Source organism: Pseudomonas asiatica (assembly GCF_009932335.1).
Classification (GTDB): domain Bacteria; phylum Pseudomonadota; class Gammaproteobacteria; order Pseudomonadales; family Pseudomonadaceae; genus Aquipseudomonas; species Aquipseudomonas asiatica.
Genome location: NZ_BLJF01000001.1, coordinates 858,050 through 915,113, shown reverse-complemented (window position 1 = coordinate 915,113; position 57,064 = coordinate 858,050). Strand labels below are relative to the sequence as shown.

The window sequence follows — 57,064 nt, the reverse complement described above, 5'->3', positions numbered from 1 at the left end:
TGGGGGCCGGCAATGGCGCGGTGTTCCAGCTTGTGCCGCAACGCTTCCGCCAGGAGATCGGCGTGATGACCGGGCTGATCGGCATGGCCGGCGGCATCGGAGGCTTCCTGCTGGCCGCCGGGCTTGGCACCATCAAGCAGCACACCGGTGACTACCAACTGGGGCTGTGGCTGTTCGCCAGCCTGGGCTTGCTGGCCTGGTTCGGCCTGCACGGCGTGAAACAGCGCTGGCGCACCACCTGGGGCTCGGCTGCGGTTACCGCGGCGCGAGTCTGAGGCACAGCCATGAGCCTGCAACTGAACTTTGCCCAGGCCAGCGCCACCGGGCCGCGCGAGGAAAATCAGGACGCCCTGCGCCTGGTTACCCCGGCGCCGGAGCTGGCCGCCAGCAAAGGCTACCTGTTCGCCCTCGCCGACGGCGTCAGCCAATGTGCCGATGGCGGCCTGGCAGCCCGTGCCAGCCTGCAGGCGCTGGCCCTGGACTATTACGCCACCCCCGCGACCTGGAGCGTGGCCCAGGCACTGGACCGCCTGCTGCTGGCGCAAAACCGCTGGCTGCGCGCCCAAGGCAGTGGCCAGCCACTGCTGACCACCCTCAGCGCGCTGGTGCTGCGCGGCCGACGCTTTACCCTGGCCCACGTGGGCGACTGCCGCGTGTACCGCTGGCACGCCGGGCGCCTGCAATGCCTGAGCGAAGATCACGTATGGGACCAGCCTGGCATGCAGCATGTACTGAAGCGCGCGCTGGGCCTGGACCAGCACCTGCTGGTGGATTACCTGGAAGGCGAGCTGCAGCCAGGCGAGAGCTTCCTGTTGTTGAGCGATGGCGTATGGGCCAGCCTGGGCGACCAGCACATCCAGGCGGTGCTGCGCGAGCAACCCGACCTGCAACTGGCCGTCGATACCCTGGTCGCCAGCGCGCACCTGAACGGCAGCCAGGACAACGCCAGTGCCTTGCTGGTGCAGGTCGAGCAATTGGGCACTGCCAACCTGGGTGACACCCTGGCGCAACTGCAGCAATGGCCGGTGCCCGGCCCATTGCGTGAAGGCCAGGTAATCGATGGCTGGCAAGCCGAAAAGCTGCTTTCGCAAAGTCGCCAGTCGCTGCTGTACCGGGTGCGCGATGGTCAGGGCCGAGCCTGGCTGCTGAAGACACTGCCACCCGCGCGCGGGCAGGAGCCCGGTGCGGCGCAAGGGCTGTTGCTGGAAGAATGGTTCCTGCGCCGGGTCGCTGGCCGGCACTTCCCCGAGCTGCACACCGCCAGCCAGCGCCAGCACCTGTACTACGTGATGCGCGAATACCCCGGCCAGAGCCTGGCGGCGCTGCTGGCCGAGCATGGCCCGCTGCCCATGCCGCAGTGGCTGGAGCTGGCCCGGCAACTGTTGCAGGCGGTCGGCGTATTGCACCGGCGCAACCTGCTGCACCGCGACATCAAGCCAGAGAACCTGCACCTGGGCAGCGATGGCCAGCTGCGCCTGCTGGACTTCGGCCTGGCCTACTGCCCGGGCCTGTCCGAAGACCCGCTGCACGAGTTGCCGGGTACGCCGTCATACATTGCCCCGGAAGCGTTCGACGGCCAGCCGCCCAACCCACGCCAGGACCTGTATGCCGTGGGTGTGACGTTGTATCACCTGCTGACCGGGCATTACCCCTACGGCGAGGTGGAGGCCTTCCAGCGCCCACGCTTCGGCCAGCCGGTCAACGCCGCGCGCTACCGCCCTGACCTGCCGGAATGGCTGCAGCACAACCTGCAGCAGGCACTGGCAGCCGACCCGGCGCAGCGCTTCGAAACCGCCGAACACTGGCTACTGCTGCTCGAACGTGGCGACCGCCAGGAGCTGCCCACCCGGCCACGGCCGTTGCTGGAGCGCGAACCGTTGAAGGTCTGGCGCACCCTGGCCCTGCTGTCCTTGCTGTTCAACCTGATTTTGCTGCTCACCCTGCTCAAGGGCTGAACGCACCTTGCCGATGAGGAAACCCTGATGAATGCGAAAGTCTGGCTGGTTGGTGCTGGTCCTGGCGACCCCGAACTGCTCACCCTCAAGGCTGTACGCGCATTGCAGCAAGCCGCTGTGGTGATGATCGACGACCTGGTCAACCCGGCGGTGCTGGAGCATTGCCCACAGGCCCGGGTGATTGCCGTGGGCAAGCGCGGCGGCTGTCGCTCCACGCCGCAGGCATTCATCCAGCGCCTGATGCTGCGCCATGCGCGGCAAGGGCGCTGCGTGGTGCGGCTCAAGGGCGGCGACCCGTGCATCTTCGGCCGCGGCGGTGAAGAGGCGCTGTGGTTGCAGGGGCATGGTATCGAGGTGGAAGTGGTCAATGGCATTACCGCCGGCCTGGCCGGCGCCACGCAATGCGGTATTTCCCTGACCTCACGTGGCGTAAGCCGTGGCGTGACGCTGGTCACGGCCCATACCCAGGACGACAGCGAACTGAACTGGGCGGCCTTGGCCCAGGGCGGGACGACCCTGGTGGTGTACATGGGCGTGGCCAGGCTGGAGCAGGTGCGCCAAGGGTTACTGGACGGGGGCATGGCACCGGCGACGCCGGTGGCGATGATCGAGAATGCCTCGTTGCCGCAGCAGCGGGAATGCAGGAGCGATGTGCGGGGGATGGTCGAGGATGCGCGGGGGTTTGGCTTGCGTAGCCCGGCGATTTTGGTGATTGGGGAGGTGGTTGGAGAACAGCAGGCCCTGGGGCTGATCGCAGTCACGGGCTGAACGCCATCCCTGTAGGAGCAGCCTTGCGCTGCGAAGAGGCCGGTAAGGGCAATGGTATTCTGTTGCTGTAATGGCCTCTTCGCAGCGCAAGGCTGCTCCTACAGGCATTGTGCAGGCTTTGAGACCGGATAAATCCCAGGCAAAGAAAAACCCGGCCGAAGCCGGGTTTTTCATGAAGCTTCAAACCAATTACTTGGCCTGGGCTTCTACCTGAGCTTCAACGCGACGGTTGACAGCGCGGCCTTCTTCGGTGGCGTTGTCGGCAACCGGACGGGTTTCGCCGTAGCCAACCGAATCAACACGGCTGGATTCTACGCCGTACTGCTGGGTCAGGACCTGCTTGACAGCGTTGGCACGACGCTCGGACAGCTTCTGGTTGTAAGCGTCTGGGCCGACGGAGTCAGTGTGACCTTCCACGGTGGTGGTGGTCTGTGGGTACTGCTTCATGAAGTCAGCCAGGTTCTTGATGTCGCCGTAGCTGTTTGGCTTGACGACCGACTTGTCGAAGTCGAACTTGACGTCCAGCTCAACGCGAACGACTTCGGCAACAGCCGGGCAGCCATCAGCGTCAACGGTAACGTTGGCCGGGGTGTCAGGGCACTTGTCGACGTTGTCGCAAACGCCGTCGTTGTCGGAGTCGGAGCACACTTCGGCAACTGGGGCCGGAGCGACTTCAGCTTGCTTCGGGCTACCGCCGAAGTTCAGACCAACACCAACGGTCGGGCCCCACTCGGTGTTGCCGTTGTCGATGTTGTACATGGCTTCTACGCCAGCACGGGCGAAGAACATGTCGGTGATGTACCACTTGGCGCCAGCGCCAACGTTGGCGAAGGTGGAGTGGTCGCGGCCGCTACGAGTGGCCTGGCCCAGGCTCTCGTGAGCGAAACCGGCGGAAACGTACGGACGCAGAGCGTCGCCAACGGTACCGAAGTGGTAGGTAGCGTCGAGCTTGGCCTTGGAACCTTTGATGTCTTTGTTGAAGACTTCACCACGAGCGTTGTGGGTCTCGTTGTAGCCGAGGTCCAGGGAAACGTCGTCGGTCAGGAAGTAGCCCAGGCGAACACCAGGATTGGTGCCGTCGTTCTTGAAGTTACGTTCGCTGTCGTAGTACTGCTTGGTAACGTTGCCTTCGATTTCCACAGCGCCTTGGCCTTGAGCCAGAACGCCGAACGAAGTAGCAGCGACGAGCGAGCCAATGGCCAAGCCCAAGGTGTTTTTCAATTTCATCCGTTAAATCCCCATCTGGTGATAGTTAAGCAGTCCCACCACAAACAAGGGGGACAACTCGACGGCAAGTCTAGCAGAACTCGCCGGTTCGTTAGAGATATTTGCACGCCACTAAGTTTCATCGAGGCCGGCAAATTTCTCCCGAAGCTTGTCTAGCGCGCGCTTGTAGCGCATTTTTGTCGCGCTCAGGCCCATGTGCATGATGTCGGCAATTTCCTGAAATTCCAGCTCTGCGACAAAACGCAGCACCAGGATTTCCCGGTCAATCGGGTTCACATGCACCAGCCATTTGTCCAGCCCGCCTTTTTCTTCCGGCTTCGGAGCCTTGTCTTCGGACGCCTCTTCGACAGGGTCCAGACTCAAGGCATCCATCAGCCGACGTTTACGGCGCTCCTTGCGGTACTGGGTAATGCATTCGTTGTAGGTGATGCTGTAGAGCCAGGTCTTGAACTTGGACTTACCCTCGAAGTTCTTCAGCCCGTACAGCACTTTCAACATGACTTCCTGACAGACATCGTCCGCGTCACGGTCGTTCCCCAGATAACGCGCACAGACGTTGAACAGGGTCCGTTGGTAGCGCCGCATGAGCTCCTCATAGGCGCGGGTAACGTGATACAGCTCTTCATGCGAACGCGCCACCAACTCTTCGTCGGTGAGCTCGCGAGGGTCATAACGCATGGGCGGCGAATGAACTTTATTCAAAACGGATCTGGCCGACAGTCAGGTCAATGTCGCCGCGCGACCCCGTGGGTCGATTTTCGCGGCGGCATACATTAACAGCTTTGTGCGGTTAGCGGCTATTGACTCGCTGCTCAAGCAACTCGCGATTGGACAGCGAAACCAGTTCGCCATCATCGGTCAGCAGCGTCGTCTTGACCGTGCCGATTTCCTCGATGTGCCCTTCGACCTCTCCAATTCGCACTTGCTGGCCCACCTGATACAGTTCGCGCACGTAGATGCCGGCCAGGATCTGCCCGGCGATTTCGCGGCTACCCAGGCCCATTGCCAGCGCAACGGCCAGACCAACGGTAATCAGCCCGATCACGATCACATGGTTCAGCAGGTCGGTTTTCACCTCCAGCTGGCTGATGGCCACCGAGATGCTGATGATGATCACCAGGCCCTGGGTGATACGCCCCAGGCCTGCCGAGTACTCCAGGCCGATGCCTTCGGCAGCGCCGCGTACCAGGCCGTTGGCCACCTGGGCCAGCAGCACGCCGGCCAGCAGCACCAGGGCTGCGCCGAACACCTTCGGCAGGTAAAGGGCAAGCATGTCGAGGGTTGCCGAAACCCGCTCCAGGCCCAGCGACTCTGCGGCCGAGACCAGGAAGATGAGCAGCACGAACCAGTAGACGATCTTGCCGATCAGGGTGGAGATGGGTACCTGGATGCCGACCCGGCCGAGCATCTTGGTCAGGCCGGTGCCGGCCATCAGGCGGTCCAGGCCGAACTTGGCCAGCAGTTTGGACAGCAGCGTGTCGAGCAGCTTGGCCACCACGAAACCGAGCAGCACCACGACCAGCGCGCCAAACAGGTTGGGGATGAAGTTCGCTACCTTGGTCCAAAGGGCAGTCATGGCGGTGACCAGGCTCTGGGTCCAGAGATCGAGTTCCATATTCAATCGGCCTTATCTGCTTTGCTGCCGTTGGCAGCGTTGCGGGAAGAGTGTCGACGCACCGGCGCAACATGCGCCGCGCCATTGTTCACGGCGATCAGCAGCGCCTGGCTCCAGCGGCCAAGCAGGCTGAACAGATCGCCCGCGCCAACCTGGCGGTTGGCGGTTTTCAGCACGCGACCCAGGCAAGCGGCGTCGTCCCGGTCGTCCCGGTCATTGCCGGAGGGGGACGCCTTGAGCAGGTCGCGCAGGGATTCTTCAAACGGATCGTGCATGGGCACCTCGCGCAGTGTCAGTCAGAGACGAGATGGCCGGTCGATGGGTCACACATCGCATTGGGACGAGTGTTTCAAAATGAATGACGCTTGCCTGCACTGGCCCTATCGCCGGCAAGCCAGCTCCCACAGGGGTACCACAAGCCTTGAAACCTGTGGTGTACCTGTGGGAGCTGGCTTGCCGGCGATAGGGCCGGTGCAGGTCAATGAGCATCTATACCCACCGCAACCGCCGAAACAGCCACCACTGCCCCACCGCAAGCCCCAGCACGACGATGCAGGCGAACAGGAAACCATAGGGGTTTTCCGCCCCGGGGATGCCGCCGACATTGATGCCCAGCAGCCCGGTGATGAAGCTCATGGGCAGGAAGATGCAGGTGATGATGCCGAAGCGGTACATGGTGCGGTTCATGCGCTCGCTACGCCGGCGATCCTGGCTTTCCAGCACCAGCGCGGCACGTTCGCGGGTCAGTTCCAGCTCTTCGAGGTAGCGGATGAGGCTGTTGTTCAGCTCGTTCCAGTAATCGGCATCGGCATCGGCGAACCAGCTCCATTTGCTGCGCGACAACTGGGCGTAGATTTCCCGCTGCGGGGCAAGAAAACGCCGCAGACCGGCGGCACGCCGGCGGATCTGCTGCAGGCTGCCGTTCTCCGGGGTATACCGTTCGTCGGATTCAACCTTTTCTTCCTCAATGTCGGCCAGTTCGGACAGGTCGCTGACCAGGCCCTGAACCTTTTCGGTGAGCAGTTCGCCCATCAGCAGCAACAGCTCGGAAGCCGATTTCGGGCCCCTGCCCTCTTCCAGCTGCTGGAGAATCTCGTCACTGGCGCGCAACGGCCGCAGGCGCAGCGAGATGACCCGCTGCGCCTCGGCAAAGATACGCACCGAGACCATGTCTTCCGGCTCTGCACCCGGGTTGAGGTTGACCCCACGCAGGAACAGCAACAACTGTTCATCGGCCATGGGCAGCAGGCGCGGCCGGGTGTTTTCTTCCAGCAGCAGCTCGCAGGCGAACGCGCTCAGGCCGCTGTCGTGCAGCAGCCAGGTGCGGGTTTGCGGATGGCTGCGATCCCAGTGCAGCCACAGGCTTTGCTCGGGTTGCAGCTGCAGGTCGTCCAGTTCGGTACGGGCAATCGAGCGCGCGCCACCTTTGCCATCGAGCACCAGGGCGTGCACCAGCCCCCACTGCGCGTTGTCTTCCTCGAACATCAAAGCTCCATCAGCGCGGGCGGCGCCTTACTCAGGCATTTTCAACGGGCTTGGCGAGACCAGCACGCCATTGTTGTCGGCATACACATACTCGCCCGGGCGGAAGGTCACCCCGGCGAAGGTCACTGGCACGTTGAGGTCGCCGATGCCGCGCTTGTCGGTCTTCATCGGGTGGCTGGCCAGGGCCTGCACGCCGACGTCGGTCTGGATCAGCACGTCGACGTCACGCACACAGCCGTAGATCACCAGGCCTTCCCAACCGTTCTTGGCAGCCTTTTCGGCAAGCATGTCGCCGAGCAGTGCGCGACGCAGCGAGCCGCCACCATCGACGACCAGGACCTTGCCCTTGCCATCGAGCTCGACCTGCTCCTTGACCAGCGAGTTGTCTTCGAAGCACTTGATGGTGACGATCTGGCCACCGAACGAATCGCGGCCGCCGAAATTGCTGAACATCGGTTCCAGCACCTGCACCAGGTCCGGGTAGGCATCACACAGGTCGGGCGTAACGTAATGCTGCATGGGAAGCTCCTGTCAGTCACAACGAAAGCGGGTATCGGCCAAGGCTACACCGTAGAGCCCGTTGCAGTCATCCAGGACCGAACGGTCATGTTTTGCCTGTACCGGCCCTATCGCCGGCAAGCCAGCTCCCACAGGACCCCGCTGGCTTCAGGCTAGTGGTACTCCTGTGGGAGCTGGCTTGCCGGCGATAGGGCCAGTACAGATACAGCAGAATCAACTGGCGGGCACAGGCTCCGCCACCACCGTGGATTCATGCACCGGCACCAGCGGATCCCGCAGCCAACGCTCCACCAGCGGCCACACCTGCACCTGCGCGGCCTTGCTCACCAGCATGTCGACATGCCCGAAAGCGTCGAAGCCTTCCTCGAGCCCCAGCCGCAGAAACTGCTTGCGCTCACCGCCAAATTGCTCGAACAGCTTGCGGCAGGCCCACACCGGGTCCTGGAAGTCCCCCGCACCAGCCACGGCCAGCAGCGGCACATCCACCTTGGCCAGCCCCGCCCACCAGTCGCTCTGTTTGTCGCCAAAGCGCCCGAACAGGCCATGCCAGCGCATGCTTTCCAGGGCCAGGCCGATCGGCTCATCCTCCGGCCCACGCTTGAAACGCGGCCCGGAAATCTGCCCCCAGCGCTTGAGCAGCAGCTTCGCCCCCCAGGCCAGGGGCGGCACCTTCAACGGCCAGTACACGCGGCTGATCTGGGTACCGAACAGCGCCACGCTGGCCACCTGCTCGGCAGGCAGAAAGCCACCGCCCAGCGCTGCCGCCAGGGTCGTACCACCCAGGGAATGGCCGACCCAGTGCGGCGTCTGGCCCGACTGCTCGCGCACGAACGCGGCAATCAGCGGCAGGTCATCGCGGGCATAGGCGGCAACGCTGTTGTGCTTCCAGTCATGGTTGCGCGGCGACAGGCCATGGCCGCGCATTTCCGGGATCCACACATCGAAGCCGGCGCGGGCGAGATAGGCGCCCAGGCCAACCCCTTTGGGGGAATACCAGAAGCGGCGGTTGGAGAAGCTGCCGTGCAGGAGAATGACCGGTACGCCCTGGGCCTGGCCCTGATCGGCCAGCCCCAGGCGGGTGACAGCCAGCTCGACGCTGGGGTCAGGGCTGTTGCCGGCCTTGATCCGGTACACGTCTTCGCTGAGGTCGCCGCGGCGTTCGGCACTGAGCAGGGCCACGGGGAATAGAGTGCTGCTGCTTTGCATAAGGTTGCTTGGTGCACAAAAAAGGGCGGGATCCATTGCTGGAGCTCGCCCTGGAAAAAACCAGGCGGGGGTACGCCAGACGTACCCCCGCGTTTTACTGCATCAGACCGCGCCCTGGCCTTCAGCCAGGTAGAACCAGGTTTCGAGTACCGAGTCCGGGTTCAGCGACACGCTGTCGATACCCTGCTCCATCAGCCACTTGGCCAGGTCCGGGTGGTCCGACGGGCCCTGGCCGCAGATGCCGATGTACTTGCCAGCCTTGTTGCACGCGGCAATGGCGTTGGCCAGCAGCTTCTTCACCGCAGGGTTACGCTCGTCGAACAGGTGGGCGATGATGCCCGAGTCACGGTCCAGGCCCAGGGTCAGCTGGGTCAGGTCGTTGGAGCCGATCGAGAAGCCGTCGAAGTACTCCAGGAACTCTTCGGCGAGGATGGCGTTGGACGGCAGTTCGCACATCATGATCACGCGCAGGCCGTTGTCGCCACGGGCCAGGCCGTTTTCGGCGAGCAGGTCGACAACCTGGCTGGCTTCACCCAGGGTACGCACGAACGGCACCATGATCTCGACGTTGGTCAGGCCCATCTCGTTGCGCACGCGCTTGAGCGCACGGCACTCGAGCTCGAAGCAGTCACGGAACGATTCGCTGATGTAGCGCGAAGCGCCACGGAAGCCCAGCATCGGGTTTTCTTCTTCCGGCTCGTACAGCTTGCCGCCGATCAGGTTGGCGTACTCGTTGGACTTGAAGTCCGACAGGCGCACGATGACCTTTTTCGGGTAGAAGGCCGCAGCCAGGGTGCTGATGCCCTCGACCAGCTTCTCGACATAGAAGCCTACGGGGTCGTTGTAGCCGGCGATGCGCTTGTCGACGCTGTCCTTCAGGTCGGCTGGCAGGCCGGCGTAGTTCAGCAGCGCCTTGGGGTGCACGCCGATCATGCGGTTGATGATGAACTCCAGGCGCGCCAGGCCGACACCGGCGTTGGGCAGCTGGGCGAAATCGAAGGCACGGTCCGGGTTGCCGACGTTCATCATGATCTTGAATGGCAGGTCGGGCATGGCGTCGACCGAGTTCTGCTTCACATCGAAGCCCAGCTCGCCCTCGAAGATGAAGCCGGTATCGCCTTCGGCACAGGACACAGTCACACCCTGGCCGTCTTTCAGCACCTGGGTGGCGTTGCCGCAACCGACCACGGCCGGAATGCCCAGCTCACGGGCGATGATCGCCGCGTGGCAGGTACGCCCGCCACGGTTGGTGACGATGGCGCTGGCGCGCTTCATCACCGGTTCCCAGTCCGGGTCGGTCATGTCGGAGACCAGCACGTCGCCCGGCTGGACCTTGTCCATTTCCGATACGTCGTTGATCACGCGGACCTTGCCGGCGCCGATGCGCTGGCCAATGGCGCGGCCTTCGACCAGAACGGTGCCTTTTTCTTTCAGCAGGTAGCGTTCCATGACGTTGGCGCTGGAGCGGCTCTTCACCGTCTCGGGGCGCGCCTGGACGATGTACAGCTTGCCGTCGTCACCGTCCTTGGCCCATTCGATGTCCATCGGGCGCTGGTAGTGCTGCTCGATGATCATGGCCTGCTTGGCCAGCTCGCTGACCTCGGCATCGGTCAGGCAGAAGCGCGCGCGCTCGGCGCGGTCCACTTCGACGGTCTTGACCGAACGGCCGGCCTTGGCTTCTTCGCCATAGACCATCTTGATCGCCTTGCTGCCCAGGTTGCGGCGCAGGATGGCCGGGCGGCCTGCCTGCAGGGTGTTCTTGTGCACGTAGAATTCGTCAGGGTTGACCGCACCCTGCACCACGGTTTCGCCCAGGCCGTAGGCGCCGGTGATGAACACCACGTCGCGGAAGCCCGACTCGGTGTCGAGGGTGAACATGACGCCGGCGGTGCCGGTTTCGGAGCGGACCATGCGCTGCACGCCGGCGGACAGGGCCACCAGCTTGTGGTCGAAGCCCTGGTGCACGCGGTAGGCGATGGCACGGTCGTTGAACAGCGAGGCAAACACTTCCTTGGCCGCGCGGATCACGTTGTCGACGCCGCGGATGTTGAGGAAGGTTTCCTGCTGGCCGGCGAACGAGGCGTCCGGCAGGTCTTCGGCGGTGGCCGAGGAACGCACGGCAACGGCCATGTTGTCGTTGCCGGCAGCCATTTCGGCGAAGGCCGTACGGATTTCCGAATCCAGACGTGCCGGGAAGTCGGCTTCCATGACCCACTGGCGAATCTGCGCGCCGGTCTTGGTCAGGGCGTTGATGTCATCCACATCGAGTGCGTCGAGCGCGGCATGGATACGGTCGTTGAGACCACTCTGTTCGAGAAAATCGCGGTACGCCTGCGCCGTAGTGGCAAAGCCGCCCGGCACCGATACACCAGCACCTGCGAGGTTGCTGATCATCTCGCCCAGGGATGCGTTCTTGCCCCCCACATGCTCCACATCATGGACGCCGAGCTTATCGAGGGAAACTACGTACTCTACCAAGGTGATCTCTCCACTAACTGTGTTGGAAAAGCTCAAGGGCGCCCGCCTGCCTTCGTTGACTTGGCCGGACGCTTGTGGCCTGTACCTGGAAAATAAGTGAGAATGCCGACAGCCGCATTCGGCAAACCGAACTTATCATATCCAAGAAACGTCATCAGCTTAAGGCCCAGATCGCAAATGAAACGAACCGCGTTCTTCATCTCCGACGGCACCGGCATCACCGCCGAAACCCTGGGCCAGAGTCTGCTCGCTCAATTCGAGAGCATTCCGTTCAATAAATTCACCCGTCCCTACATCGATTCGCCGGAAAAGGCGCGGACCATGGTCCAGCAAATCAACGCTGCGGCCGAGCGCGATGGTGTACGCCCGATCATCTTCGACACCATCGTCAATCAGGACATCCGTGAGATCCTGGCTACCTCGAATGGCTTCATGATCGACATCTTTTCTTCGTTTTTGTCCCCGCTTGAACAAGAATTGACTGCCCATTCGTCGTATTCCGTCGGCAAGTCGCACTCCATTGGCGGCAATTCCAACTACATGGAACGCATCGAGGCGGTGAATTTCGCCCTGGACAACGACGATGGCGCACGCACCCACTACTACGACAAGGCCGACCTGATCCTGGTAGGCGTATCGCGCTGCGGCAAGACCCCCACCTGCCTGTACATGGCCATGCAGTTCGGCATCCGCGCCGCCAACTACCCGCTGACCGAGGAAGACATGGAGCGCCTGCAGCTGCCGGCGGTGCTGAAAAAGCACCATAACAAGCTGTTCGGCCTGACCATCGACCCCGACCGCCTCACCGCCATCCGCCACGAGCGCAAACCCAACAGCCGCTATTCCAGCTTTGCCCAGTGCGAGTTCGAAGTGCGCGAGGTGGAAAACCTGTTCCGCCGGGAGAACATTCCCAACATCAATTCCACGCATTTTTCGGTGGAAGAGATTTCGGCGAAGATCCTGGTGGAGAAAGGGGTGGAGCGCAGGTTCAAGTAAGCCTGTACCGGCCTCTTCGCGGGTAAATCCGCTCCTACAGGGGCCTCACTACGCTCAAGCCTTGTGATAGCAGCACAGGAATAAAAAAGCCCCGGCATCGCTGCCGGGGCTTTTCATTTCAGCTCATGGCTCAGGACGGCACCACCGCCGCCTGCCCGCTCATGGCCAGGTCGACCAGCTCGCGGTTGGCCACCGCGTACATCGCATAATCGGTACCCGTTGCATTGCGCAGGTCATCCAGCATGGCGCGCCAGCGCTCCACCATCACCCGGTGCTGCTCGGCCCACAGCGCCACGCGGGCGTCCATGTCTTCCGGTGCATCGGCCATCTGCAGTACCGAGATGGTGATCGCCCGCTGCTGCAGGTCGATGTCGTCGCGGAACGCCTCGCGGGCCAGCGCCTGCCAGTTGTTCTCCACCGGCAGGTTGCTGATTTCCTGCAGGTACCAGGTCAGGTCCAGTGCGCTGCCCACGGCGAAGAACGCCTTGGCCACCTGCGCCGGGTCATGGCCGGTAACGTCCGAAGCCTCGATGATCGGCAACAGGGTGTACAGGTGGGTAGTACCAGCCACCATGCGCGCCAGCAACTCCGGCACACCAGCCTCGACGAAGCCTTGGTAGCGCACCATCCAGCGCTCGCGGGTCGGGCCTTCGAGCAACTCGTCGAGCTTGAGCCCCAGTTGCGCGATCTTCGGCCCGAAGTGCGCGGTGTCGCGCCCGGCGTCCTGCTCGTTGCGGCGGCTGCGCAGGAACCAGCGGGTGGCACGACGGCCCAGGCGCATCAGCTCGTCCATCAGGGTCAGCTGGATTTCCGCCGGCACCTGGTAGTCCAGAGCCTCGATCTGACGGAACCAGTGCGGCAGGTGGAAGATGTCGCGCACGATCACGTAGGCCCCGGCCACGTTGGCCGGGCTCATGCCGGTCGACTCCTTCAGGCGCTGGACGAAAGTGATGCCCATGTTGTTGACCAGGTCGTTGGCGATCTGGGTGCTGACGATTTCGCGCTTCAGGCGGTGGCGGCGCATGGACTCGGCGAATTTGCTGACCAGCGACGGCGGGAAAGCGGTTTCCATGTCGCGGGTCAGGTAGTCGTCGTCCGGCACCAGCGACTTGAGCAGCTGTTCCTTGAGGTCGATCTTGCTGTACGAGATCAACACCGACAGCTCGGCGCGGGTCAGGCCCTGGCCGGCGGCCAGGCGTTCGGCCAACTGCTCTTCGGACGGCAGGAACTCGATGGCACGGTCCAGCTTGCCACGGGCTTCCAGGTCGGCCATCAGGCGCTTGTACTCGGCAATCCGCTCGCGGGCGCGGCGGGCCGCCAGCGACAGCGCCTGGGTTTGCTTGTAGTTGTTGCCCAGCACCAGGCCGGCCACTTCGTCGGTCATGCTGCCCAGCAGCTGGTTGCGCTGCTTCTCGGTCATGTCGCCACCCTGCACCACTTCGTTGAGCAGGATCTTGATGTTGACCTCGTGGTCGGAGCAGTCCACGCCGCCGGCATTGTCGATGAAGTCGGTGTTGGTGGCGCCGCCATGCAGGCCGAACTCGACCCGGCCAAGCTGGGTCATGCCCAGGTTGCCGCCCTCGCCCACCACCTTGCAGCGCAGCTCGTTGCCATTGACCCGCAGCGCGTCGTTGGCCTTGTCGCCGACGTCGGCGTGGCTCTCGGTGCTGGCCTTGACGTAGGTACCGATGCCACCGTTCCACAGCAGGTCTACCGGTGCCTTGAGCAGCGCATTGAGCAGCTCGGTCGGGGTCAGGCGATCGGCTTCGATGGCGAAGCGCTCTTTCATCTGCGGGCTGATGGCGATGCTCTTGGCACTGCGCGGGAAGATCCCGCCGCCTTCGGACATGATGCTGGTGTCGTAGTCGCTCCAGGCCGAGCGCGGCAGGTCGAACAGGCGCTTGCGCTCGGCAAAGCTGGACGCAGGCTCCGGGTTCGGGTCGATGAAGATGTGCAGGTGGTTGAACGCCGCCACCAGTTGCAGCTTGTCGGACATCAGCAGGCCGTTGCCGAACACGTCGCCGGCCATGTCGCCGACGCCAATGACGGTGATCGGGTCTTCCTGCACATTGATGCCGCGCTCGCGGAAGTGGCGCTGCACGCCCACCCAGGCGCCGCGCGCGGTAATGCCCATCTTCTTGTGGTCGTAACCGGCCGAGCCGCCCGAGGCGAAGGCGTCGCCCAGCCAGAAGCCGTAGTCGATGGCGATGCCGTTGGCGATGTCCGAGAAGGTCGCGGTGCCCTTGTCGGCCGCCACCACCAGGTACGGGTCGTCATCGTCATGGCGTACCACGTTGGCCGGCGGCACCACGCCACCGTCCTTCAGGTTGTCGGTGATGTCGAGCAGGCCGGAAATGAAGATGCGGTAGCACGCCACGCCTTCGGCGGCGATCTCGTCACGGCTGCCGCCCAGCGGCAGGCGGCGCGGCAGGAAGCCGCCCTTGGCGCCGACCGGCACGATCACCGAGTTCTTTACCTGCTGGGCTTTCACCAGGCCCAGCACTTCTGTGCGGAAGTCTTCCTCGCGGTCGGACCAGCGCAGGCCGCCGCGGGCGACGTTGCCAAAGCGCAGGTGCACGCCTTCGACCCGTGGCGAGTAGACGAAGATCTCGAACTTGGGCACTGGTTTAGGCAGTTCGGGGATCAGCTTGGGGTTGAACTTGAAACTGAAGTACGACTTGTTGTGGCCGTTGGCGTCCGGCTGGTAGAAGTTGGTGCGCAGGGTGGCCTTGATCAGGTCCAGATAGCGACGCAGGATGCGGTCTTCGTTGAGCACCTGCACGTCGTCCAGCGCGGTCAGGATGGCTTGCTCCAGGCGCAGTTGCTTGTCATCCAGGTCTTCCTGGGTGAGCTTGCGCGCCAGGTAGAAGCGGGTCTTGAACAACCGGGTCAGCTCGCGGGCGATGTCGGTGTGGTTGTTCAGGGTGCTGGCGATGTAGCCCAGGTCGAAGCCCAGGCGAATCTGCTTCAGGTAACGGGCGTAGGCGCGCAGCAGCGCCACGTCGCGCCATGGCAGGCCGGCGGTCAGCACCAGGCGGTTGAAGGCGTCGTTCTCGGCATCGCCGCGGACGATGTGGATGAAGGCATCCTGCAGGGTGTCGTTGAGCTGCTGGATGTCCAGGCTCAGGCCTTCGCTGTAGGTGAAGGCGAAGTCGTGGATCCAGTAGCCGCGGCCACTGGCATGGCGCAGGCGGTACGGGAACTCGCCGAGTACGCGCAGGCCAAGGTTCTCCAGGATCGGCAGCACGTCGGACAGCGCCAGCGGCGTGTCGGCGTGGTACAGCTTGCAGTGCAGGGTGCGTTCCCCGACCTGGGTCAATGGCTGGTAGAAGCTCATCGCCAGCGGCTTGCTTTCCGACAGGTTCAGCACGTGCTGCAGGTCGACCACTGCCGAGTGCGCGGCGAAGCGCTCGCGGTAGCCGGCCGGGAAACCTTTGGGGAAGTCGGCGAGGATGTTGGTGCCCTGGGCTTCGCCGAAGTTCTCGATCACCAGCGCCGAGTAGTCGTCATGCCACGAACGACAGGCCTGGATCACTTCGCGTTCCAGCTGCTGCGGGTCGATGTCGATGCGGTTTTTCGGGTCTACCCGCAGAATCAGCTGAACACGTGCCAGCACCGATTCGGAGAAGAAGGTCCAGAACTCGCAGTCGCTGGCCTTCAGGCGCTCCATCAGCACCTGCTGGATCTTCTGCCGCACTTCAGTGGAGTAGATTTCCCGCGGTACATAGGCCAGGCAGTAGCAGAAGCGGCCGTATGGGTCCTTGCGCAGGAACACGCGGATCTTGTTGCGTTCCTGGATCTGCACGATCGACATGACGGTGCTGAACAGCTCGTCGACCGGGGTCTGGAACAGGTCGTCGCGCGGCAGTACTTCCAGTACCTGGGCCAGTTCCTTGCCCAGGTGGGCCTTGGGATCGAAGCCCGAGCGGCGCTCGACTTCGGTGACCTTCTGCCGGATATAAGGGATGGCATGCACGCTTTCGCCGTACACCGACGAGGTGTACAGGCCCATGAAGCGGTGCTCCTTGATCACCTTGCCGTCGGCGTCCAGCTGGCGGATCGACACGTAGTCCGGGTAGGCCGGGCGGTGTACGCGGCTTGGCAGCGCGGCCTTGGCGAACGACAGCAGCAGCGGTTCGTTGAGGTAGGCCACGGCGTAGTCTTCGATGCGCAGCTCGTCGCTCGTCAGGCCCACGCGCAGGCGACGCGGCAGGCCGAGGAACGACTGCTCGTCGTAGACCATCTGGCCGCCATCGGCGTCGCCCTTGACGGTGAATTCTTCATAGCCCAGGAAGGTGAAGTGGTTGTCCAGCAGCCACTCGAGGAAAGCCTTGACCTCGCCCTTTTCGTTCTGCGCCGGGCCAAAGGCGGTCTGCTCCACCTCCGCAACCACTTCACGCAGCTTGGCCTTCATCGGTTCGAAGTCGGCCACCACCACCCGCACCTCGGCCAGCACCTGCTCGATCTCGCGGGCCAGTACCGTCAGCTCGGCGGCGTTGGCGCAACGGTCGATCTCCATGTACATCAGCGACTCATGGCGTACGTCCTCGCCCTGGGTGCCCTTGGGCAGCAGTTCAAGCAGCTCGCCCTTGGCGCCGCGGCGCACGCTGAGCACGGTGGTCTGCAGGGTGTGGATGCTGTAGCCGCGGCGGTTGAGCTCGGTGCGTACCGAGTCGACCAGGAACGGCAGGTCGTGGTGCAGCACTTCGACCACGCTGTGGGTCGATTGCCAGCCATTACGCTCGTAATCGGGGTTGTACACCCGTACTTGCGGGTATTCGGGGTCGAAACGCTCGATGATGCGCCAGGCTGACAGGGTGCAGCCGGCCAGGTCGGAAAGCCTGCGTTGGGTGAGTTCGTCCAGAGAGATGATGCCGAAGAACTGCTCGGCGAACAGCGCGACTTGTGGCAGGGACTGTTCGCTGATGTGCTGCGCCAGGGCCGCTTGCAGTTGATGCTGGAAGTCGGCTTTGCTGGCTGCGGTGAAGAACGCCATCTGTGGTACTCCGCTTGGGCTTTGTAATAATTGAAGCGTCGCTGCGTGCGCCGTCTACGGATCAACGATAGCCAACCCGTGGCAAGGCGGACGGTAAAACCAGGCGTTGAACGTGCGCAGGCACGCCCAGGGCTCGCCGAAGCTTAACGACTGATCGGTCATCAAGGCTTGCAGCGCTGCGACAATTTCGGTCAAGGGGGGGTAACTTTACGTTTATGCCTGTCGGCAAGACTGTCAGAATTCCCTTCCGTTTCCTTTGATCCGAGCCTTGTCCATGCAAATCAATACTGCCCTGCTGTTCGCCACCCCTTGCGATGACGAGGAAGACAACATGGCGACCCTGTGCTGCCACAGCGACAAGGGTCAGATGTTCCTGCTGACCCGCTACCCGGACGAAGACACCGTCGACCTGACCCTGGATGACGAGCCGTCGACGCTGGATGGCCTGAAAGTAACCCTGAGCGCCAAGCGCCTGCTGATCGAAGTGGCGGCCGGCGACCGGGATGCGCTGAAGGGGGATGAGGTGCTGGAGATCAACCTGACCAGCGAGTTGAGTGACATGGATGAAGTGAAGGAAACCCTGGAGAACATCCTGGCCGGGACCGGCACCTTCGTTTGCGAGCTGTGACAAACTGAATACCGGCGCTGCCCCTGTGGGAGCGGGCATGCCCGCGAACACCGGCACAGCCGGTGCCATCCATCGCGTCGCCTGCTTCGCGGGCTTGCCCGCTCCCACAGTGATCGCGCCAGTTTTTAGGTTTTGTGCAAGGCAGTTCCCCCACAACGATCATGCCAGCGCTTGCTGCATCTCCCGAGCCTGCACCCGCAACGCCTGGCAAAACGGCTCCACCGCCGCCGACGCCGGCCGGTGGTCCGGCCTGATCAGCATCACCTGGTACGGCACCGAGACCCGCAACCGCCGAATTGGCAACCCGCCCTGCGCCGCCTCCAGGCCGCTCAGCGGGTTGATGATCGCCACCCCCAGGCCTTGCCTCACCATGGCGCACACCGAGGCAGCACTGGTGGTCTCGATGACCGTGCGGCGGTTCACCCCTGCCGCGCGAAAGTGCTGGTCCAGGCGCTGCCGGTAGGTGTCCAGGCTGGCCAGGTTGATGAAGTCGACCTCGTGGAAATCGCTCAGCTCCAGCTCGGCCCTGGCCTGCAACGGGTGCCCGTCGGGCAGCACGCACACCATGTTGGCGCTGAACAGCAATTCGCCGTAGGCGCCACGCGGTATCTGCTCTACCTCGGTCAGGCCCAGGTCATGCTGCTGGGCAACCAGCGACTCCTCCAGCAACGGCGACTCCTGCGCCAGGATACTCACGCTCACGCCCCGGTGCTGCTGGTGAAAGCGCTGGCAAGCCTTGGGCAGCAAGGTCTGGGAAAACAGCGGCAGGCAGGTAATGGCCAGCCGGCCCTGCTCGAAATTGCGGATGGCCTGGGCAAAGCGGTCGATGCGCTCCAGCCCTACGTAGGCCCGCTCAACCTCCTCGATCAACAGCAGCGCCTGGGCCGTCGCCACCAGGCGGCCACCTTCGCGCTCGAACAGGTTCAGCCCGGTTACCTGCTCCAGCCGCGCCAGCTCACGGCTGACGGTGGGCTGCGAGGTAAACAGCAGGCGCGCCGCACCGGTGACGCTGCCAGCGGCCATGATGGCGCGGAACACTTCGATATGGCGGACGGACAGTTTCACGGGCAACACCTGGCAAGTCGGTAATAGTCATATCAGATATGAATGGCCGACATAAAAATAGCTATTTTTCTGAATTCCTGCTTTGGCTCATCCTCGTGGCCTTCCTTATATGAGTAGCGCCGCCATGACTGCACCCTTCACTCTTCTGGCCGATGCTGTCCGCCAGCACGGCTCGCCGCTGTGGGCCTACGACGCCGGCACCATCGCCGAGCGTGTCGAACAGCTGAAGGTGTTCGACACCGTGCGCTTCGCCCAGAAGGCCAACCCCAACCTGCATGTGCTGCGCCTGATGCGCGCCCACGGCCTGGTGCTGGACGCAGTGTCGCTGGGCGAAATGGAGCGGGCTTTTGCCGCGGGCGCCAGCGTGGATGGCGACCCTGCCGGCGTGGTGCTGACCTGCGACGCACTGGACCGGCCGACCCTGGAGCGGGTGGTGGCCTCGAAGATCGAAGTCAACGCCGGTTCCATCGACATGCTGCGCCAACTGGGTGAACGCTCGGCCGGCCACCGCGTGTGGATCCGCATCAACCCCGGCTTCGGCCATGGCCACAGCCGCAAGACCAACACCGGCGGCGAAAACAGCAAGCACGGCATCTGGCACGAAGAGCTGGGCGAAGCGCTGGCCTGCGTGAAAACCCATGGCCTGCACCTGGTAGGGGTGCACATGCACATCGGCTCGGGGGTGGATTACCAGCACCTGGAGCAAGTGGCCCGCTCGATGATCGAGCTGATCGGCCGCCTGGGCGTGGACATCGAGGCGTTCTCCATTGGCGGCGGCCTTTCCACCCCGTACCGCAGCAGCGACAAGCCGGTCGACCTGCAACGCTACGCCCGGACCTGGGCCGTGGCCCGCAAGGAAATCGAAGCGATGCTGGGCCACCCCGTGCGCATGGAGATCGAGCCAGGGCGCTTCCTGGTGGCGGAATCGGGCTACCTGGTGGCCGAGGTACGCGCCGTGAAGCAGGTGGGCCGCAACACTTTCGTCATGATCGACGCCGGTTTCAACGACCTGATGCGCCCAGCGATGTACGGGGCCTACCACCGCATGACCCTGCTCGACGCCAACGGCCAACCGGTGGACCGCCCACGGCAGCCGACCGTGGTGGCCGGGCCGCTGTGCGAGTCGGGTGATGTGTTCACCCAGGATGACCAGGAACTGACCCCGCACGACCTGCCCCAGGCGCAGGTGGGTGACCTGCTGGTGATCCACGACGCCGGGGCCTATGGCGCGTCGATGTCATCGAACTACAACAGCCGGCCGTTGCTGCCGGAGTTCCTGATCGAGGATGGAGCGCTACGGATGATTCGCCGCAGGCAGACGGTGCAGGACTTGCTGGGCCTGGAGGCGGGCATCTAGATACCGTTTTTCAGGCAGATTGCCCAGCGCGTTGGGCTGCGCTGCCACGTAGAGAACTGAATTCGCAAGCGGTACGCGTACCCTGTGGGAGCGGGTTTACCCGCGAAAGGGCCGGCCCGGGCAACACATCAGCTGATGCCCTGCCCCACCGTCCATTGCCCCGCCCCACACAATCCGGGTACCCTTTTTCTTCCTCCCGGCCTCCCCGGCCATACACCGCCCAGGCATGACTCCATGATCATTCGCCAAAGTATCGCTGCAGACCACCCGCAACTGCTCGATATCTGGCTGCGCGCCGTGCGCGCCACGCACCACTTTCTACAAGCGTCCGACATCGACGCGCTGCTGCCGCAATTGCGCGACGTCTACCTTCTGGCCGTCGAGCTCTGGGTCGCGGTTGACACCGAAGACCGCCCGCTGGGCTTCATCGGTTTCAATGGCAACCACGTGGAAATGCTCTTCGTCGCCCCCGAACGCCATGGCCAGGGCGTAGGCCGCGCGCTGCTGGACTTCGGCCGCCAGAAGCACAGCGTGATGAGCGTCGATGTCAACGAGCAGAACCCGCAGGCGGTGGGGTTCTACCGGCACTATGGTTTCATCCAGACCGGCCGTTCACCGCTGGATGGCGAAGGCCGGCCGTTCCCCTTGCTGCATATGAGCCTGCCCGCACAGGCTTGATTTCCGGGGCCGCATTGCGCCCCGCCGCTGTTACAAATTCGCGAGACAGACCAAAGGTATGAACCCGACGCGCTATAGCACCGTGGCCAAGGACTTGATGGAAGGCATCGCCAGCGGCCGCTACCCGGTGGGCAGCCTGCTGCCGACCGAGTTCGAGCTGTGCGACCTGTACGATGTGAGCCGACACACGGTGCGCGCGGCGATCAACCAATTGCTCAACCAAGGGCTGGTATCGCGGCGCAAGCGCGTAGGCACCCGGGTGGAGGCCAGCAGCCCGCGCGGTGGCTACTCGCAGTCACTGGCCAGCGTGGCAGACCTGGCGCACCTGGCGGAAACGCAGCAACGGGAAATTCAGGACGTGCGCCACTTCGTCGCCGACCTGAGCGAGGCGGCGCGGCTGGGGCTGGTACCAGGCGAGCACTACTTCTGCGTGTCGAGCATCCGTGTCGACCGCGTGCACAACGCGGCGCCGCTGTGCTGGACCGATGTGTACGCGCAGCGCGACCATGCCGAGGTCATCGAGTTGGCCCGCGAGCACCCCGACCAGCTGATTGCGGGGCTTATCGAGCAGCACTATGGCCGGGCGATCGCGGTGGTCGACCAGCAGGTGCGGGCAGTGTTGCTGAGCGCGGAAATGGCCCGAGTGCTGAAGGCCGAGACAGGCGCGCCGGGGCTGAAGATCATTCGCCATTACCGCGAGGAAAACGGCGACCTGATGGCGGTGTCCGAGACGGTGCACCCGGATGACCGCTTTACCCTGGTTAGCCAGATGCGCCGCGACCGGTCGCCTGGCTGATCAAACCAGCGCCATGCTCGATATCCCAAAACTTGCGCGATCCCTGTAGGAGCGGCCTTGTGTCGCGAAAGGGCTGCGCAGCAGCCCCGGCAATTTATGCACCTGCGCGGAAATCCTGGGGCTGCTGCGCAGCCCTTTCGCGACACAAGGCCGCTCCTACAGGGATCGCGCATGCCTGTAAGCAGTGGCCAGGTTTACCTCACATGTCCAGCACCCGCTCAGCCTCCACCAACTGCTGCCCCCGCACCGTGGTCACCCGATGGTCTCGCGCCAGCAAGGCATAGATCGTCGGCAGCACAAACAGGGTAAACAAGGTCCCCACCAGCATCCCGCACACGATCACTACCCCCAGGCCAAAGCGGCTGTTGGCCCCGGCACCGCTGGCGAACAGCAGTGGCAGCACGCCGAAGGTCATCGCCGCCGTGGTCATCAGCACCGGCCGCAGGCGTATCTGCGCGGCGCGGACGATGGCGGTGGCACGGTCGAGGTTGTCACGCACCTGGATCTCGTTGGCGAACTCCACCATCAGGATGCCGTGCTTGCTGATCAGGCCGATCAGGGTCACCAGGCCGATCTGTGTGTAGATGTTCAGCGTGGCCCAGCCCAGCGCCAGCGGCAGCAGCGCACCGCAGATCGACAGCGGCACGGTCACCAGGATGATCAGCGGGTCCACCAGGCTTTCGTACTGCGCGGCCAGCACCAGGTAGATCACCACCAGGGCGGCGAGAAACGCCCACATCAGGGCAAAGCCCTCCTGCACGTACTGGCGCGACTCCGATTGCCAGTCATGGCTGAAGCCAGGTGGCAGTTCGGCGGCAAGCTGTTCGAGAAATGCCACGGCATTACCCATCGACACACCGGGCGCCGGGATCGCCTGTAGGGTACTGGCGTTCTGCTGGTCGAACTGCAGCAAGCGGTTGGGCGCCACTTCGATGTCCAGGTGCACCACCGTGGCCAGCGGCACCAGGGTGCCGTTTTCGGCGCGCACGTACTGGCGGTTCAGCGCTGCCGGCGTCAGGCGCTGGTCCTGGATGCTTTGCGGGATCACGTCGTAGGAGCGCCCGAACAGGGCGAAGCGGTTGAGGTACTGTTCACCCACCAGCACACCCAGCGACTCGCCGATGGCCTGCATGCTGATGCCCAGGCTGGCCGCCTTGGCGCGGTCGATGCGCACCTTGACCACCGGGTTGTTGTAGTCGAGGTCGCTGTCCACCACGCTGAACAGGCCGCTGTCGCGGGCGCGCTGCTTGATCATTTCCATGGTCTGGTACAGCTCGGGGTAGTCCTGTGCGCTGCGCAACACCATCTGCACCGGCAAGCCACCGCTGGAACCCGGCAGCGAGGCCACCTGGAAGGCGAAGATGCTGCTGCCCTCGATGTCCGCCACGGCCTGCTGCAACTGCGCCTGCACCTGCGCGGCGGAACGCTCGCGGGCCTGCCAGGCGCTGAGGTTGATGCCGCCGAAACTGGCGGCCGGGCCGTCGGTACCGTTGATGATCCAGGTGTCGGTGGTTTCGGCGAGGGACTTCATCACCTGGTCCAGCTTCAGGGCAAAGCGCTCCACATAATCCAGGCTGGCATGCTGCGGCGACTTGATGGCCGTCAGCACCGCCGCCTGGTCCTCGGGCGGGGCCAGTTCGCGCTGCGGCAGCAGGTACAGCCAAGGCAGGCTCAGGCACACCACAAGCGCCACACCACCACTGATCCAGCGATGCGACAGGGTGTAGGCGAGTACTCGCCCATAGGCCCCGGTCAGCATGCCGAACAGGCGGTCGGCCATGTTGGCCATGGCGCCATGCTGCTGGCCGGGTTGCAACAACAGCGAACTCATCACCGGCGACAGGGTGAGCGCGACGATGCCCGACACGATCACCGCCCCCGCCAGGGTCAGGGCAAACTCACGGAACAGCGTGCCGGTCAGCCCGCCCATCAAGCCGATCGGCGCGTATACGGCGGCCAGGGTCAGGGTCATGGCGATCACCGGCCCGGCGATTTCCCGCGCCCCGGCCAGCGCCGCGGCAATCGGCGACTTGCCCTCTTCGATATGACGGTGCACGTTCTCCACCACCACGATGGCATCGTCCACCACCAGGCCGATGGCCAGCACCATCGCCAGCAAGGTCAGCAGGTTCAGGCTGAAGCCGAACAGCAGCATCAGGCCCGCCGCACCGAGCATCGACAGCGGGATGGCCACCACCGCGATCACCACGCTGCGCAGCGAACCCAGGCACAGCCAGATGACCAGCACCACGATCACCATGGCCTCCACCAGCGTGCGCAGCACCTCGTCGATCGAGGCGTCGATGAAGCGTGCGGTTTCGTAGGCCAGCGCCACCTCCACCCCGGGTGGCAGGGTCTGGCGGATCTGCGGCAGCAGCTGGCGAATACCCTCGACGATCACCAGCGGGTTGCCGGTCGGGGTGGGGAACAGCCCCAGGTGCACGGCGGGCTTGCCGTCCATGGTGGCGCTGGTCTGGGTGGCCGCCGCGCTCAGCTCGACGGTGCCGACATCGCGCAGGCGCACCAGGTCGGTGCCATCGTTGCGGATGATCAGCTCGCGGAAGTCCTCGACCCGGGTCAGGTCGGTGTCCACCTGGATATCGGCCAGCACGTACTGCCCACGCACCTGCCCCGGCGTCGCCTGGTAGTTGTTGGCACGCACCGCCTGTGCCACGTCGGCGGCCGTCACCCCGCGCCCGGCCATCTGTTCGCTGTCCAGCCAAAGGCGCATGGCCAGGCGCTGCCCGCCGAACGACTGCACCTTGGCCACACCGTCGATGCCGGAGAACTGCGGTTCCACCACCCGCGACAGGTAATCGCTCAGTTCGGGTATCGACAAGGTTTCGCTGGCAAAGCCCACGTAGGCCACCGCCGTGGAGTCACCTGCCGACAGCTCCACCACCGGGTCGTAGGCCTTTTCCGGCAGGCGATAGCGCACCTGGTTGACCTTGGCCATGGTCTCGGCAAGCGCCTGGGTCGAATCGCGGTTGAGCACCATGCGCAAGGTGATCAGGCTGCGCCCCTGCTGCGACGACGAGGACAGGTAGTCGATGCCTTCGACCGACGACACCGCCTGGGTGATCGGCTGGGTCACGAAGCCTTGCATCAGCTCGGCAGAGGCGCCCGGGTACTCGGTGCTGATGGTGATGGTGGAAGTTTCCAGCAGCGGGTACTGGCGGATCGGCAGCTTGCCCATGGCAAACAGCCCCAACAGGATGATCAGGCTGCTGACCACCAGCGCCAGCACCGGGCGGCGGACAAAGAGGTCGGTGAACTTCACGATTGCCGCCCTCCCTGGCTGGCCTGCAGGCTGTCCTGAGCCACTGGCTCGACCGGCATGCCGTCGCTCAGTTTCAACTGGCCGGAAACCACCACCTGGTCACCGGGTGCCAGGCCTGAGGTGATCTCCACCCGCCCCTGCCAGCGCTCACCGGTAGTCACCCGCACCCGGCTGACCCGGGTGCCCTGTTCAGGGTCCCGGGTAGCGACGAACACCGTCTGCCCGTAGGCGGTGTAGGTGATCGCGGTTTCCGGCACGGCCAGCACGCTTGACGGCTGCGCGGCATCCAGGCGCACGCCGGCGTACATGCCCGGCTGCAACTGCCCGCCCGGGTTCGGCAAGGCCGCCTGCACCTGCACCAGGCGCGCCTTGCTCACCACCGGGTCCACCGCGACCACCCGGGCCTGGAAGTCCTGCCCGCGCACCGCATCCACCGTCAGCGCCAGCAGTTGCCCCACGTGCACTTCGGGGGCGGCTTGTTCGCCCAGGGAAAAATTGACGTGCAGCTGGCTGATGTCGGCCAGGCTGGCGATGGTCTCACCGGCGCTCAGGTACTGGCCCTGATGCACCCGGCGAATGCCGAGCTTGCCGGCAAACGGCGCGCGAATTGCCTTCTGCGCGATCAGCGCCTCGACATGCTGCAGCTCACCGCTGGCCACGTCCACGGCGGTGGCCGCATTGTCGAGCAGCTCCTGTGACACGGCGTTCACCGCGCGCAGCTTGCGGCTGCGCTGCAGCACCACTTCGGCATTGCGCAGCCTGGCGCGCAACTGCACGCGCTGGGCCTGCTCCGGGGCATCGTTCAGCTGTACCAGCAATTGCCCTGCACTCACCAATTGCCCCGACTCGAAGGCGATGCGGGTGATGCGCCCCGCCGTCTCGGCCGCCACCTGTACCTGGTTGACCGCCTCCAGCTCCCCCGAAGCAAAGTTCTGCCGTGCCAGCTGCACTTGCTCGGCCGTGGCCAGCGCCACCTTGGTCGCCGGCCATGCCGCCGCAGCCGGCGGCGCCGAGCCACTGCCGACCAATGCATAGGCAGCGGCCAGCACACCTGCAACAGCGCCAGCCCAGGCCAGTAACGTCCTTTTGTTCATGCAGTGCTCCGATCATCAGGGAAAGCGGTTGCGGGGAAGATCGGGCAGGACTATAAGAGCTCGAGTTAACTTGAGGTCAACAGGCATGGCAGCGGACAACACACGGATGCTAACGGTAGGGGAAGTGGCCAAACGCAGCGGCGTGGCGGTTTCTGCGCTGCACTTCTACGAGACCAAGGGGCTGATCGCCAGCGTCCGTACGGCGGGTAACCAGCGCCGCTATCCTTCACTGGTGCTGCGCACGCTGGCCATCATCAAGGTGGCGCAGCGCACGGGTATTCCGCTTGACGAGATCAAGCAGGCCTTCAGCCGCTATGCGCCCAACAGTAAGCTCACGGCAGCGCAATGGGGCGAGATGTCGACCGCCTGGCGCGAAGACCTGAACGCCCGCATTCGTACTCTGGAAGCGTTGCGCGACAGCCTGGACAACTGCATTGGTTGCGGCTGCCTGTCGCTGGAAGATTGCCCACTGCGCAACCCCGAGGATGTGCTGGGCAAGGAAGGTACCGGGCCGCGGATTCTGGAGAAGAAGGCCCGATAGCCCGTCACCGGGTTTATCCACGCATCGCGTACCCTGTAGGAGCGGCCTTGTGTCGCGAAAGGGCTGCAGAGCAGCCCCAGCAATTTATGCATTTCGGCTGAGGTCCTGGGGCTGCTCCGCAGCCCGTTCGCGACACAAGGCCGCTCCTACAAGGGACCGCCTGCCCCATAAAGTTCAGTCGCCTTTGCCCAGCACATACCGGTCGAAATGCTCGATGTGCTCGTCCAGGTTGTCCTCGAGCATCATCCGGTACTGCTCGCAGAAATACTTCAACAGCTCCTCCCGCGCGGCAGCCAGTTCGGCACTGGTCTTGAAACTGCGGGCACTCATCCAGGCATTGAAGCGCGAGGCGCCGAAGGTCAGTGAGGCACTGACCTTGCCCAGGTCTTCGATTTTCTCGATCTGCTGGTTCGCCAGTTCGATATGCGCATCCGCGCGGTCGTAAAAAGCCTGATCGGTAGCTTGTGTCATTGCGGTTTACCTTGCTGCAGCATTCAAGTTGAGTACCCGCGAAAAATTGTACCCCGTACGCGTGAACCTGTATTGAGCCGCACAGTCTTAGCCGAGCCCTTAATTCGGCCTTGCCGCCGCCATTCACCAGAGCCATTCACCCCATGCGCCACGCAGTCCGTCGCTCCCCCTTTGTCTCGCTCTGCCTCATTCCTTTTTTCCACCTGTTCGCCAACCCCGCCCATGCCAGCGGGGAAAGGCAACTGGTGGCAGCCATCAACGACTATCGCACCCAGCCACAACGCTGCGAGCGGCGCATTATCCGGGGCTCGACGCCGCTGGTGCTGAAGCCGAAACTGGCGTTGCCGGTCGGCTACGGCGGGGCATTGCGGGAAGGATTGAAGGCTGCGGGGTATCAGGCGGTGAAGGTGCGGGCCATCCGTCTGGTCGGCGCACAAGATGCCGAGGAGGCCTTCGACATGCTGCGCAGCGACTACTGCACGGCCCTGCTCGATAGCCAATATGCCGATATCGGCGTCAGTCGCTCACGCAACGAGTGGCGGGTGCTGCTGGCTCGGCCCCTGCTCGATGCCCAGCTCGGCGATGGGCGATCGGCAAGCAAAGCGTTGCTGGCACAGGTGAACGCTGCACGGGCGAAACCACGCCTGTGTGGTCGCAAGCGCTTTGCCGCTGCACGCCCGCTAGCCTGGAACACCGCCCTGGGAACGGCGGCGCAGCGACACAGCCGGGCGATGGCCAACGATAATTTCTTCGCGCACCGTGACCTCGACGGTGATCTGCCCGCGGATCGGGCATGGGATGCCGGCTACCGTGGGCGGCAGATCGGCGAGAACATTGCCGCAGGCCAAGGGTCACCGAGCAAGGCGATGGCAGGCTGGCTGGCCAGCCCCGGGCATTGCGCCAACCTGATGAACCCGATGTTTACCCAGGTGGGGGCGGCCTTTGCCAAAAACTCGCGTAGCGATAACGGCGTGTACTGGACGATGCTGTTCGGCGCGCCTTGACTGACTCAGGCTGCAGCCCCCGAACGAGCCGCCGTTCTGACTTGCAGGCCACCCCGCGGCCAGCCGCAGGCGCCGGGGCTGGCCTGACGGATGCCCTACAGCACTTCGAACAGCCCTGCCGCGCCCATCCCGCCGCCAACACACATGGTCACCACCACGTACTTCACCCCGCGCCGCCTGCCCTCCAGAAGCGCATGCCCGACCATCCGTGCACCGCTCATGCCGTAGGGGTGGCCGATGGCAATGGCACCGCCATTGACGTTCAGCTTCGCAGGGTCTATCTGCAAACGCTGGGCACAGTACAGTACCTGGCAGGCGAACGCTTCGTTCAGCTCCCACAGACCGATGTCGTCCACGTTCAGGCCGTGCTGGTGCAGCAACCTGGGCACCGCCAGCACCGGGCCGATACCCATTTCCTCAGGAGCCAGTCCGGCCACGGCGATACCACGATACAGCCCCAGCGGCGCCTTGCCCGACCTTGCGGCCAGTGCGCCTTCCATCAGCACGCAGGCACTGGCGCCATCAGACAGCTGGCTGGCATTGCCGGCCGTCACGCAGCCGCCTTCGACAACTGGCTTCAGCCCTTGCAGGTCTGCCAGGGTGGTCGCCGGCCGGTTTCCTTCGTCCTGACTGAGGCAGACTTCCTCATGGCTCACCGCACCGGACAGCTTGTCGACAACCTTCCTGCGTGCCGAGACGGGCACGATTTCATCGGCAAACAACCCCGCCGCCTGCGCCGCTGCAGTGCGTTGCTGCGACTGCAAGGCGTAGGCGTCCTGCGCTTCCCGGCTGATGCCATAGCGGCGGGCGACAAACTCGGCGGTTTGCAGCATCGGCATGTAGGCGTGTTCGCTCATTCGCAGCACGGCAGGGTCATAGGCCTCGCTGGCCAGCTGGTTGTGCACCTGCTGGACCAGGCTGATCTGCTCCTGGCCGGCGCCGATGGTCACCTGCATACCATCGACAATGATCTGCTTGGCCGCTGTAGCGATGGCCATCAGGCCCGACGCACACTGGCGGTCGAGGGTCTGCCCGCTGACCGATTGCGGCAAGCCGGCAGCCAGCGCCGACAGTCGGCCAGGGTTGATCGCGGCGGTACCACTCTGCATGCCGGTACCCAGCACCAGATCCTCCACCTGCGCCGGCTCGATACCAGCCCGCTCGACGGCTGCCCGAATGGCGACGGCAGTCATGCTGGGGGTTTTCAGGTCGTTGAAGGCACCACGCATGGCTTTGCCGATGGGTGTGCGGGCAGTGGCTACGATCACGGCGTCTTTCATGGTCGAAATTCCTCGGGGAGTAAAGGCTGCAGTTCGCTCAACACCTGCCGCAAGCGGGCAGGCACCGGGACCGGGCGTCGGCCCTGCCGGTCGACGAATACATGGACGAAGCGTCCGGTGGCGCAAGCCAGGGATTGGCCCTGGATGAATACGGCCAACTGGTACTGCACCGAGGTGTTGCCCAGCCGGCTTACCGCCAAGCCCACCTCGATGCCCTGCGGAAACGCTACAGGCGACTGGTAGTCGCAGGCCGAACTGACCACCAGCGCAATCACCGCGCCATGGTGGATATCCAGTCCGCCCTGCTCGATCAGCAGGCGGTTCACGGCGCTGTCGAAAAAGCCGTAATAGACCACGTTGTTCACGTGCCCGTAGGCGTCATTGTCATGCCAGCGGGTGGCGATTGGCGTGTAGTGCCGGTAGTAGTCACGTTGCCGATGCACGCTCATCAGTAGGCAGCCTCGTAGATGGCCAGTGCATCGGCCTGGGTGACTTCACGCGGGTTGTTGACCAGCAGGCGCTGCTGTTGCATGGCATCTTCTGCCAGTTGCGGCAGGCGAAGGCGCGGAACATCGGCATCACGCAGCCGCCCAGGCAAACCGCAGCGGGCGCCCAGCGCGGCCAGTTCCTCGACGAACTGATCAGCCTGCCGGTGCAGGTCGCCAGGCTGCAACCGTGCGCCCAACAGGGGCACCGCCAGCTGGGCATAGTCCGTCACCGTCACGGGCAGGTTGAAACGCAGCACATGCGGCAACACCAATGCATTGGACAGGCCATGGGGAATGTGGAAGTGCCCACCCAACGGGTAAGCCAGCGCGTGCACCGCCGCCACCGGGGCATTGGCAAACGCCTGGCCGGCCAGGCAGGCGCCCAGCAGCATGGCCTGACGCGCATCCAGATTGCCGCCATTGTGCACGGCCTGATCCAGGTTTTCCGCCAGCAGCCGCAGCGCCTCGCGCGCCAGCAGGCTCGACAGCGGGTTGCGCTTGAGACGGCTGGTATAGGCTTCGATGGCATGCACCATGGCATCGATACCGGTCGCGGCGGTTACCGCCGGGGGCAGGCCGAGCGTGCAGACGGCATCGAGTACCGCCAGGTCCGGCAGCAGCAGCGGCGAGACGATGCCCATCTTGCTGGTGGCGCCGGTGGTGACGATGGCGATCGGCGTCACCTCCGAACCAGTGCCGGCCGTGGTCGGCACCTGGATCAACGGCAGGCGTCGGCCCTTGGCCTTGTCCATGCCATACAGTTCGGCAAGCGGCTGGTTGCAGTCGCTGTGGGCCAGCAGCGCGACCAGCTTGGCAACATCCATCGAACTGCCGCCGCCAAAGCCCACCACCAGGTCGGCACCGATATGCCGGGCCCGCTGGGTGGCTGCCAGTACACAAGCTTCGCTGGGGTCGGCGGTAACCTCGCTGAAGATCGCCACGCCGACCTTGGCCGTCGTGAATCCCGGTAGCAGATCATCGAGCATGCCCAGGCGGGCGATACCGGGGTCACTGACGATCAGCACGCGCCGTGCGCCGCGCTCGCGGCACAGAGTGGCAAGGCGCTGCACCGCGCCCGCTTCGCAGAGGATCTGCCCGGTAGTGGCAAAGCTGAAAGGCTGCATCTGGCTCTCCTTGTCGTCGTTGGCCCTGCGTCAGAAGGCGAAGTCACTCGCTGGCAGTGCCATGAGGCAATCTGCACCGCCCAGCAGGGCTTCGCGGTGCGCGGTGGCGCGGGGCAGGACGCGTCGCCAGTAGAACTGCGCCGCGTGCAGCTTGGCCCGGTAGAAATCCGTTTCGGCACTGCCGCCAGCCAGCGCCGTCTCGGCGCGCACGGCCGCCTGCAGCCACAACGCGGCGAGCAGCACATAGGCCGAGTAGGCCAGGAAGTCCACCGAGACCGCGCCCATTTCCTGAGGGTCACGCTGGCAAGCCTCGACTACATGGCCTGCCAGCGCACGCCATTCCTCCAGGCGCTGCCCGACCGCTATCGCCATGGCATGCAGACCACCACCGACACCAGCCGCCTCGACATGCACGGCCAGTTCATCGACCAGCAAGTTCAGCTCGGCCCCGCCGTCGCCCAGCAGCTTGCGGCGCACCAGGTCGAGAGCCTGGATGCCGTTGGTGCCTTCATAGAGCTGGGTGATGCGGCTGTCGCGCATCAACTGCTCCATGCCCCACTCGCGGATATAGCCGTGTCCGCCATATAGCTGCACGCCAAGGCTGGCGACCTCCTGCCCGACATCGGTGAAAAACGCCTTGACGATCGGGATCAGCAGTGCCGCCCGCCGGGTTGCGCCCTTGCGTGCCTGATCGCCAGGCGCTGCGTGCTCCAGGTCGAGCTGCCGGGCGGTATAGATGGCCAGCATTCGGCAGCCCTCGGTAAGGGTTTTCTGGGTCAGCAGCATGCGTCGCACATCCGGGTGGACGATGATCGGATCGGCCGGCCTGTCCGCCGCCGCCGGGCCGGTCAGCGCGCGCGATTGCAAGCGCTCGCGTGCATAGGCCAGCCCCCCCTGGAAGGCCGCTTCGGCAATGCCCAGCCCCTGCAGGCCGACTTGGAAACGGGCGTCGTTCATCATGGTAAACATGCACGCCAGGCCTTGGTTGGCCTCGCCTACCAGCCATCCCTGGGCACCGTCGAAATTCATCACGCAAGTCGAGGCGCCCTTGATGCCCATCTTGTGCTCCAGCGCGCCACAGCCCAACGCGTTGCGTTCGCCACCCGGCAGCAGCTTGGGCACCAGGAACAGGCTGATGCCCCGCACCCCGGCCGGCGCATCGGGCAGGCGTGCAAGTACCAGATGAACGATATTGTCGGTCAGGTCCTGTTCGCCGCCACTGATGAAGATCTTGCTGCCTGTGATGCGATAGGAACCGTCGACCTGCGGCTGGGCGCGGGTGCGCAGCAAGGCCAGGTCGGTGCCGGCCTGCGGCTCGGTGAGGCACATGGTGCCGGCCCACTCGCCACTGACCATGCGCGCCAGATAGGACTGCTGCAACGCCGGGCTGCCATGGCGATGCAAAGCCAGCACGGCACCTTCGGTGAGGCCGGAGTAGATGCGGAACGACAACGACGCGGCCATCAGCATTTCGTGGAAGCTGGCCGAGGCCATTTGCGGCAGGCCCTGACCGCCGTAAGCCTGCGGCCCGGTCATGCTGGCCCAGCCATGGGCCACGTATTGCCGGTAGGCGTCGCGGAAACCATCGGGCGTGATGACCTCCCCATCAGCCAACTGGCAGCCCTGCTCGTCACTGTTGCGGTTGAGCGGAGCGACTACCTCGCCGGTAAAGCGCGCGGCCTCTTCCAGTATGCCGTCGAGTGTGTCGCGGTCCAGTTCGATACCCAGCTGCTGACAATGGGCGGCAACGTCGAACAGCTCATGCAGCACGAAGCGCATGTCGCGCAAGGGAGCCTGGTAGTTCATGCCTGAACCTCCGCCTGCTGCTCGAAACGCTTGCCGTTGGCCACCAGCGTGCAGAGCAGAGCGGCCGGGCGCCAGTGCTCGCCCAGTACGCTTTGCAGGTATTCCAGCCGAGCCAGGACGAATGCTGCACCCTGGTCATCGGCCCAGCGCATCGGGCCACCTGTGGCCGCAGGGAAGCCATAGCCGTTGAGCCACACCCGGTCGATGTCGGCGCTGCTGGCAGCGATGCCTTCCTGCAGAATCTTCGCGCCCTCGTTGACCAGCGCCAGCAGGCAGCGCTCGACGATTTCCTCGGCGCTGATGCCCCGGCGTCGGTAACCCAGGTCGTTGGAAATCTTGAGCACCAGGGCGTCGACCTCGGGGTCATGCTCGGCCTGGCGGCTGCCAGGTGCATAACGGTAATAGCCCTTCCCTGTCTTCTGACCCAGCCGCCCCAGATCACACAGCGCATTATCCACTTGCACCAGCGGATCGTGCATGCCCTGCCTGGCCAGCTGGCGGGCACGCCATTCCAGGTCGATACCGACCACGTCGTACATGCGGAACGGGCCCATGGCAAAACCGAACTGTTGCAGCACCGCATCCACCTGGTGCGGCAGCGCGCCTTCGAGCAGCAACTTGCGCGCTTCGGCCACATAACTGCGCAGCATGCGGTTGCCGATGAAACCGGGGCAGTTGCCGGCCACTACCGCCACCTTGCCCAGGCGCTCGCCCAGCGCCAGGGCGGTATGGAGCACCGCCTGGTCGGTGTGCGCGCCGCGCACTATCTCGAGCAGCTTCATGACATGCGCGGGGCTGAAGAAATGCAGGCCCAGTACGTGCGACGGTCGCCGGGTCACCGCCGCGATCGCGTCGATGTCCAGCGCCGAGGTATTGCTGGCCAGGATCGCCTCCGGTTTGAGGTGCTGGTCCAGGGCCCGGAAGATTTCCTGTTTGAGTTCAAGGCTTTCATACACTGCCTCGATCACCAGATCGGCCTGGGCCAGCGCGGCGTAGCCATCCACCGCCTGCACTCGCGCCAGGCAGGCTTCAGCCTCGGCCTGGGTGACACGCTGCTTCTCCACCTGCTGGGTCCAGGCCTGGCTGACCATGCTCAGGCCAGCGTCCAGGGCTGATGCGTTGCTGTCGAGCCACAGCACCGACAGCCCGGCACTGGCGAGGCTGATGACAATGCCGCGGCCCATGGTACCTGCGCCTATCACGGCCACCTGGTTGATCGCAAAGGGGGTATTCACGCGCAACGCTCCTGCTTGTTGTAGGTATGAGGACAGGCATCACCCTAAGCAGGCCGCAGGTATTTTTGAAATTTCAATTTCGTATGCCATATATTCTGCCCATGAATATTTCCAACTTCGATCTGAACCTGCTGCGGGTCTTCGACATGTTGCTGCGCGAGCAGAACGTCTCACGGGCGGCTGAACGCCTGGCCCTGACCCAGCCCACTGTCAGCAACGCCCTGGCGCGGCTGCGCGACCAGCTGGGCGACCCGCTGCTGGTTCGTGTGGGCCGGCGCATGCGCCCTACGCCACGGGCGTTGGCGCTGGAAGGGCCGATTCGAGCGGCGCTGCAACAAATCGAGCAGACCCTGGCCACTGGCGATGCCTTCGAGCCACGGCGCAGCCACCGTCAACTGCGCATCGCCCTCACCGACTTCGTCGAACAGTTGTGCATGCCACCGCTGCTGGCACGCCTGCAGGTACTGGCCCCGCACTTGCGCATCGATGTAGTGCACCTGGCTCCCAACCTGCCGGCCGAAGCGCTGGACCGCGGCGACCTCGACCTGGTGCTGGGGCGCTTCGATGAGGTGCCGGCACGTTTCAGCCGCCGCCCCTGGAGGCGTGAAACCCTGCAAGTCGCGCTGCGCCAGAAGCATCCGCAACTGGCGCCGGACCAGGCACTGGATCTTCAGGCGTTTCTTGGTTTGCGGCACATCTGGGTACACGGTGGCCAGACCCGCGGCATGGTCGACCAATGGCTGGCCGAACAAGGCCTGACCCGGAAAATTGCCTACACCACCCCCAACTACCTTCAAGCAGCGCATCTGGCCGCCGCCACCGAGATGTGCGTGGTGCTGCCGCGGCAACTTGCGCAGCAGTTCGCCAAGTTGCTGCCCTTGGCGGTGCACGAACTGCCCTTCGCCCTGGAGCCGTTCGAGCTGGAACTGGTGCACCTGACCCATCGTCGGCACGACCCCGCCCTGGCCTGGCTGGTGGAGCAGATCATGGAGCTTCCGCCTGCCTGAGCCCATCAGCAAATGCGATGGCAACCATGCCGCTCTGGTATTGGCTGGTGCCCGAACCCGTCCCCTACAGTGGTCCGCCACCATAACAACAAGGACACACCATGCGCTTCCCACTGTCGATGCTGGCGCTCGCCCTGCTGGCGCCCCTCCCGAGCCTGGCCACTACGGCGGCAAAGGATGCCACCCCGGCCACCCAGGCCAGCAACCAGCAATGGCTGCAACGCCTGCCGTTCGATGACCACGGGGATTTCGAAGCGGCCCGGCGCGGGCTGCTTGAACGCTTCGACGGGCCGGTCGCGACCGCCGATGGCAAGACTGTGTGGGACCTGGGCCAGTATCGTTTTCTCGACCCGACGCAGGCCCCGGCCACGGTAAACCCGAGCCTGTGGCGCATCGCCCAGCTGAACACTATCGCCGGCCTGTTCAAGGTCACCGAAGGCATCTACCAGGTCCGCGGTCTGGACCTGGCCAACATGACCATCGTTGAAGGCCAGGACGGGCTGATCGTGCTCGATCCGCTGCTGGCCGTCGAAACCGCCAGGGCCGGCCTTGAACTGTATTTTCGGCACCGCCCGCGCAAGCCGGTGACCACGCTGATCTACACCCACCCGCACATCGACCATTTCGGTGGCGCGCGCGGGGTGATCGACAAGGCGGACGTAAAGGCCGGCAAGGTCCAGGTCATTGCACCCGAAGGCTTCTTCGAGCATGCCATCGGCGAAAACGTGCTGGCCGGCCCGGCCATGAAGCGCCGCGCCCAGTACATGTACGGTGCCCCCCTGCCCCGCGGGCCACGCGGCCAGGTGGATGCCGGGCTGGGCAAAGGGGTGCCGGCCAACGCCACCGTCAGCCTGATAGCGCCGACGCTGGAAATCAGCCAGCCGCTGCAACGCATGACCCTCAGCGGCGTGGAGGTAGAGTTCCAGTTGACCCCTGGCACCGAAGCGCCAGCGGAGATGAACATCTACTTCCCTGGGCTCAAGGCTCTGTGCATGGCCGAGAACGCCACCCACGTGCAGCACAATGTGCTGACCCTGCGCGGTGCGCTGGTACGCGACCCGAAAGTCTGGGCGCACTACCTGGACCAATCGCTGTTGCGTTACGGCGACCAGGCCGAGGTAGTGTTCGCCCAGCATCACTGGCCGACCTGGGGCGGGCCGGCAATCCGCGAGTACCTGGCCGACCAGCGCGACATGTATGCCTTCATCGATAGCCAGACCTTGCGCCTGATCAACCAGGGCCAGACACCAATGGAAATCGCCCAGAGCCTGGCCAACCTCCCGCCGCGCCTGGCCAGCAAGTGGTACAGCCGCGACTACTATGGCTCGCTCAGCCATAACGTACGTGCGGTCTACCAACGCTACATGGGCTTTTACGATGGCAACCCGGCCAACCTCGACCCACTGCCGCCGCAAGCTGCCGGCAAGCGCTACGTGGCGGCAATGGGTGGCGCCGATCAGGTGCTGGCCCAGGCACGCCAAGCCTTTGCCGAAGGTGACTACCGCTGGGTCGCGCAGTTGGTGAACCATCTGGTATTCGCCGAACCGGGCAATACCGCAGCGCGCGAACTGCAGGCCGATGCGCTGGAACAGCTGGGTTACCAGAGCGAGAACGCTACCTGGCGCAACGCCTACCTCAGCGGCGCCCAGGAGCTGCGCGGCGGAATAGCCGCCGCCACCGGCAGTGGCGGCAATGCCGACGACATGGTGCGGGCACTGACCCCAAGCCTGTTCTTCGATTACCTTGGGGTACGGGTGGATGCCTTCAAGGCGGCGGAGAGCGACCTGAGCATCAACTGGCGCTTCACCGACCTGGGTGAAGACTACGCCCTGACCCTGCGCAACGGCGTGCTCACCCATCGCGACCTGGCTCGTCACGCCCAGGCCGATGTGCAGGTGAGCATGAGCAAACAGACATTGGACCGCATTGCCCTGAAGCAGACCGGGTTCCTCAAGGAGGCCACGCTGGGCGAGATCTCCATCGAAGGTGAGCGGGTGAAGTTCCTGCGTTTCATGGGCGGCCTGGAGAACGCCGATTCGCGTTTCAACATCGTGACCCCTTGAGCGCCGGCATCTTCGCCGGCAAGCCCGCTCTCACAGGTACCGCAATGGCGTCTGGATTCACATCGTACCTGTGGGAGGGGTTTCAGCCCCCGTTCGCCAACCGGTACAACCCTGCCAGCGCCATCAGGCACACTGCGCTGCCCAGTGCCACTACCGGTAGAATCGCAGGCCGACCGCGCTCGACCCGCAACATCGCCAGGCCCTCGCTGTAGCGCCGTCCCTGGCGGGTCAACAGCGTCAGCGTTGCGAAGCCGACTACTGCCGCCAGCGCCAGGTCGCCCTGGCGCAAAGCCAACCCCGCGACCGCCACCAGCGCCAACCAGGTACGCCGCCAAGCCAGTTCGGTGCGTTCGGCCTGCAAGCCCGGATCAGGCATGCCAGCGCGGCCACAACACGACAGCGGCCATCAACGCCGCGATCAGGCAACCCAGTGCCAACAGCGGCACCAGCGCCGGCAGCGGCAATGGCCGGCGCTGTCGCAAGGCACGCTCCACCCGCAGCCAACGCAGGCAGGCGCCGGCGCTCAGCAACATGCTCAGCAACATCAGGCTGCCGACAAGCCAGAGCCGAAGCGGCGCCTGCAGGGCCTGGCCGGCAAAGGTCTCGATGGCAATGCCACCTCCCAGCAACGCCAGCGCGGTACGGATCCAGGCCAGGAACGTGCGCTCGTTGGCCAAGGTGAAGCGAGGGTCGGGCGCCTCGCCCTGCCCCAGCAGACGCCGAGCCCAGTCCGGCCGTGGTTCAAACGCGTCCATCAGCGCACGCCAAAGCTGCGCAGGGCGCCGGGAGAAAAATACGAAAGGCTGGTGCGAACATTGAAGTCGAACGGGCGACGTTGCTCGTTGATCAGCCCCGACGCATGGTAGCGGCCACTCTTGAGGTCATAGGTGACCTCCATTGCGTTGACCGCCACCTCGCCGCCTGGGTGGTAGAAGCTGTGGGCCTGTGATGTACGCCACAGATGGCCGCCAGCATCGTAGCTGTCGGTTTCGAGAATGGCCCAGGTGTCTTCGTCCACATAGAAGCGTCGCTTGGCATAGATGTGCTGTGCGCCGGGCTTCAGCGTCGCCTCCACCACCCACACCCGGTGCAGCTCGTAGCGTGTGGGTGCCGGATTGACATGACCAGGCCTGATCAGCTCGGCATAGCGCAGCTCGGGCGATGCCAGGCGGTAGCTGTTGTACGGCACGTGCAGGGCCTGCTTGCCCAGCAGCTTCCACTGGTAACGGTCGGGGGCGCCATTGAACATGTCGCGGCTGTCGGCAGTACGCAGGCCTGCGGTGCCAGGCCCCGTGGTGTCGTAGGCGATGTTCGGCGCGCGCCGCACACGCCGCTGACTGGCACTGTAGACCCAGGACAAGCGGGGCTCGGCTACCTGGTCAAGGGTTTCGTGAACCACCATGGCATCACCGGCAAGCCGTGATGGTGCCGTCATGCGGTAGGTGAAGTAATACAACACATTGCCTGCACCCAGCCCACCCAGGCCTTCCGGGCGGGCTACATCCTGGCGCGCGCTCATCAGCACGAAGCGGCCGTTCTTGAACGGTGTGACGCTGTCGGACATCTGAATGTAACTGGCATTGCGGTGCCGGGTCAGATGGTTCCAGATCACTTCCAGCCCGTTGTCCGGCCGGGGAAACGCAATCACTCCATTGAACCCGCGCAGGCCGTTGCCCTGGTCATCCAGCTGCGCCTGCGCTGCATTGCGGGCGGCCGAGGCGGCGACGCCGGCAGGCACCGCGACACTGCGATGGGTGGGGTAGACCGGCAGCTCGAAGGTGTGCGGGAAGCGCTTGAGCAAGGCTACCTGGCCGTCGGAAAGCTGGCCCTGGTAACGCCGATAGTTGGCCGCCGTGATCCGGTACAGCGGCTGTTCGGCGGCATACGGATCCAGCGGCGTGCCGTTGTCACCCAGGCGCTGCTGGGCGACGCTCAACCCGCCTTGCCAGGCCGGGATACGGCCGTCCGGGCTGGCCGCGCGTTCGGCGCCCACAGGGGTGAGGTTGTCTGGCAGGCCTGTCGCAGCCAGCGCGCCGCTGGCCCAGAACAGGCCGATCATCACCATTCGCATATTCATCATCATGCCCTCAGAAGGTGACGCCCAGGCTCAGCGAGACAAAGTCCCGGTCACCACGGGTGCCATAGTCGCCATCGATAAAGTCGGTGTACGACAGGCTCAGGCTGTAGGTACTGGCAAGCGTCGCATCCAGCCCGACGCTCATGGCCTTGGAGCCTTCGCTGAAAGCCGAGCCTTCCACCGGGCCTGTACCGTGCACATCGTGCGACCAGGACAGGTTCGGCCGCAGGTCGAAGCCGGCGATCACGTTGGGGTAGGTCAAGGTCGCGCGTAACCGGTAGCCCCAGGAGAACGGGGTCATGAAGCCTTGGTCGTTACAGTGCTCTGGCGTCTTGGAAATCGCCCGGCAGACGCTGTTGTCCGCCAGCTCGCCACTGTTGAAGGTACCCGAGCGGCCGTAACGCGGGCCTGCGCCGCCCTCCAGCCCGCCGACGTAGGTGGCCCCGGCCTCGCCCACCAGTAGCATCTGGTTGGCCCCCAGCACCTGACTGAAGGCATGTACGGCGGTCACCTGAAGCTGGGTCACCTCCTTGCGCCGGTAGCCGTCAAACAGGGTGCTGGCGCTTTCTGGCCGCAGCCCGTCGCCCAGCAAAGGCGAACGCCCCTCGACGTTGAGCAGCGACTGGATGATGTCGGTACCGTTGAGTTGCATGGGCATATTCGGCCGGTAACTCAGCTCACCCTGCAGGGCCGTACCGCTGCGCAGGGTGGTGGCGAACGACAACCCGTACATGCGGATGTCCTCGGGGTACTGCACACGGTACTGGGAGGTACCCAGGCGCAATGCACCGACCAGCGACTGACCGGCAGCGGAGCCGAGGAACCCGGCGCAGCCGGCCGGGCCGATACCCAGGTTGGCGCACAACTGGGGGGCGAAGCGGCTGTTGTCGAAATAAGGGCTGCTGACCGTCCCCAGATAAGGCGTGCGGCTGTGATAGTTGGCTGCGTAGGCACCGAACTCGGTGTCCAGCGCCGCCACGTACCAGCGCAACGAAACACCCCACTGCCCGCCGTCGCGGGCATCCTGGTCACTGCCCCGGGGTATGCGCACGCCTTCGCTGGTCAGGTTCACGCCAAACGGTGCAAGGCCGGCCACGGCAGCCGGGTTGCCAAGCAACCTGGCTCCCACATCCAGGCCATCGCAACCATCGGGCAGAAAGTCGTTGTTGGAGAAGAACGTGCCACAGTTGTCGAGCTGGGTCTGGTCCCAGTCCAACTGGTAGAAGCCATCGACCGACAACGCCTCGGTCAGGTTCTGCGTGAAGTAGAACAGGTTCACCGGCACCAGCGCGTCCTTCACCTCGGAACCTGGGCGGCGCAGCGCCGCCAGGTTGAAGGGATTGATGACGTTCAGCCCGCCCTGGATGAAGGTGCTCTCGCCCCAGTTCACTACCTGCTTGCCCAGCCTTGCCGAGCCTGGCTGGCCATCGATGTCGTAGAGGTAGTAGCCAAAGGCGTCGAGCAGCTGGGTACCTGCGGTCTTGGCCGAACGCTTGCGGTTGTTGTCCTCGACCTGCTTGAAGCGCTGGTCATGGTCGCGCAGCGCCGTGTCGTACCAGTAGGTGCCACGCAGGAACACACCCAGGTTGGCATGTTTGAGCTCCAGATCATGGGTACCTTTGAACACTGCCGAAAATACATCACCCGAGGCAAAGTTCAGGCGGCCGTCATCACTGTTTGCACTATTGTGCAAAGCCGGGTCCGGGTTGGCAGTGGAAATGCTGGTGCCAAACGAAAACGCTGAATCAAACTGTCCTTCAAACTCTCCCAGATTAAATTGAACAGCCAGGGCAGGCACAGAAAAAAGTGCAGACGACGCAAGCAGCGACAACGGTCCCGAAAGACCAGAAGCACGAAATGCCATCACTCTTAACCTCTTATTGTGTTTATTCGAGAGTGAGTTGCGAGTTAGCGCCGAAACACGGCGCAAAGGCTTGTGTAAAAAGGGGCTGGGTAAATAAGTGAAAGTTTCTGTTATCCTCGATCCGGTGTTCCCCGATACTAAGTAGGCCACTAGAGCTGAACAAATAACGTCTCTCGATAGTTGCCATACCACTTCGGCATAGCCTGAGAATTGCCATGACTTTGAAACAGCTGCGTTACCTGATTGCCATTGTCGAAGCCGGCAGCTTCTCCAACGCCGCGCGCCACGCGTTCATTGCCCAGCCAGCATTGAGCCGTCAGATAGGACTGCTGGAAAGCGAGCTGGAAATGCAGTTGCTGGCGCGCCAGCATGACGGCATCGAGCTGACCGATGCAGGGCGCCAGCTGTACGAAGTGGCACGCTCGGTGATACAGAAGCTTGATTCGGTGAAGGACGAACTCAAGTCCAGCCGCGGCAACCCCAAGGGCCACGTGGCCATCTCGATTCCGGCCACGGCTTCGGCGCTGTTGTTGCCAGCCATCATCACCCAGGCGCAGGCGCGCTTTCCTGGTATCAAGCTCACCGTATGGGACGGCCTTAGCCGCGAAGGCGGCCAGGCGATCGAGCTGGGCAAGGTGGATTTCGGTGTGGTGCCCAATGCCGAGGAGCTGGCGCACATTGTCGCCGAGCCCGTGTTCTCCGAAGACCTGTACTGGGTCGGCCTGCCTGCGCATGGTCCGGACGATTCACCGATCACCCTGGCCGAGGCCGCGTCGAGCCGGCTGGTAATGCCGCCGCGCAGCCTGCACCTGCGCAGGCGCATCGAGCAGGCGGCCATGGAAACCGGCGTGGCCCTGGATTCAAGCTATGAACAGCAGTCTGCGCCCGGCATAGCCAGCCTGGTACGCGCCGGCCTGGCGGCGACCATCAGCAACTGGCCGCCATTGCTGGACCTGGTCGCCCCGGCCAGCGCGCGGCTGATCGTGGAGCCGCGCATCACTCGTACGATTGCCCTGGCCCATTCGCAACACAAGCCATTGTCGTTCGCCGCCGCCTGCATGCGCGACCTGGTGCGCGGGCTGCTCGTGGATGCGGTGCGCAGCGAGCGCTGGAAAGGCACCCTGATCGAGCGTGCCCCCTCCCCCAGCAGAGCCTCTGACGCAGCGCAGGTCAGGCCCGGGCCAGCGCAGCCGTGCCCACCTGAAGCAGCCGTTGGCGGGTTTTCTGAGGGTCCATCCATACCAACCCTGTCAACCCGGCAATGACCAGCACCGCCCCGCATACCAGGAAGCCCTGGCCATACCCTGCCGGGTGGTCGGCTCCGGCGCCCTGCACCAGAAACCCCGTGACTACGGGTGCCGCCAGCCCGGCCAGCGAAGCGATACCATTGCCGATAGCCAGGATGCCGCCACGCTGCCCGCTGGGCGTGAACTCCGCCAGCATGGCTGGCCCCACCGAGTACATGACCAGCGCCAGCCCGCCACTGAAAGTCAGGCTCATGATTCGCTCGACATTCCCCAGGCCCGGCAGGAACAATGCCGCCGACAACAACCCGCTGGCAATCAGGCACAGGGACACGAAGGCTCCGCGCGACCAGCGTGTCGCCACCCCGGCGCGCATCATGCGCTGCGACAGCCAGGCCATGAACAGGCTCAGCGGCGTGGTCACCACCACGAAAAGCACGAACACCCGACCGGTCATGATCGGGTCGATGCCCAACCCGGTTTCCAGATAACTCGGCACCCACGTCAAGGTCAGGGCCAGCGACCAATTGGCGGCGAAGTGGCACAGGTAATTGCCCAGCACGGTGCGGTCGCCGAGCAGACGGCGGTAGGCGATGTGCGCCTGTTCTTCCCTGGGCTGGCCGGGGCGGCTGCGGTCAAGAGTACCCTCGCGCCCCAATGCCCACCACAGCACGCACCATACCGCGCCGATCAAAGCCAGCACGATGAAGTTCATGCGCCAGCCATAGTGCACGCTGATCCATGGAATCATTGCGCCTGCCACCAGCAGCCCAAGTGCACTACCGGTATGCAACAGCGCCACCGGCAGGTTGCGCCGGTCGTTGGGGAACCACTTGTACAAGGCATGGGTTGCCACCGGTGACGCCGGCCCTTCGCCGATGCCCAGCAGCACCCGGCAAGCGACAATCGCCCACAGGGAGGTGACGAACAGCATGGGCAGCTGGATCAGCGCCCAGAACGCGCCCATGCCCAACAGCAGGGTGCGGGTCGGCCGGCGGTTGGCCATGAAGCCACCGACCACTGCAGAGATGGCGAAGAACCAGTGCAGCGCGCCACCCACCAGGCCGAACTCGGCCGGGGACAAACCCAGTTCCCTGGACATGGGTACCGCTACAAGGCCGATGACCACCTTGTCCAGGAAGTTCACCAGCATAAGCAGTGCCAGCAGTACCGCAATCATCCAGGCCGTGCCTGCACGCGCGCGGGAGTCAGTATGAGTCATGTCGATCTCTCTTATTGTTCTTGTGGGAGAGCCCGGCCACTCGAGGCCGGGCGTGCAGTTTCACTGCTCGGGCATGAGCACGCCCTTGGCAATGGTGTTGCGCTGGATTTCGCTGGTCCCGGTAAGAATGCGCATCATACGGGTCGCACGGAAGATCCACTCCACCGGGTTGCCCCGCAACAGCCCGGCCCCCCCATGAATCTGCACCGCGCGGTCGGCGATACGGAAGGCCGTTTCCGATACGAACAGCTTGCACATCGGCGCCTGGGTGCGGATATCGCCACCGGCGTCATTCACCGCGGCAGTGGCATAGACCATGCTGCGTGCCGCATGCAGTTCGGTGGCCATGTCGGCGATCATGTGATTGATCGACTGGAACATCGCGATCGGCTGGCCAAACTGCTTGCGAGTGCGGGCGTAGTCCACCGTCAGGTTCAGTGCCAGGCCCGCCAGGCCCAGCATGGTTGGGCAATGCAGCAGACGATTGAGCGTGATGCGCCCCATTGCCAGCTTGAAGCCCTGCCCCTCCTCGCCAATGCGGTTGGCCACCGGCACTCGTACTTCATCGAGAAGGATGTCGCCATGGGCGCCGCCACCGGACATGACCGAGTAATCGCTTTCCACCCGCACGCCCGGCGCATCCAGCTCGACAAAGAATGCCGAGATCCCCTGGGCGCCACGCCCGGGGCCGGTGACCGCGAGCAGTATTGCGATATCGGCATAAGGCGCCCCGGAAATGTAGCGCTTGGCCCCGCTCAGCACGTAATGCTCGCCGTCGCGCCGAGCGGTAGTCCTGATCGCCGTGGCATCGGACCCGGCTTCACTTTCGGTCAGCGCGAAGCACACTGCCTTTTCGGCTCGGCACACCGGCTGCAGGAAAGCCTCGACCTGGGCCGGGCTGGCCACCTTGAACAGGTGGCCGACACGCGGCGGCCCGGAAAGCTCGCCGAGAATGTGCGGCGCCAGCATAGAGCCCGTCAGCACTGTGGCCTCCTTCACCGCACACAGGTCGGACACGCTCAATCCTGCACCACCAATCGTTTCGGGCAGCATGATGTTGTAGAAGCCCTGCTCGCACGAGCGTTGCCACACCTGCTGCAGCACCTCACGCGGGTGCGGTTCGGCCCAGCTGAGGCCGGCGCGTTGCTCCAGGGGCAGGATTTCGTTGCGAACGAAGCCGCCGATGGCCTCGATGATCTGTTTGGCCTTTTCGCTTGGCTGGTACATGGCAATTCCTCAGGTCAGATGCGGCGTTCGCTGTTTTGCCAGTAGGCGTCTCGAATCAGGCGGCGCACCACTTTGCCGTTGGGGTTCTTCGGCAGCTCGCTGACGAAGTCCACCCCACGCGGTTTCTTGAACCCGGCAAGAGCCTGGGCGCAATGCTCGATCACCTCGTGCTCCTGCAGCTGCATGCCAGGCTTGAGCACGATCACTGCCCGCACCGCTTCGCCCCACTGTTCGTCGGGCACGCCTACCACGGCAGCCTCGAACACTTGCGGCAGGCTGTAGAGCACCTGCTCGACTTCGCTGGGGTAGATGTTGAAGCCACCGGAAATGATCATTTCCTTCTTGCGGTCGACGATGAACACGTAGCCCTGCTGGTCCACCGTGGCCAGGTCGCCGGTGAGGTAGTAGCCATCACGCATAACCTCGGCGGTGAGATGCGGTGCGCGCCAGTAGCCCTGCATGATGTCCGGTCCCTTGACCACGATCTCGCCCACCTCGCCTGGCTGGACATCGCGGAAATCGTCGTTCACCACACGCAGGTCGGTCTCGAAGTAGCATCGTCCGCACGAGGCCAGCCGGCGGTAGTCGCCGCCTTCACACAGGTGGTCCTGCTCGGTCAGCACCGTCACCAGCGAGCAGGTTTCGCCAGCGCCGTAGCCCTGGGCAAGAATCGGCCCGAACACTTCGATAGCCCGCTTGACCAGCGCTGGCGCCATTGGCGCTGCGCCATACATCACCAGGCGCAGGCTGCTCAGGTCATAGCGCTCGACCCCGGGAAAATTGACCAGACGGTTGATCATGGCCGGCACCAGGAACAACCGGGTCACGCCCTCGCGCTGGATGGTCTCGAGCAGCAACTGGTCATCGTAGCGTTCCAGCAACAGGCTGCAGGCACCCACCGCCAGCAGCGGCATCAGCTGCATGCCGCTGGCATGGGTGATGGGGCCGACATGGGCCATGATGTCGCCTGGGCCGGCACGCCGGGTGGGGCTGGCGATGCTCTTGCGGATCAGCGCCTTGCGGTTGCCGACGCTGAGCATTGCTGCCTTGAGCACACCGGAACTGCCCGAGGTGTAGTGCAATACGGCCAGTGCATCGTCAGGCAGATCGCAACTGACCGGCTGGCTGCTGCCTTGGGCCAGCAGTGCGCCGTAGCCGATATCGCCGCCCTGCTCGCCAAGGGTAACGATCAGGCGTAGCGCAGGCACCTCCTGCCTGCGCGCCAGCAAGGCCTCGGCAGCTTGCGGGTCGGCGATCAGCGCGACGCTGCAGGCGTCATTCAGTACCTGGATCACTTCATCCAGCGCCAGGCGTGCATTGACCGGGACCTTGACCAGGCCGGCCTTGTAGAAAGCCACCTCAGCCTCCACCAGCTCGACCCGGTTGGGAGCCAGGATCGCGACATGTTCGCCGCTGGTGATGCCGTGGGCCAACAAGGCCGAGGCCAACTGATTGGTCCGCTGTTCAAGCTGCGCGAAGGTGAGGCGGGTGTGGCGGTCGATCACCGCCAAGCGCTCAGGCCAGTATCTTGCACTTCGACTGGTTAGGGTTGCGAGGTTCACGTTGTTGTTCTCGTCGCGGTTAAGACCCGGTCGATGCTAAACAGCGTGCGGTCGGAGCAAGTAATACCAGTTACGTATGCAGGCCATAACGGTTTGCACTGGACCACATCGCATGAGCGGCAGTGGTGATGACACATCGCTTGCAAATGACACCTTGTGTCATTAATATTGATTTTGTGTCCTGATAGCGCTTCGCGCCAATCAGCCTTTATAGGCCCTTCATGCAGGTACAGCCCATGACGACCACCATGCAGACCCCCAAGGATCAGCTCGTCAAACTCGCCCAGCAGCAGATGCTGACGGCGCTGGCCGACAACACCTACACTCCTCGCCAGAAACTCGCCCTTACCTGCCGCATCCTGTTCGACGGCGGCCACGACTCGGGCCTGGCCGGGCAGATCACCGCCCGCGCCGAGCAGCCTGGCACCTACTACACGCAACAACTCGGCCTGGGCTTCGACGAGATCGCCGCTTCCAACCTGCTGGTGGTCGACGAAGACCTCACCGTGCTGCAAGGCCGCGGCATGGCCAACCCGGCCAACCGCTTCCATAGCTGGCTGTACCGCGCACGCCCCGACGTCAACTGCATCATCCACACCCACCCACTGCACAGTGCCGCCCTGTCGATGCTGGAAGTGCCACTGGCGATCTCGCACATGGACCTGTGCCCGCTGTTCGACGACTGCGCGTTCCTCAAGGAATGGCCCGGCGTACCAGTGGGCAACGAAGAAGGTGAAATCATCTCCAGGGCGATCGGCGACAAGCGCGCGATCCTGCTTTCCCACCACGGTTTGCTGATCGCCGGCCGCTCGATCGAGGAAGCCTGCGTCCTTGCCATGCTGTTCGAGCGCGCGGCAAAGATGCAGCTGCTGGCCATGGGCGCCGGTGAAATTCGCCCCATCCCGGATGCCCTGGGCAAGGAAGCCCACGACTGGATCTCCACCCCCAAACGTCATGGTGCCGCGTTCAGCTATTACGCGCGCCGTGCCTTGCGTGCCCATGGCGACTGCCTGGGCTGACTGAAGCTGTACTCTTTCCCCAACAACGGCAAAGGTGCCTGGTTATGTCTACACCTGTAATTCGCGGCGTTATCGGCTACACCATCACTCCCTTCAAGGCAGACGGCGCGCTCGACCTGGATGCCCTGGGCCTGTCCATCGACCGCCTGATAGAGGACGGCGTGCACGCCATCGCACCGCTGGGCAGCACCGGCGAAGGCGCCTACCTGTCCGACAGCGAATGGGAAACGGTGGTGCGCTTCAGCCAGGCACGCATCGCCGGCCGCGTGCCCAGCGTGGTCAGCGTCTCCGACCTGACCACCGCACGCACCGTGCAGCGCGCCCGCCTGGCACAGGCCTGCGGCGCCACGGCGGTGATGGTGCTGCCCATCTCCTACTGGAAGCTCACCGAAGCCGAAGTGGTCGCCCACTACAAGGCGGTGGGCGCGGCCATCGACATTCCGATCATGCTCTACAACAACCCGGGCACCAGCGGCACCGACCTGTCGGTGGAGCTGATCCTGCGCATCCTCGGCGAAGTGCCCAATGTGACCATGGTCAAGGAAAGCACCGGCGACATCCAGCGCATGCACCGCCTGTTCAAGGCCACCGATGGCCAGGTGGCCTTCTACAACGGTTGCAACCCGCTCACCCTGGAAGCCCTGGTGGCCGGTGCCACCGGCTGGTGCACCGCCGCGCCCAACCTGATCCCGGCGCTGAACCTGGCGCTGTGGGACGCGGTGCAGCAAGGCAACCTGGCCGAAGCTCGCGCGTTGTTCTACCGGCAGTATGAACTGCTGGAGTACATCACCCGCCGTGGCCTGCCCACCACCATCAAGGCCGGTTTGAAACTGCTCGGCCAGGATGTCGGCGCTCCACGCCTGCCCCTGCAACCGCTGGATGCGCAAGGCAACGACTACCTGAAGAGCATGCTGGTAGAACTGGCCGCCTGACCGTGACAACTGCCCGGCGGCGTCTTGCTGCCGGGCTTCATCCTGGCAATGTTGCTCGCCCTTGGCCAGACTCGACCTGGCGCAACACCTTCGCCAGTTTTGCCACGGCCATCGCCAGCTCGCCAGGGGTATGCGCCGCAAACCCCATCAGCAATCCCGCCTCCCCTTTCGTCGACGCATACAGGCCACTTAGCCCCAGCAGGTCGATACCAGCGGCCTGCGCCGCCTTCACGACCTGTTCTTCAGGCATCGGCCTGGTGAAAACACAAGGCATCTGCATGCCGCCTGCGGGCACACGCGCGACAAGAAAGTCCGACAGCTGTGCCTGCACCAATGCCGCCAGGGCATCGCGGCGCTCCGCATAGATCGCCCGCATCAAGCGCACATGGGCGCCGAAGTGCCCGCCTTCGATGAACCTGGCCAAGGTCAGTTGCGCCAGCGAAGCCGTATGCCCGTCCTGCAAGGTTCGCGCAGCGGTCATCGGCTCGACCAGTTGCGGCGGCAAGACCATGTAGGCAATGCGCAAGCCGGCGAACAGGGACTTGGTGAACGTGCCGATGTAAACCGTACGGTCGTGGGCATCCAGGCCTTGCACGCACGCGGTGGGTTTGCCGGCATAGTGAAACTCGCTGTCGTAATCGTCCTCGATGATCCAGGCGCGTTGTTGCCGCGCCCACTCGATCACCGCCAGACGCCGGTCCAGGGACAGGGTAACGCCAGTAGGGAACTGATGCGAAGGGGTCAGGAAAACAGCCCTGGCATGGGGAGCCAGCCGTGTTATCTGCTCGACCTGCATGCCGTCCGTGTCCACGGCCACGGCGATGCAATGCAGGCCAGCAGCACCCAGCGCCTTCCTGACCCCATGGTAGGCCGGGTCTTCGATAACCACTTGGTCGCCCGCGTCGGCCAATACGTGGGCACACAGGCTGAACGCCTGCTGTGAACTGGTAAGGATGAGCACGCGGTCAGCCGTGGCCTGTGCGCCACGTTCAAGATTGACGTAATCGGCAATAGCCCGCCGCAGTGGCTCGGTACCTTGCGCGCTACTGGGCTGCAATGCCTGGGAGCCATGTTCCTTGAACACCTGCCGTTGCAGCTTTTCCCAGGCCTGCAACGGGAAGTTGCGGGTTTCCGCCACCCCCGGCGCAAACGGCCGAGAAACGAAGAAATTGTGCACTCCGCCCTCCTGGCACAGCGCCTGGCCACGACGGCTGATTGCCGACGGTTCGTCCGGGGCTTTCACCTTGCGGCCCCGGGGCTGGGCCGGCAGGTGCTGCGCACGGGGTGAAACGAAGCTGCCACTGCCCACCCGGCGCTCGATGAATCCTTCGGCGTGCAGCTGGCCATATGCAGCCTCGACCGTATCCCGTGACACAGCCAGCGAGGCCGCCAGCGCACGGGAGGCGGGCAACGCCTTGCCCACGGGCAACGCCCCTTCGAGAACAAGCTGGCGTATCGCACGCTGGATTCTTACGTGCAAAGGCAGTGACGCGCGCTCTGGGTCGCCGATCCAGGCTTTCACCGACTCCAGTTGTGCATGCTTGAACATTGGTATGGCCATGTGTGGAAAAGTGGTGGGGCTATACCGGCCATTCTAGCGCTATAAAAACCAGCCTTTCCAACTCTATGCGCCAGAACGACCGAGGCCTCGATGAACACGCCCGCACACACTGTTCCCACCCCGCTACGGCTGACAGACATCCTTCACCCCGTGGTGGCGGGGATCGTTTCGGTAATAGTCAATTATGGCGGCACCTTCATCCTGGTGTTCCAGGCCGCCAAGCTGGCCGGGCTGAGCCCGGCGCTGACCTCCTCGTGGGTCTGGTCAGTGTCGATCGGCGTCGGGCTCAGTGGCCTGGTCCTGTCCTGGTACAGCCGCGAGCCGGTGATCACCGCCTGGTCCACGCCGGCCGCTGCGTTCCTGGTCACAGCGCTGGCCAGCGTGCCCTACAGCGACGCCATCGGTGCCTACCTGCTGTCGGCAGGCGGCTTCGTGATGCTGGGAGTGACCGGTTACTTCGAGCGCCTGGTGCGGGCCATCCCGGGCGGAATTGCCGCCGGCCTGCTGGCGGGTATCCTGTTGCAATTCGGCATTGGTGCATTCGGCGGCCTCTCGGTCGACCCCGCCCTGGCCGGGCTGTTGATCGCGGCCTATGTAACATTCAAACGCTTTACCGCCCGCTATGCCGTAGTAGGCATTCTGCTGCTGGGCCTGGGCTACCTGCTACTGCAGGGCCAGGTGGACCTGACAGCGCTCAGGCTGGAATTCGCCACGCCGTTGTTCACCGCGCCCACCTTCTCCCTCAACGCCGCCCTGAGCGTGGCCCTGCCGTTGTTCCTGATCACCCTTACCGGTCAGTACATGCCAGGCATGCTGGTGCTGCGCAACGATGGCTTCAAGACCAGCGCCAATCCGATCGTGGCAGTCACTGGCCTGGGGTCGTTGCTGATGGCACCGTTCGGGTCGCACGCTTTCAACATCGCTGCCATCACCGCCGCCATCTGCACTGGCAAGGAAGCCCACGAAGACCCGGGCAAACGCTGGGTCGCGGGCATCGCTGCCGGTGTCTGCTACATCCTCGTAGGGGTATTCGGGGTCACCCTGGCCAGTGTGTTCATGGCCCTGCCGGCCACCTTCATCACCACGCTGGCCGGCCTTGCACTGCTGGGCACCATCGGCGCCAGCCTGGCCAACGCAATGGCAGATGCCCGTTCACGCGAAGCGGCACTGATCACATTCCTGGCCGCGGCAGCCAACATCAACCTGTTTGGCATTGGCGGGGCATTCTGGGGGCTGGTCATTGGCTTGCTGGCCTATGCCGTACTGAACGGCCGCCTACCCGGTTTCTGCCACTTCTCCCGGTAAGCGGGCTTTCCACCATCCTGCCGTGCGCCAGGTGCGCACGCCGTACAACAGGTATCGACATGCCCAAAGCTGGCCCCAAGCTTCTTACCCAAATTGCTGCCGTACACTTCGTCAGCCATGTGCACATCATGCTTATCCCGGCGCTGCTACCCGTGCTCCCCGACTTGCTGGGGGTAGGGTTCGTCGAACTCGGCGCAGCCCTGGCCGTGTTCAATATCGTCTCCGCCCTGGTGCAGGCACCGCTAGGCTATGCCGTCGACCACTACGGTGCGCGCAAGGTGCTCAAGGCGGGCTTGCTGCTGGGCAGCATCAGTTTCCTGCTGGTTGCTGTCAGCCCCAGCTACATCCTGCTGTTGGTGGCGATGGCCATGGCCGGCCTGGCCAATGGCGTGTACCACCCGGCCGACTACGCGTTGCTGGCCAACGGCATCGAACAAGGCCGCCTGGGGCGGGCGTTCTCGATCCATACCTTTGCCGGCTTCCTCGGCTCGGCGGTAACGCCAGCGATATTTCTCGGCATCGCTGCACTATTCGGCACGCAGGCTGCCCTGATGGCGGGCTCGGCTGCGGGGGTTGCCGGCTTGCTGTTGATATCGGTTCCAGGCAATGGAATCCACCACGTTGCCAAGCCTGGCAAAGGCGGCGCTGGCCCCACTGCAGCAGGTCGCGCGCGACTGTTCACGCCCATGCTCGGGCTGCTGACGGTCCTGTTCATCTTGCTCAACCTGAGCACCAGTGCCATCGAGAAGTTCTCCGTGGCCGCCCTGGTCCAGGGCCAAGACCTGACCCTGGCCTGGGCCAACACGGCACTCACGGCCTTTCTGCTCAGCAGCGCTGCAGGTGTACTGTGCGGTGGGGCCCTGGCTGACCGGACCCGGCGTCACGGCCTGGTGGCGGCCTCGGCCTTTGCCCTGGCTGCCGCGTTGACAACGCTGGTGGCCCTCGGGCTGCTTCGGGGCTGGGGGTTGGTGGTGGTTCTCGGTGCCATTGGCTTGCTGACCGGGATCATCGCCCCGTCGAGGGACATGCTGGTGAAGGCGGCGGCACCGAGCGGCGCCGAGGGCAAAGCGTTCGGGCTGGTCTCGACCGGCTTCAGCATCGGCGGTGCCCTCGGGCCGGTGGCGTTTGGCTGGATGCTCGACCAACGCCTGCCTCATGGCATCTTCGTGGCATCGATCGTGTTCATGCTGCTGACGGTGCTGCTGACCTTGGCACAGGAGGCCTACCTGGCCAGGAAGCACCGACAGCCTGTCTAGCCCCAGGGCTGCTTTGCAGCCCTTTCGCAATGCAAGGCAGATCCAGCAGAACAGCACATGGCCATTGATTCATCTGCGCACTGGCTACTCAGGCGACCGGATTGGCATGCACCACCCTCCCACCTGCCCCCGGCCGATTGACGAACAACACATCCAGCACACTGCCGTGCAACCCCTTTAACGCATTCCAGTTCGCTGATGCATGCACGTACCTGTCTCGCAACAATCGCTGCTCATCCTCGGTCAACCCAGGCTGTTCGCATTCACCCAGGGCAAACGCATGCAACTTGCGGCTGATGCCCAGCAGTTCATCCGGCAGCCGGTGCTCGACCTGCCCGCCCAGTTGCGCAAACGGCACACCAGCGCGCACCGCCAGCTCCCGCATGATGCTCAGGTACACCCGCGACAGCTGCCCCGCCACTTCCCGTTCGCGGTACACCGCCGCATATACCTGTTTTTGCGCCTCGCTAGGCAGGCCACCGGCAATCGGAACCTCCCAGGCCAGCACACGCGGCCTGGGCGCGCCCATTTCGCCAAACGACGACGCCAGCAACGCACTGACTGTGGCATGCACACGCGTGTGCTCGGCGCGCATTCTCAGCGGCACCCGCTGAGAATGCGGTTTGCACAGCAGCACCTGCTCCTGCGTGGTATCCGGGTAACCACCGCCAATGTTCGAGTGCACGCCTGGCAACACGATGTCATGGCCGCTGCGTACCAGCGGGAAGTTGTGCCGCTGCTCGTCCCCCGCCACCAGCTGCACCATTTGCCGGGCAATGCCCGCGCCCAGGCCAAGGCGCAAGCCACCATGGCGGTCGTCGGCAGGATCGAAGTCGCCCTGCAGCGGCGCGATAATTGCCGCAACCGTGTCGAACAGGCCGATGAAGTTGATCACGATGCCACAGGGCACAGCCAACAGGCTGCTGCCGCCATCATGCAGCAGGTTGGCCAGATGACGCACAGCCGCAGCGCCGCGGCTGAAACCGAACAAGTCGAACTCGACCCGCTCGAGCCTTGCCTTTGGGTGCGCCTGGCGCCAGTCCCGCAGTTGCCCGGCAATCCCCGCCAAGGCCTCGGTGACACGCGCCTCGGCCCCTCTACGCCCACACCCGGTGGCCGAGGCATAGGCATGATCCGCCTCCCCCGCCAGGGTGCCCACGCCCTCGACATAGCGCTTCAGAAACGCCATGGTCCCATCAGCATTGGCCCCCTGCGTCGGGTACAGTGCATGCAACAGGGCCACATTGCTCAAGGCATTGGCATAACTGCCCCCCTTGTTCCCCGGTGCATCCACCGGCATCACATTGCTCAGGTTGTTACCGGTGCCATCGAAGAACACGCCAAAACGCAGGGTGACCGGCGTGATGCGTGCAGTGCTACAGCTGTTCAGGTCCATCGTCGTGCTTCCTGCTTGTACCAAAAGCACAAGCAGGCGCCAGCACGCTGCTGCGGAACATCAGCCAATGGCCAGCGATACACAGGACATTTCCGGACCTGCATGGCCCCCGGCAAGGATAAATTTCCCTACCGCCATTGGTCGCCACCCCCCCGGATGGATTAAAGTATCACCCCTTGCCAGGGCAGCTGCTTCCAGCCGCCTGCGGCCCCATACCAGGAACCGTCACCGATGGAACACCGTGAAGCGCTGATCGCGCTGCGCACCTTTCTTTCTTCCCAGATCCTAGGCCAGGAGAAACTGGTCGAGCGGCTGTTGATCGTGCTCCTGGCAGACGGCCACATGCTGGTCGAAGGCGCGCCGGGCCTGGCCAAGACCAAGGCCATCAAAGAGCTCGCCGAAGGCATCGAGGCGCAGTTCCATCGCATCCAGTTCACCCCCGACCTGCTCCCGGCCGACATCACCGGCACCGAAATCTACCGCCCGGAAACCGGCAGCTTCGTGTTCCAGCAGGGGCCGATCTTCCACAACCTGGTGCTGGCCGACGAAATCAACCGCGCCCCGGCCAAGGTGCAGTCCGCACTGCTCGAGGCCATGGCCGAACGCCAGGTCAGCGTGGGCCGCAGCACCTACGACCTGTCGCCGCTGTTCCTGGTCATGGCCACACAGAACCCGATCGAGCAGGAAGGCACCTACCCGCTGCCCGAAGCCCAGCTCGACCGCTTCCTGATGCACGTGAAAATCGGCTTCCCCGACGCTGCGGTAGAGCGGCGCATCCTGTTGCAGGCCCGTGGTGAAGCCCTGGGCGGCGAGACCAAGCCCGAGCGCCGGGTCAGCCAGCAGGCGATCTTCGCCGCCCGCAAGGAAATCCTTGGCCTGTACATGGCCGACGCGGTGGAGGAATACCTGGTGCAACTGGTGATGGCCACCCGCACCCCGGCCAAGTTCGATGCCGAACTGGCCGACTGGATCGCCTACGGCGCCAGCCCGCGTGGTTCCATTTCGCTGGACCGCTGCGCGCGCGCCCACGCCTGGCTGGCCGGGCGCGATTTCGTCAGCCCCGAAGACATCCAGGCGGTGCTGTTCGACGTGCTGCGCCACCGCATCATCCTCTCGTTCGAGGCCGAGGCGGCAGGGATCGATCAGGACCGCGTGGTCCAGCGCATCCTCGACGTCGTCGCCGTTGCCTGAGCCCATGCCCACTGCATCGCTGGCCGAACCCGGCATCCGCATCGGCCTTGCCGAGCTGATCGACATGCGCCACCGCGTGCGCGAAATCCAGCTGTTTTCCCGGCCCGGCCAGCGCAGCCCGCTGGTGGGCCTACACCACTCCAAGCTGCGCGGGCGCGGCGTGGACTTCGACCAGGTGCGCGTCTACCAGGCTGGCGACGATGTGCGCAACATCGACTGGCGGGTTACCGCGCGTACCCAGGAGCCGCATACCAAGCTGTTCCACGAAGAGCGCGAACGGCCCATCTTCATTCTTGTCGAGCAGAGCCAACGGCTGTTCTTCGGCTCGGGGCTGATGTTCAAGTCGGTGCTGGCCGCCCAGGCTGCAGCGCTGTTCGGCTGGGCCGCGCTGGGCCATAACGACCGCATTGGCGGGTTGGTGTTCGGCGACAACGAGCACCACGAAATCAAGCCCCGGCGCAGCAAGCAGAGCCTGCTGCAACTGCTCAACCGCCTGGCCAAGGTCAACCAGGCGCTGCACACCGAGGCCACGCCCGGTGCCGACAGCCTCGGCCTGGCCCTGCGCCGCGCCCGCGAAGTGCTGCGCCCCGGCAGCCTGGCCATCGTGATCTGCGATGAGCGCTCGCTCACTGCCCAGGTGGAGCAGCACCTGGCCATGCTCTCGCGCCATTGCGACCTGCTGTTGATGCCGGTGTCCGACCCGCTCGATCATGCCCTGCCCGCCGCCGGCCTGCTGCGCTTCGCCCAGCGCAGCGCGCAGCTGGAGCTCGACACCCTGGACGCCAACCTGCGCCAGGCCTACCGCCAGCAGGCCGAAGCGCGTATCGAGCGCTGGGAGCTGATGGCGCAAAAGCTGCGCGTGCTGCTGATGCCACTGAGCACCCAAAGCGACATGATCGAGCAACTGCGCGAGTACCTGAACGCCCAGCGGCCACGGAGCGCGTCATGAAGAGCAGCGGCCAATGAACCCGCTTGATCAACTGCAGCCGCTGATCGCCCCCGCGCCGATCGGCCTTTGGCCACCGGCACCCGGCTGGTGGCTGCTGCTGGCCGTGCTGCCGCTGTTGGCCTGGGGCCTGTGGCGGGTGCGCCACTGGCGCCCGGGCAAACGCCGTATCGTGCGTGCCGAACAACCCTTGGACCCGGTACGCGTGGAAGCGCTGGCCGAACTGGCCCGCCTGCCGCGCCCCTACGACGGCGCCCCGGCCGGGGCCTGGCTGCAACAGATCAACGCCCTGCTCAAGCGCCTGTGCCGCAGCCACTACCCGGGTGCCAACAGCCATACCCTCAACGGCCGCCAGTGGCTGGCGTTTCTCGACAACCGCTGCCCGGCCGCCGGCCTGACGCGCTGGATGGTACTGGTCGAAGGCGCCTACAAACCCGAGTGCAAGCTCGACGACAAGGCCATCGCCGGGCTCAGCCAAGCCGTCGAAACCTGGATTCGCAAGCATGTTTGAACTGGCCTGGCCGTGGGTCTTCGCCCTGTTGCCGCTGCCGTGGCTGGCGCGCCTGGTGCTGCCGGCCGCCGACAGCGGCGAACCGGTGCTCAAGGTGGGCTTCCTCGACGAACTCGAAGGCCTGGCCGGGCGCCGCGCGCGGCTCAACCTGCCGACCTGGCGCCAGCAGGCGCCCTTTGTCGTCATCTGGCTGTTGCTGCTGTGCGCCGCCGCCCGCCCGCAATGGTTGGGCGAGCCGGTGCCAGTGGCTGCCAGTGGCCGCGACCTGCTGGTGGCGGTGGATGTGTCCGGGTCGATGGACTTCCCTGACATGCAGTGGCAGAACGAAGAGATCAGCCGCCTCGACCTGGTCAAAGCGCTGCTCGGCGACTTTCTGCAGGACCGCGAAGGCGACCGCGTGGGCCTGATCCTGTTCGGCAGCCAGGCCTACCTGCAGGCCCCGCTCACCTTCGACCGACGTACCGTGCGTACCTTCCTCGACGAGGCGCAGATCGGCATCGCCGGCAAGAACACCGCCATCGGCGACGCCATTGGCCTGGCGGTCAAGCGCCTGCGTCAACGGCCGGCACAAAGCCGGGTGCTGGTGCTG

Annotated in this window: 48 protein-coding genes (2 of these 48 cut by a window edge); 21 read left to right on the top strand and 27 right to left on the bottom strand. The window is 64.4% G+C overall.

The window, feature by feature from the left end:
• The 3 genes in view from GYA95_RS04205 to cobA are tightly spaced (at most 27 nt apart) and all read left to right on the top strand, a layout consistent with a single transcriptional unit that may run on beyond the window.
• On the top strand, positions 1 to 275 hold the final stretch of the coding sequence (locus GYA95_RS04205) for a nitrate/nitrite transporter (RefSeq protein WP_015269498.1). The gene continues 937 nt to the left of window position 1, outside the view; only the last 275 of its 1,212 coding nucleotides appear in the window; its start codon lies beyond the left edge, outside the window; its stop codon occupies positions 273 to 275.
• 9 nt (positions 276 to 284) lie between these two features.
• Positions 285 to 1,955 carry a bifunctional protein-serine/threonine kinase/phosphatase gene (locus GYA95_RS04200; RefSeq protein WP_015269497.1) on the top strand — a complete coding sequence of 557 codons (1,671 nt, stop codon included), beginning with the start codon at positions 285 to 287 and terminating at the stop codon, positions 1,953 to 1,955.
• Between the two features lie 27 nt (positions 1,956 to 1,982).
• Entirely contained in the window at positions 1,983 to 2,723 is a 741-nt protein-coding gene (gene cobA / locus GYA95_RS04195) for a uroporphyrinogen-III C-methyltransferase (RefSeq protein ID WP_015269496.1), read from the top strand.
• Positions 2,724 to 2,912: 189 nt separating this feature from the next.
• Here cobA and GYA95_RS04190 read toward each other — a convergent pair whose 3' ends face one another.
• From GYA95_RS04190 to ppsA, 8 genes are all read right to left on the bottom strand, one after another.
• Positions 2,913 to 3,950: an OmpA family protein gene (locus GYA95_RS04190; protein ID WP_004376136.1), complete on the bottom strand. Its 1,038-nt coding sequence runs from the start codon at positions 3,948 to 3,950 to the stop codon at positions 2,913 to 2,915.
• Between the two features lie 111 nt (positions 3,951 to 4,061).
• Entirely contained in the window at positions 4,062 to 4,628 is a 567-nt protein-coding gene (sigX, locus tag GYA95_RS04185; protein WP_003248665.1) for an RNA polymerase sigma factor SigX, read from the bottom strand.
• 112 nt (positions 4,629 to 4,740) lie between these two features.
• Complete coding sequence (locus GYA95_RS04180; RefSeq protein WP_004376138.1) at positions 4,741 to 5,565, bottom strand: mechanosensitive ion channel family protein; 825 nt, start codon at positions 5,563 to 5,565, stop codon at positions 4,741 to 4,743.
• 2 nt (positions 5,566 to 5,567) lie between these two features.
• Positions 5,568 to 5,840 (bottom strand): hypothetical protein, encoded by a 273-nt coding sequence (locus GYA95_RS04175; RefSeq protein WP_004376140.1) that lies wholly within the window; start codon positions 5,838 to 5,840, stop codon positions 5,568 to 5,570.
• Between the two features lie 214 nt (positions 5,841 to 6,054).
• The gene (locus tag GYA95_RS04170; protein ID WP_013971669.1) at positions 6,055 to 7,050 is read right to left on the bottom strand and encodes a zinc transporter ZntB; all 996 of its coding nucleotides are present in this window, start codon (positions 7,048 to 7,050) and stop codon (positions 6,055 to 6,057) included.
• 27 nt (positions 7,051 to 7,077) lie between these two features.
• Positions 7,078 to 7,569 carry a ribonuclease E activity regulator RraA gene (gene rraA, locus GYA95_RS04165; protein WP_015269495.1) on the bottom strand — a complete coding sequence of 164 codons (492 nt, stop codon included), beginning with the start codon at positions 7,567 to 7,569 and terminating at the stop codon, positions 7,078 to 7,080.
• A gap of 213 nt (positions 7,570 to 7,782) precedes the next feature.
• Entirely contained in the window at positions 7,783 to 8,775 is a 993-nt protein-coding gene (locus tag GYA95_RS04160; protein ID WP_015269494.1) for an alpha/beta fold hydrolase, read from the bottom strand.
• Positions 8,776 to 8,877: 102 nt separating this feature from the next.
• Entirely contained in the window at positions 8,878 to 11,253 is a 2,376-nt protein-coding gene (ppsA, locus tag GYA95_RS04155; protein WP_015269493.1) for a phosphoenolpyruvate synthase, read from the bottom strand.
• Positions 11,254 to 11,430: 177 nt separating this feature from the next.
• Between ppsA and ppsR the strand changes: the two genes are divergently transcribed.
• Entirely contained in the window at positions 11,431 to 12,249 is an 819-nt protein-coding gene (gene ppsR, locus GYA95_RS04150; RefSeq protein WP_015269492.1) for a posphoenolpyruvate synthetase regulatory kinase/phosphorylase PpsR, read from the top strand.
• 130 nt (positions 12,250 to 12,379) lie between these two features.
• Here the strand turns inward: ppsR and GYA95_RS04145 are convergent, their stop codons facing one another.
• On the bottom strand, positions 12,380 to 17,245 hold the full coding sequence (locus GYA95_RS04145; protein ID WP_015269491.1) for an NAD-glutamate dehydrogenase: 4,866 nt from the start codon (positions 17,243 to 17,245) through the stop codon (positions 12,380 to 12,382).
• A gap of 274 nt (positions 17,246 to 17,519) precedes the next feature.
• Here GYA95_RS04145 and GYA95_RS04140 point away from each other — a divergent pair, with 274 nt between their 5' ends.
• Positions 17,520 to 17,873: a hypothetical protein gene (locus GYA95_RS04140; RefSeq protein WP_013971664.1), complete on the top strand. Its 354-nt coding sequence runs from the start codon at positions 17,520 to 17,522 to the stop codon at positions 17,871 to 17,873.
• A gap of 159 nt (positions 17,874 to 18,032) precedes the next feature.
• Here GYA95_RS04140 and GYA95_RS04135 read toward each other — a convergent pair whose 3' ends face one another.
• Positions 18,033 to 18,938 carry a LysR family transcriptional regulator gene (locus tag GYA95_RS04135; RefSeq protein ID WP_015269490.1) on the bottom strand — a complete coding sequence of 302 codons (906 nt, stop codon included), beginning with the start codon at positions 18,936 to 18,938 and terminating at the stop codon, positions 18,033 to 18,035.
• 124 nt (positions 18,939 to 19,062) lie between these two features.
• Between GYA95_RS04135 and lysA the strand changes: the two genes are divergently transcribed.
• The 3 genes from lysA (at position 19,063) to GYA95_RS04120 (ending at position 21,769) form a co-directional block, all read left to right on the top strand.
• A complete protein-coding gene (gene lysA / locus GYA95_RS04130; protein ID WP_015269489.1) occupies positions 19,063 to 20,295 on the top strand; it encodes a diaminopimelate decarboxylase in 1,233 nt (410 codons plus the stop codon).
• 234 nt (positions 20,296 to 20,529) lie between these two features.
• On the top strand, positions 20,530 to 20,973 hold the full coding sequence (locus tag GYA95_RS04125) for an acetyltransferase (protein WP_015269488.1): 444 nt from the start codon (positions 20,530 to 20,532) through the stop codon (positions 20,971 to 20,973).
• Between the two features lie 58 nt (positions 20,974 to 21,031).
• Positions 21,032 to 21,769: a GntR family transcriptional regulator gene (locus tag GYA95_RS04120; RefSeq protein ID WP_015269487.1), complete on the top strand. Its 738-nt coding sequence runs from the start codon at positions 21,032 to 21,034 to the stop codon at positions 21,767 to 21,769.
• A gap of 199 nt (positions 21,770 to 21,968) precedes the next feature.
• Here the strand turns inward: GYA95_RS04120 and GYA95_RS04115 are convergent, their stop codons facing one another.
• Together GYA95_RS04115 and GYA95_RS04110 are read right to left on the bottom strand one after the other, a co-directional pair.
• On the bottom strand, positions 21,969 to 25,049 hold the full coding sequence (locus GYA95_RS04115; protein ID WP_015269486.1) for a MexW/MexI family multidrug efflux RND transporter permease subunit: 3,081 nt from the start codon (positions 25,047 to 25,049) through the stop codon (positions 21,969 to 21,971).
• Positions 25,046 to 26,143 carry an efflux RND transporter periplasmic adaptor subunit gene (locus GYA95_RS04110; protein ID WP_043935461.1) on the bottom strand — a complete coding sequence of 366 codons (1,098 nt, stop codon included), beginning with the start codon at positions 26,141 to 26,143 and terminating at the stop codon, positions 25,046 to 25,048. The genes GYA95_RS04115 and GYA95_RS04110 overlap by 4 nt, the downstream gene beginning before the upstream one ends.
• Positions 26,144 to 26,228: 85 nt before the next feature.
• On the opposite strand from GYA95_RS04110, the gene soxR reads away from it, so the two are divergent.
• A complete protein-coding gene (soxR, locus tag GYA95_RS04105) occupies positions 26,229 to 26,684 on the top strand; it encodes a redox-sensitive transcriptional activator SoxR (RefSeq protein ID WP_039614512.1) in 456 nt (151 codons plus the stop codon).
• A gap of 174 nt (positions 26,685 to 26,858) precedes the next feature.
• On the opposite strand, the gene GYA95_RS04100 is transcribed toward soxR, so the two are convergent.
• Positions 26,859 to 27,155, bottom strand: a complete 297-nt coding sequence (locus tag GYA95_RS04100) for a DUF3144 domain-containing protein (RefSeq protein WP_015269483.1) — start codon at positions 27,153 to 27,155, stop codon at positions 26,859 to 26,861.
• 143 nt (positions 27,156 to 27,298) lie between these two features.
• Between GYA95_RS04100 and GYA95_RS04095 the strand changes: the two genes are divergently transcribed.
• Positions 27,299 to 28,159, top strand: coding sequence for a CAP domain-containing protein (locus GYA95_RS04095; RefSeq protein WP_015269482.1), 861 nt, complete (start codon positions 27,299 to 27,301; stop codon positions 28,157 to 28,159).
• Positions 28,160 to 28,254: 95 nt separating this feature from the next.
• On the opposite strand, the gene GYA95_RS04090 is transcribed toward GYA95_RS04095, so the two are convergent.
• The 5 genes from GYA95_RS04090 to GYA95_RS04070 are packed head-to-tail and all read right to left on the bottom strand — an operon-like array spanning position 28,255 to position 34,092.
• Complete coding sequence (locus GYA95_RS04090) at positions 28,255 to 29,439, bottom strand: acetyl-CoA C-acyltransferase (protein WP_015269481.1); 1,185 nt, start codon at positions 29,437 to 29,439, stop codon at positions 28,255 to 28,257.
• Entirely contained in the window at positions 29,436 to 29,888 is a 453-nt protein-coding gene (locus GYA95_RS04085; protein WP_003260181.1) for an acyl-CoA thioesterase, read from the bottom strand. Before GYA95_RS04085 ends, GYA95_RS04090 begins: the two co-directional genes overlap by 4 nt.
• Positions 29,888 to 31,051, bottom strand: coding sequence for an iron-containing alcohol dehydrogenase (locus GYA95_RS04080; protein ID WP_015269480.1), 1,164 nt, complete (start codon positions 31,049 to 31,051; stop codon positions 29,888 to 29,890). The genes GYA95_RS04085 and GYA95_RS04080 overlap by 1 nt, the downstream gene beginning before the upstream one ends.
• A gap of 30 nt (positions 31,052 to 31,081) precedes the next feature.
• The gene (locus tag GYA95_RS04075; RefSeq protein ID WP_015269479.1) at positions 31,082 to 32,857 is read right to left on the bottom strand and encodes an acyl-CoA dehydrogenase C-terminal domain-containing protein; all 1,776 of its coding nucleotides are present in this window, start codon (positions 32,855 to 32,857) and stop codon (positions 31,082 to 31,084) included.
• Entirely contained in the window at positions 32,854 to 34,092 is a 1,239-nt protein-coding gene (locus tag GYA95_RS04070) for a 3-hydroxyacyl-CoA dehydrogenase (RefSeq protein ID WP_015269478.1), read from the bottom strand. The genes GYA95_RS04075 and GYA95_RS04070 overlap by 4 nt, the downstream gene beginning before the upstream one ends.
• 83 nt (positions 34,093 to 34,175) lie before the next feature.
• On the opposite strand from GYA95_RS04070, the gene GYA95_RS04065 reads away from it, so the two are divergent.
• Both GYA95_RS04065 and GYA95_RS04060 read left to right on the top strand, forming a co-directional pair.
• The gene (locus GYA95_RS04065) at positions 34,176 to 35,099 is read left to right on the top strand and encodes a LysR family transcriptional regulator (RefSeq protein WP_054573340.1); all 924 of its coding nucleotides are present in this window, start codon (positions 34,176 to 34,178) and stop codon (positions 35,097 to 35,099) included.
• Between the two features lie 101 nt (positions 35,100 to 35,200).
• Positions 35,201 to 37,162, top strand: a complete 1,962-nt coding sequence (locus GYA95_RS04060) for an alkyl/aryl-sulfatase (RefSeq protein ID WP_015269476.1) — start codon at positions 35,201 to 35,203, stop codon at positions 37,160 to 37,162.
• Positions 37,163 to 37,244: 82 nt separating this feature from the next.
• Here the strand turns inward: GYA95_RS04060 and GYA95_RS04055 are convergent, their stop codons facing one another.
• From GYA95_RS04055 to GYA95_RS04040, 4 genes are read right to left on the bottom strand one after another with little or no spacing between them, the layout of a single operon-like run.
• Positions 37,245 to 37,538: a DUF202 domain-containing protein gene (locus GYA95_RS04055; RefSeq protein ID WP_015269475.1), complete on the bottom strand. Its 294-nt coding sequence runs from the start codon at positions 37,536 to 37,538 to the stop codon at positions 37,245 to 37,247.
• Complete coding sequence (locus GYA95_RS04050; RefSeq protein ID WP_015269474.1) at positions 37,531 to 37,917, bottom strand: YidH family protein; 387 nt, start codon at positions 37,915 to 37,917, stop codon at positions 37,531 to 37,533. Before GYA95_RS04050 ends, GYA95_RS04055 begins: the two co-directional genes overlap by 8 nt.
• Complete coding sequence (locus GYA95_RS04045) at positions 37,917 to 39,227, bottom strand: DUF1329 domain-containing protein (protein ID WP_015269473.1); 1,311 nt, start codon at positions 39,225 to 39,227, stop codon at positions 37,917 to 37,919. Before GYA95_RS04045 ends, GYA95_RS04050 begins: the two co-directional genes overlap by 1 nt.
• Before the next feature lie 22 nt (positions 39,228 to 39,249).
• A complete protein-coding gene (locus GYA95_RS04040) occupies positions 39,250 to 41,103 on the bottom strand; it encodes a DUF1302 domain-containing protein (protein ID WP_043935454.1) in 1,854 nt (617 codons plus the stop codon).
• 215 nt (positions 41,104 to 41,318) lie between these two features.
• Here GYA95_RS04040 and GYA95_RS04035 point away from each other — a divergent pair, with 215 nt between their 5' ends.
• Entirely contained in the window at positions 41,319 to 42,368 is a 1,050-nt protein-coding gene (locus GYA95_RS04035; RefSeq protein ID WP_161551237.1) for a LysR family transcriptional regulator, read from the top strand.
• On the opposite strand, the gene GYA95_RS04030 is transcribed toward GYA95_RS04035, so the two are convergent.
• The 3 genes from GYA95_RS04030 to GYA95_RS04020 form a co-directional block, all read right to left on the bottom strand.
• On the bottom strand, positions 42,274 to 43,527 hold the full coding sequence (locus tag GYA95_RS04030) for an MFS transporter (protein ID WP_015269470.1): 1,254 nt from the start codon (positions 43,525 to 43,527) through the stop codon (positions 42,274 to 42,276). The two genes, GYA95_RS04035 and GYA95_RS04030, sit on opposite strands and share 95 nt — an antisense overlap.
• Positions 43,528 to 43,629: 102 nt before the next feature.
• Positions 43,630 to 44,796, bottom strand: coding sequence for an acyl-CoA dehydrogenase family protein (locus GYA95_RS04025; protein ID WP_015269469.1), 1,167 nt, complete (start codon positions 44,794 to 44,796; stop codon positions 43,630 to 43,632).
• A gap of 14 nt (positions 44,797 to 44,810) precedes the next feature.
• Positions 44,811 to 46,358, bottom strand: a complete 1,548-nt coding sequence (locus tag GYA95_RS04020; RefSeq protein WP_039614530.1) for an AMP-binding protein — start codon at positions 46,356 to 46,358, stop codon at positions 44,811 to 44,813.
• A gap of 236 nt (positions 46,359 to 46,594) precedes the next feature.
• Here GYA95_RS04020 and GYA95_RS04015 point away from each other — a divergent pair, with 236 nt between their 5' ends.
• Positions 46,595 to 47,377 carry an aldolase gene (locus tag GYA95_RS04015; protein WP_015269467.1) on the top strand — a complete coding sequence of 261 codons (783 nt, stop codon included), beginning with the start codon at positions 46,595 to 46,597 and terminating at the stop codon, positions 47,375 to 47,377.
• A gap of 44 nt (positions 47,378 to 47,421) precedes the next feature.
• On the top strand, positions 47,422 to 48,309 hold the full coding sequence (locus GYA95_RS04010) for a dihydrodipicolinate synthase family protein (RefSeq protein WP_015269466.1): 888 nt from the start codon (positions 47,422 to 47,424) through the stop codon (positions 48,307 to 48,309).
• Positions 48,310 to 48,346: 37 nt separating this feature from the next.
• Here the strand turns inward: GYA95_RS04010 and pdxR are convergent, their stop codons facing one another.
• Positions 48,347 to 49,858, bottom strand: coding sequence for a MocR-like pyridoxine biosynthesis transcription factor PdxR (gene pdxR, locus GYA95_RS04005; protein ID WP_015269465.1), 1,512 nt, complete (start codon positions 49,856 to 49,858; stop codon positions 48,347 to 48,349).
• A 102-nt stretch (positions 49,859 to 49,960) separates the two neighbouring features.
• Between pdxR and GYA95_RS04000 the strand changes: the two genes are divergently transcribed.
• Both GYA95_RS04000 and GYA95_RS03995 read left to right on the top strand, forming a co-directional pair.
• Positions 49,961 to 51,175, top strand: a complete 1,215-nt coding sequence (locus GYA95_RS04000) for a benzoate/H(+) symporter BenE family transporter (protein WP_043935451.1) — start codon at positions 49,961 to 49,963, stop codon at positions 51,173 to 51,175.
• A gap of 59 nt (positions 51,176 to 51,234) precedes the next feature.
• Positions 51,235 to 52,431, top strand: a complete 1,197-nt coding sequence (locus tag GYA95_RS03995) for an MFS transporter (RefSeq protein WP_015269463.1) — start codon at positions 51,235 to 51,237, stop codon at positions 52,429 to 52,431.
• An 88-nt stretch (positions 52,432 to 52,519) separates the two neighbouring features.
• On the opposite strand, the gene GYA95_RS03990 is transcribed toward GYA95_RS03995, so the two are convergent.
• Entirely contained in the window at positions 52,520 to 53,827 is a 1,308-nt protein-coding gene (locus GYA95_RS03990) for a T6SS phospholipase effector Tle1-like catalytic domain-containing protein (protein ID WP_015269462.1), read from the bottom strand.
• A gap of 231 nt (positions 53,828 to 54,058) precedes the next feature.
• Here GYA95_RS03990 and GYA95_RS03985 point away from each other — a divergent pair, with 231 nt between their 5' ends.
• The 4 genes in view from GYA95_RS03985 to GYA95_RS03970 are tightly spaced (at most 13 nt apart) and all read left to right on the top strand, a layout consistent with a single transcriptional unit that may run on beyond the window.
• Positions 54,059 to 55,018, top strand: a complete 960-nt coding sequence (locus GYA95_RS03985; RefSeq protein WP_013971644.1) for an AAA family ATPase — start codon at positions 54,059 to 54,061, stop codon at positions 55,016 to 55,018.
• A gap of 4 nt (positions 55,019 to 55,022) precedes the next feature.
• The gene (locus GYA95_RS03980) at positions 55,023 to 55,967 is read left to right on the top strand and encodes a DUF58 domain-containing protein (RefSeq protein WP_013971643.1); all 945 of its coding nucleotides are present in this window, start codon (positions 55,023 to 55,025) and stop codon (positions 55,965 to 55,967) included.
• Positions 55,968 to 55,980: 13 nt separating this feature from the next.
• A complete protein-coding gene (locus GYA95_RS03975) occupies positions 55,981 to 56,475 on the top strand; it encodes a DUF4381 domain-containing protein (RefSeq protein WP_015269461.1) in 495 nt (164 codons plus the stop codon).
• Positions 56,468 to 57,064 carry the 5' portion of a vWA domain-containing protein gene (locus GYA95_RS03970; RefSeq protein WP_015269460.1) on the top strand. It continues 480 nt past the right edge of the window, so 597 of the gene's 1,077 nt are visible here — the first part of the coding sequence; it begins with the start codon at positions 56,468 to 56,470; its stop codon lies off the right edge, out of view. The genes GYA95_RS03975 and GYA95_RS03970 overlap by 8 nt, the downstream gene beginning before the upstream one ends.

Excerpts from the sequence above, each read along its gene's own strand:
- GYA95_RS04200 (WP_015269497.1), top strand. The coding sequence starts at position 285 with ATGAGCCTGCAACTGAACTTTGCCCAGGCCAGCGCCACCGGGCCGCGC.
- cobA (WP_015269496.1), top strand. The coding sequence starts at position 1,983 with ATGAATGCGAAAGTCTGGCTGGTTGGTGCTGGTCCTGGCGACCCCGAA.
- GYA95_RS04190 (WP_004376136.1), bottom strand. The coding sequence starts at position 3,950 with ATGAAATTGAAAAACACCTTGGGCTTGGCCATTGGCTCGCTCGTCGCT.
- sigX (WP_003248665.1), bottom strand. The coding sequence starts at position 4,628 with ATGCGTTATGACCCTCGCGAGCTCACCGACGAAGAGTTGGTGGCGCGT.
- GYA95_RS04180 (WP_004376138.1), bottom strand. The coding sequence starts at position 5,565 with ATGGAACTCGATCTCTGGACCCAGAGCCTGGTCACCGCCATGACTGCC.
- GYA95_RS04175 (WP_004376140.1), bottom strand. The coding sequence starts at position 5,840 with ATGCACGATCCGTTTGAAGAATCCCTGCGCGACCTGCTCAAGGCGTCC.
- GYA95_RS04170 (WP_013971669.1), bottom strand. The coding sequence starts at position 7,050 with ATGTTCGAGGAAGACAACGCGCAGTGGGGGCTGGTGCACGCCCTGGTG.
- rraA (WP_015269495.1), bottom strand. The coding sequence starts at position 7,569 with ATGCAGCATTACGTTACGCCCGACCTGTGTGATGCCTACCCGGACCTG.
- GYA95_RS04160 (WP_015269494.1), bottom strand. The coding sequence starts at position 8,775 with ATGCAAAGCAGCAGCACTCTATTCCCCGTGGCCCTGCTCAGTGCCGAA.
- ppsR (WP_015269492.1), top strand. The coding sequence starts at position 11,431 with ATGAAACGAACCGCGTTCTTCATCTCCGACGGCACCGGCATCACCGCC.
- GYA95_RS04145 (WP_015269491.1), bottom strand. The coding sequence starts at position 17,245 with ATGGCGTTCTTCACCGCAGCCAGCAAAGCCGACTTCCAGCATCAACTG.
- GYA95_RS04140 (WP_013971664.1), top strand. The coding sequence starts at position 17,520 with ATGCAAATCAATACTGCCCTGCTGTTCGCCACCCCTTGCGATGACGAG.
- lysA (WP_015269489.1), top strand. The coding sequence starts at position 19,063 with ATGACTGCACCCTTCACTCTTCTGGCCGATGCTGTCCGCCAGCACGGC.
- GYA95_RS04125 (WP_015269488.1), top strand. The coding sequence starts at position 20,530 with ATGATCATTCGCCAAAGTATCGCTGCAGACCACCCGCAACTGCTCGAT.
- GYA95_RS04120 (WP_015269487.1), top strand. The coding sequence starts at position 21,032 with ATGAACCCGACGCGCTATAGCACCGTGGCCAAGGACTTGATGGAAGGC.
- GYA95_RS04110 (WP_043935461.1), bottom strand. The coding sequence starts at position 26,143 with ATGAACAAAAGGACGTTACTGGCCTGGGCTGGCGCTGTTGCAGGTGTG.
- soxR (WP_039614512.1), top strand. The coding sequence starts at position 26,229 with ATGGCAGCGGACAACACACGGATGCTAACGGTAGGGGAAGTGGCCAAA.
- GYA95_RS04100 (WP_015269483.1), bottom strand. The coding sequence starts at position 27,155 with ATGACACAAGCTACCGATCAGGCTTTTTACGACCGCGCGGATGCGCAT.
- GYA95_RS04095 (WP_015269482.1), top strand. The coding sequence starts at position 27,299 with ATGCGCCACGCAGTCCGTCGCTCCCCCTTTGTCTCGCTCTGCCTCATT.
- GYA95_RS04090 (WP_015269481.1), bottom strand. The coding sequence starts at position 29,439 with ATGAAAGACGCCGTGATCGTAGCCACTGCCCGCACACCCATCGGCAAA.
- GYA95_RS04085 (WP_003260181.1), bottom strand. The coding sequence starts at position 29,888 with ATGAGCGTGCATCGGCAACGTGACTACTACCGGCACTACACGCCAATC.
- GYA95_RS04080 (WP_015269480.1), bottom strand. The coding sequence starts at position 31,051 with ATGCAGCCTTTCAGCTTTGCCACTACCGGGCAGATCCTCTGCGAAGCG.
- GYA95_RS04075 (WP_015269479.1), bottom strand. The coding sequence starts at position 32,857 with ATGAACTACCAGGCTCCCTTGCGCGACATGCGCTTCGTGCTGCATGAG.
- GYA95_RS04065 (WP_054573340.1), top strand. The coding sequence starts at position 34,176 with ATGCCATATATTCTGCCCATGAATATTTCCAACTTCGATCTGAACCTG.
- GYA95_RS04060 (WP_015269476.1), top strand. The coding sequence starts at position 35,201 with ATGCGCTTCCCACTGTCGATGCTGGCGCTCGCCCTGCTGGCGCCCCTC.
- GYA95_RS04055 (WP_015269475.1), bottom strand. The coding sequence starts at position 37,538 with ATGCCTGATCCGGGCTTGCAGGCCGAACGCACCGAACTGGCTTGGCGG.
- GYA95_RS04050 (WP_015269474.1), bottom strand. The coding sequence starts at position 37,917 with ATGGACGCGTTTGAACCACGGCCGGACTGGGCTCGGCGTCTGCTGGGG.
- GYA95_RS04045 (WP_015269473.1), bottom strand. The coding sequence starts at position 39,227 with ATGGTGATGATCGGCCTGTTCTGGGCCAGCGGCGCGCTGGCTGCGACA.
- GYA95_RS04040 (WP_043935454.1), bottom strand. The coding sequence starts at position 41,103 with ATGGCATTTCGTGCTTCTGGTCTTTCGGGACCGTTGTCGCTGCTTGCG.
- GYA95_RS04035 (WP_161551237.1), top strand. The coding sequence starts at position 41,319 with ATGACTTTGAAACAGCTGCGTTACCTGATTGCCATTGTCGAAGCCGGC.
- GYA95_RS04030 (WP_015269470.1), bottom strand. The coding sequence starts at position 43,527 with ATGATTGCGGTACTGCTGGCACTGCTTATGCTGGTGAACTTCCTGGAC.
- GYA95_RS04025 (WP_015269469.1), bottom strand. The coding sequence starts at position 44,796 with ATGTACCAGCCAAGCGAAAAGGCCAAACAGATCATCGAGGCCATCGGC.
- GYA95_RS04015 (WP_015269467.1), top strand. The coding sequence starts at position 46,595 with ATGACGACCACCATGCAGACCCCCAAGGATCAGCTCGTCAAACTCGCC.
- GYA95_RS04010 (WP_015269466.1), top strand. The coding sequence starts at position 47,422 with ATGTCTACACCTGTAATTCGCGGCGTTATCGGCTACACCATCACTCCC.
- pdxR (WP_015269465.1), bottom strand. The coding sequence starts at position 49,858 with ATGTTCAAGCATGCACAACTGGAGTCGGTGAAAGCCTGGATCGGCGAC.
- GYA95_RS04000 (WP_043935451.1), top strand. The coding sequence starts at position 49,961 with ATGAACACGCCCGCACACACTGTTCCCACCCCGCTACGGCTGACAGAC.
- GYA95_RS03995 (WP_015269463.1), top strand. The coding sequence starts at position 51,235 with ATGCCCAAAGCTGGCCCCAAGCTTCTTACCCAAATTGCTGCCGTACAC.
- GYA95_RS03990 (WP_015269462.1), bottom strand. The coding sequence starts at position 53,827 with ATGGACCTGAACAGCTGTAGCACTGCACGCATCACGCCGGTCACCCTG.
- GYA95_RS03985 (WP_013971644.1), top strand. The coding sequence starts at position 54,059 with ATGGAACACCGTGAAGCGCTGATCGCGCTGCGCACCTTTCTTTCTTCC.
- GYA95_RS03980 (WP_013971643.1), top strand. The coding sequence starts at position 55,023 with ATGCCCACTGCATCGCTGGCCGAACCCGGCATCCGCATCGGCCTTGCC.
- GYA95_RS03975 (WP_015269461.1), top strand. The coding sequence starts at position 55,981 with ATGAACCCGCTTGATCAACTGCAGCCGCTGATCGCCCCCGCGCCGATC.